Origin of the sequence: Streptomyces sp. NPDC017225, from assembly GCF_044331465.1 — a bacterium.
Lineage (GTDB): Bacteria > Actinomycetota > Actinomycetes > Streptomycetales > Streptomycetaceae > Streptomyces.
This window is the reverse complement of record NZ_JBIRNE010000013.1, coordinates 167,880-225,550: the sequence shown is the minus strand read 5'-3', so window position 1 is coordinate 225,550 and position 57,671 is coordinate 167,880. Positions and strand designations below refer to the sequence as shown.

Here is a 57,671-nt window from a genome sequence, read left to right as displayed (position 1 = left end):
GTCGCCCTCGCGAGGCCCCGGGGCCTCGCACGCGGACCGGGACCGGGACGCGGACGAAGTGAGCGGCGCCGCCGGGGACGGCCGGCTGGCCGGAGGCGCGGCGCTCACCGTGCGGACGCTGGGAGAGTGGCCGTCCTGACCGCCGACCTGCCGGTGGCGGCGGACGAGGGCCCGGTCACCGAGGTGAAGGAGACCGTCCGCGGCGAGCAGGGGGGCGTCGACCCGACGTGGCGCCGACTGGGTCCCGCCCCGGCGCAGGGAGATCCGTCCCGCCCGGGGCGAAGACCGTCAGGGCGGTCTCGTGTTCGAGGGTCGGCCGGGTGGCGCAGCGCCGCCGCCCCGCACCGCGGGGGCGGGGGCGGCGGCCCTTGACCGGGCTCCGACGTGCGCTTCGCCGTTCTTGACGCCGCCGCGGGGGCCCCGCGCCGCCGGGCCGGGGGCATGGCTCCCGCACGTTCCGCCCCGGGGTCGTAAGGGATCCGTCAAAGGGGCACAGACCACCGTATGGGACCCGTCAACAGTGGTCGCATCCGGTCGGGTGAGGGGTTTGCTCGAAGCGTCCTAGTCGCAACCGAACCTCACTCCAGGAGCTCACGATGGCCGATCTGGCCTTCGTCGTCACCACGATCGCGGTCGTCGCGCTGGTGGCTCTCGTCGCCAAGGGGGTGACGAAGCTGTGACCGCGGAGAACATCGTCGGCCTGGTCGTGGCCGTCGCCCTGCTGGGCTATCTCGTCCTCGCCCTGATCTTCCCGGAGAGGTTCTGAGAGTCACATGGGTTCCGTAACCGCCGGCGTACTCCAAGCGCTGGCCCTCATCGGCGCATTGGCGATCGCGCACGCCCCCCTGGGCAACTACATGGCCCGGGTCTACCTCTCTCCCAAGCACCTGAGGGTCGAGAAGTGGATCTACAAGGGCATCGGTGCCCGTCCGGACACGGAGATGCGCTGGACCGCGTATCTGCGCGGCGTGCTGGCCTTCTCCCTCGCCGGTGTCCTCTTCCTCTACCTGCTCCAGCGCGTCCAGGGCGTCCTGCCGGGCTCGCTCGGCTTCGACTCCGTGGAGCCGGCGCAGGCCTTCAACACCGCCGCGTCCTTCGTGTCCAACACGAACTGGCAGTCGTACTACGGCGAGCAGACGATGGGGCACGTCGTACAGACCGCCGGTCTGGCCGTGCAGAACTTCGTCTCGGCGGCGGTCGGCATGGCCGTGGCCGTCGCCCTCGTCCGGGGCTTCGCCCGCGCCCGCACCGGCGAGCTGGGCAACTTCTGGTCGGACCTGGTGCGCGGCGTCACCCGCGTGCTGGTGCCGCTGGCCGTCGTCGGCGCGCTGGTGCTGGTCGCCGGCGGAGTCATCCAGAACTTCTCCGGCATCCACGAGGTCGGGCAGTTCGCGGGCGGCTCACAGCAGTGGAACGGCGGCGCGGTCGCCTCGCAGGAGGCGATCAAGGAGCTGGGCACCAACGGCGGCGGCTACTTCAACGCCAACAGCGCGCACCCCTTCGAGAACCCGACGCCGTTCACCAACCTCTTCGAGATCTTCCTGATCCTGCTCATCCCGGTCTCCCTGACCCGGACCTTCGGCGTCATGGTCGGCTCGGTGCGCCAGGGCTACGCGATCCTCGCGACCATGGCCACCTTCTGGGCCGGCTTCGTCGCCCTGATGATGTGGACCGAGTTCGCCCACCAGGGTTCCGCCCTGCAGGCGGCCGGCGGTGCGTTCGAGGGCAAGGAGCTGCGCTTCGGGGTCGGAGGCTCGTCGATCTTCGCGGTGACCACGACGCTCACCTCCACCGGTGCCGTCGACTCCTTCCACTCGTCGTACACCGGGTTCGGCGGGGGCATCACGATGCTCGGCATGATGCTGGGCGAGATCGCGCCCGGCGGTGTCGGTACCGGGCTCTACGGCATGCTGATCATGGCGATCATCGCGGTCTTCGTCGCGGGGCTCATGGTCGGGCGTACGCCCGAGTACCTCGGCAAGAAGATCGGCCCCCGCGAGATCAAGCTCGCCGCCGTCTACATCCTGATCACTCCGGCGCTGGTGCTGGTGTTCACCTCACTGTCGATGGCCCTGCCGACCCCGCCGGACTCGATGCTCAACCCCGGTGCCCACGGCTTCTCCGAGGTGCTGTACGCCTTCACCTCCGCCGCGAACAACAACGGCTCGGCCTTCGCCGGGCTGAACGCGAACACCGACTGGTTCAACACCACGACCGGACTCGCGATGCTGCTCGGCCGCCTCCTGCCGATGGTGTTCGTCCTGGCCCTGGCCGGTTCGCTGGCCGGGCAGCAGCCGGTGCCGGCCACCGCGGGCACCCTGCGCACCGAGAAGCCGCTCTTCACCGGCCTGCTGGTCGGCGCCATCCTGATCATCGTCGGTCTCACCTACTTCCCGGCGCTGGCCCTGGGCCCGCTGGCGGAAGGGCTGGCGTGATGACCACTCGTATACCGAAGCACGAGGACTCCATGTCCACAGCCCCTTCCGCGGCCACTCCCACACCCCCTTCCGCGGCCACCGGGAACGGGGCGCCGCACGACGACGTCCCCACCGGCCGGCCGTCCACCCGGGGGCGTGGCGGCCAAGGGCTCTTCGTACCTGCCCAGCTGGCCCGGTCGGTGCCCGAGGCGTTCCGCAAGCTCGATCCGCGGGTGATGGTGAAGTCGCCCGTGATGTTCGTGGTGTGGATCGGCTCGGTGCTGACCACCGCCTTCTCCTTCACGGACCCGGGGGACCGGTTCGGCTGGACCATCAGCGTCTGGCTCTGGCTGACCGTGTTCTTCGCCAACCTGGCGGAGGCGGTCGCCGAGGGCCGGGGCAAGGCGCAGGCCGACACGCTCCGCAAGGCCAAGACCGACACGGTCGCCCGCCGGGTCGACGGGAGTACGGTCCCCGGCACCGAGCTGGGCGTCGGCGACCTGGTGGTCTGCGAGGCCGGGGACGTCGTCCCCGGTGACGGCGACGTCGTCGAGGGCGTCGCCTCGGTCGACGAGTCGGCCATCACCGGCGAGTCGGCGCCCGTCATCCGCGAGTCGGGCGGTGACCGCAGCGCCGTCACCGGCGGGACGAAGGTCCTCTCCGACCGCGTCGTCGTCCGGATCACCGCGAAGCCGGGCGAGACCTTCATCGACCGGATGATCAACCTGGTCGAGGGCGCGGCACGGCAGAAGACGCCGAACGAGATCGCGCTGAACATCCTGCTGGCGTCGCTGACCATCGTCTTCCTGCTGGCCTGCGCCACGCTGACGCCCTTCGCCGACTACGCGGGCACCCGGCTGACGCTGGTCGTGCTGGTGGCGCTGCTGGTCTGCCTGATCCCGACCACGATCGGCGCCCTGCTCTCCGCGATCGGCATCGCGGGCATGGACCGCCTGGTCCAGCGCAACGTGCTGGCCATGTCGGGGCGTGCCGTCGAGGCCGCGGGTGACGTCTCCACGCTGCTGCTGGACAAGACCGGCACGATCACCCTGGGCAACCGGCAGGCGGCCGAGTTCGTGCCGGTGCGCGGTACGACGGAGGCTCAGGTGGCGGACGCGGCCCAGCTCTCGTCACTGGCCGACGAGACGCCCGAGGGCCGCTCGGTCGTCGTCCTCGCCAAGGAGAGGTACGGGCTGCGCGAGCGGCACAGGGGCGAGCTGACCGCCGCCGAATGGATCACGTTCACCGCACAGACCCGCATGTCCGGCGTCGACGTCGGCGGCCGGAGGATTCGCAAGGGCGCGGCCGGGTCGGTGACGGCCTGGGTGCGCGAGCGCGGCGGCCAGGTCGCCGAGGAGACGGAACGGCTGGCCGACGACATCTCCGCGGCGGGCGGAACGCCGCTGCTGGTCGCCGTGGAGGACGGCGACGGAGCGCGCGTCCTCGGTGTGATCCATCTGAAGGACGTCGTCAAGCAGGGCATGCGGGAGCGGTTCGAGGAGCTGCGGCGCATGGGCATCAAGACCGTCATGATCACGGGCGACAACCCGCTGACGGCCAAGGCGATCGCCGACGAGGCGGGCGTCGACGACTTCCTCGCGGAGGCCACGCCCGAGGACAAGATGGCACTGATCAAGCGGGAGCAGGCCGGCGGCAAGCTGGTCGCGATGACCGGTGACGGCACCAACGACGCGCCCGCGCTCGCGCAGGCCGACGTCGGGGTGGCGATGAACACCGGCACGTCGGCCGCGAAGGAGGCCGGCAACATGGTCGACCTCGACTCCAACCCGACCAAGCTCATCGAGATCGTCGAGATCGGCAAGCAGCTCCTCATCACCCGGGGCGCGCTCACCACGTTCTCCATCGCCAACGACGTCGCCAAGTACTTCGCGATCATTCCGGCGCTGTTCGCGGCGGTCTACCCCGGCCTGGACAAGCTCAACATCATGCGGCTGTCCTCGCCGGACTCCGCGATCCTGTCGGCGGTCGTCTTCAACGCGCTGATCATCGTCGTACTGGTGCCACTCGCCCTGCGCGGCGTGCGGTACAGGCCGATGAGCGCGGACCGGATGCTCCGGCGCAACCTTGCGGTCTACGGCCTCGGTGGACTGGTCGCCCCCTTCATCGGCATCAAGATCATCGACATGCTTCTGTCCCTCATTCCCGGAATCGGTTGACCGCCATGAACAACTCGGTATCGAACACCGCCCGGTTGCTCGGAGCAGGCCTGCGCGCCCTCCTCGTGCTGACCCTGGTGACCGGCGTCATCTACCCCCTGGTGGTCACGGGCGTCGCCCAGGCCGTGTTCAAGGGCAAGGCGAACGGCTCACAGGTCTCGGCGGAGGGCCGCGTCGTGGGTTCCTCGCTGATCGGGCAGTCGTACAACCTGCCGCTGAAGCCGGGGCAGGAGACTCCGCAACCGGACCTGAAGTGGTTCCAGGGCCGCCCCGCCAACGGCCTGGGGGACAACACCCTCAACACCCAGTACCGCCTGATCCTGTCCGGCGCCACCAACCTGGCCGCCGACAACCCGGAGCTGGTCGAGCAGGTACGGGCGGCCCAGGCCGCCGTCATCGAGGACAACTCGGTGCCCGGCCACCCGGTCGAGCGGTCCGACATCCCCGCCGACGCGGTGACCTCCTCGGGCTCGGGGCTGGACCCGCACATCTCCCCGCGCTACGCCGAACTGCAGGTTCCCCGGGTCGCCCGGGAGAACGGCCTGCCGGTCGCGGAGGTACGGCGGCTCGTCGACCGGCACACGGAGGGCCGCACCCTCGGCTTCGTCGGCGAGCCGCGGGTGAACGTCCTCGAACTGAACATCGCGCTCAAGGGGCTGGTGACGAAGGGCTGAGCGGGAGCGGCGCGCCGTCCGACGCCGGGGCCGACATCGACATCGGCGCCGGCGCGGCGCGGCCGAGCGGGTGCCGACGGCCCGGGGCACCCTGATGCCGTCGGGCCGTCGGGCCGTCGGCACCCGCACCGTCCGTGTGAGGATCGCGGCCAGCAGCCGGCGCGGTGCTCGCGCGGAGTACGAGTTCCGTGGCGAGCTCCACCCGGGGTGAGTCCGGCCGCAGGTCGCGGGGCCGACCAGCGGACCTCCGGAAGGTCGTCGAAGCCGGCGACGCTCATGTCCGGTGGCACCCTCAGCCCGCGCCGGCGCAGCGCCTCGATCGCGCCGAGCGCCATCTGGTCACCGGCCGCGAACACGGCGGTCGGCGGCTGGGGGAGGTCCAGCAGGTGTCGCAGCCCGCGAGGCCGGACTCGGGGCGGAAGCCGCCGGGCACGATCAGGGACGTCCACGGGAACGCCGGCGCCTTCCAGAGCGGCTCGGTAGCCGTCGAGGCGGGCTCGTGAGCACAGGAGCCGGGGCGGGCCCGCGATCAGTCCGATCCTGCGGTGCCCGAGGGACAGCAGATGCTCGGTGGCCGCCACGCCTCCCGACCAGTCGGCGGCGCCGACCGTGGGCGCGCCCAGGGCCGGGGAGCCTGCCGGGTCGACGACCACCAGGGGAACGGCGAGGACACGCGGCTCCTCGTGGAGGACCGGCTCCAGTGCGGAGGTGACGAGTACGACGCCGTCACAGGCGCGGGCGCGCAGGTTAGGCATCCACTCGCGCGCGTCGCCTCCGGCCCGGCGAGCCGCGCCATGACCGCGACGGCACGGGGAGCCGCGGGGAGTGACCGGCTTCGGACACGCGTCGGGGCCGGTTCGCAGAGGTGTCTGCGGGCCGGCCCCGTGGTTCACCGGGCGAAGCGGCGTCACACCGCCCGGTCCGTGCTCAGGCGGCGGTCGTCAGGCCCGCGCCGACAGGGCGGTGCGGGGCGATGGCCCGACCGTCCGGCAGGAGCTCACCGGTGTCCTCGAAGAGGACCACGCCGTTGCACAGCAGGCTCCAACCCTGCTCCGGGTGGTGCGCCACGAGACGGGCGGACTCCCGGTCGGCGGAGTCGACTGAGGGACACGGTGGCTGGTGCTGACACATGAGTGGGGTCTCTCGGTCTGTTGTGACGGGTGCGTTCGCTGTCTTGGCTGTCTCGCGGCGTGAAGCGTCGTTCATGGCCGCCCCCCGTTGTGAAAGTAGGTCCGAACCCAGTGTTGCCCCACGGGCCTCGATCCGCAGGTATTTCGCAGCACCGCTTCTCACAGGTTGATGACGCCTCACCCGCGCGGACGGTTCATCTCAACTCCACTGTCATTTCGGGTGGTTCGGCATGGCCGGATGAGGCTAGTCCGCGCGGGTGGGTGAGCGAGCGGGTCAGGCGGGGGAGCGCAGCAGCCGAGTCGGCGTCACCCGGTGCGTGAGGACCGGCAGCAGCTCGGCGACCCGGTGCGGACGGTGGGCCGCGATGCCGGGAGGGGCCGGCGCCAGCGGCACCAGCAGGTCGGTGGCCGCGGGGTGTCCGGTGGTGGCGTCCGCCGCGCAGTCGCCGTGCAGCCACAGGGTGAGCATGTACAGCCCGGGAACCGACAGCAGACGCGGCTGGTGGGCCTGGGGCATCGACTCGGCCTGACGCAGCGCGCGCTCGGTCGAGGCGACGTAGGGGCCCTCGAAGAAGTGCGAGAACGCCCACCCGTCGGGTGTCAGCATGGTCTCCGCCGCCGCCACCGCCCGGTCGCCGCAGCGGATGAGGAACCGCCATCCGGTCAGCCGCGTCGCCGTCACGCCCTCTGCCGTGATCCGGTCCAGGACGTATACGGGCAGGGGCAGTTCGGGTGTCGCGGGTCCCTGGGCGCCGAGCAGGGAGGGTGTCCGGGCCTCGCGGACCGCGGTGGGAGAGGAGAGGGCGGTGAGGACGGAGCGCAGGGCGGGCGCGGGGGCAGGGGGGACACGCAGGGGCATGATGGGTCGCCTCTCATTCGAAGGCACGTGGCGCGAGGGCGGAGTGGGGCGGACGACGCTGTCAGCTCACAGGGCTGGGGGAGGCAGGGGCCGGGGTCCGAGAACCGAGAAGGGGGTGAGGCCTGCCGCGCGTCAGCTCGACGGCAGGATCCATCGACCGTGGGCGCCGGTCATCTGCCTTGTCCGCGGAGTTTATACGACATGTGTTCAGACTGTGTTTCGACTAGCCGATTCCGGCAACCAGTACAAGGTTGCATTCGGCCGTCGATATGCGGGAATCATCCGGATTTCCGGCCGGGTGTACGGCGGCGACCTCGGGGAATGTTCACCGAGCGGTCGGCCAATTGTCGTCGGCGTTTTTCACGAGTTACCGGGCAGGGAAACTGCTGAGCGTGCCATGCCCGGTGAATGTGCCAGCGGTCACATCGGCACAGCGTAGTGGGTGCCGGGCCGGTGCGAGGGCGTTATCGATCGCTTCCGCTGGGCATCATCCCACCTGACCGGCCACCGGCCACCGGCGGCCGGATCTTCGACTCACCGCTCCGAGAAGGGACTCTTCCATGGGGGAGAAGGTCGTGGCAGGTCAGTTCGACCTGTCCGATCGCCAGCGCTACCGCGAGAAGCTCCAGCGGTGCCTGACGGGCCTGGAGCGACTTCTGGCGGAGAAGCGGTTCGACCGTCCGAAGGACCTGATGGGGCTGGAGATCGAATTGAATCTCGTCGGCGCCGACGGGATGCCGAAAATGTTGAATGCGCAAGTCCTCGAACGCATCGCGAGCCGTGACTTCCAAACAGAACTCGCCATGTTCAACCTGGAAGTCAACATCGCTCCACATCGGCTGGGCGGCCGGGTTTTCGACCGTCTCGCCGAGGAGATCCGTACGTCGCTGGCATATGCGGACCGCAAGGCCGGCGAGGTGGACGCGAGCATCGCGATGATCGGCATTCTGCCGACGCTGGACCGGGACGACCTGGTCTCCTCCAACCTCTCCGCCGTCGACCGCTACGCACTGCTCAACGAGCAGATCGTGGCCGCCCGCGGTGAGGACTTCACCCTCGACATCGAGGGCGTCGAGCGACTGACCTGCACCTCCAAATCCATCGCCCCGGAGGCCGCCTGCACCTCGGTGCAGTTGCACCTCCAGGTCACCCCGGACCGTTTCGCCGACGTGTGGAACGCGGCCCAGGCGGTCACCGCCGCGCAGATCGCCGTCGGCGCCAACGCGCCCTTCCTGTTCGGCCGCGAGCTCTGGCGCGAGTCACGCCCCCCGCTGTTCCAGCAGTCCACCGACACGCGTCCGCCCGAGCTCCAGGCCCAGGGCGTCCGACCGCGTACCTGGTTCGGCGAGCGGTGGGTGACCTCGGCGTACGACCTGTTCGAGGAGAACCGGCGCTACTTCCCGGCGCTCCTGCCGATCTGCGACGACGAGGAACCGCTGGCGGTCCTGGACGCGGGCGGGGTGCCCTCACTCTCCGAACTCGTCCTGCACAACGGCACCGTCTACCGCTGGAACCGCCCCGTCTACGACATCGCCGACGGCGTCCCGCACCTGCGCGTGGAGAACCGCGTCCTGCCCGCCGGCCCCACCGTCACCGACGTCATCGCCAACGCGGCCTTCTACTACGGCGTCGTGCGCGCGCTGGCCGAGGAGCCCCGGCCGGTGTGGACCCGGCTGCCGTTCGAGGCAGCCGCCGCCAACTTCGAGGCCGCGTGCCGCCACGGCATCGACGCCCGCTTCGAATGGCCCCGGCGCGGCCGGCTGGGCGGCACCACCGAGGTCGACGCCGCCGTCCTCGTACGCGACGAACTGCTTCCGCTCGCCGAGGCCGGGCTGGACGCGTGGGGTGTCGAGCCCGCCGACCGGGACCTGTACCTCGGCGTGATCGAGGAGCGGTGCCGGCGCCGGGTCAACGGCGCGTCCTGGCAGGCGGCCACCTTCCACCGGGCGCTGGAGTCGGGCCTGTCCCGGGACGCGGCGCTGGCCGCCACGACCCGCCGCTACGTCGAGCTCATGCGCGACGGCCATCCCGTGCACCTGTGGCCGGTGGGCCTGCCGGAGCCGGCGCCGCTGGGCTGAGCCACGCCACGACCGCGCTGCTCCCCACCCCGGCCGCCGGGTCCGCCCCCGCCGCGCGCCGCCTCATACTGATCGGGCAAGCTGTGACGTCCCAGCTGGAGGCAGGTGTGCATGGCGGAGGCGGGCCCGTTGGACGATTCGTTCCCTCAGAAGCCAGTTCATGAGGAGAAGCACGGTAGCGGGGAGCGACCCGGTCGGGGGGAGAGCGCAGGGCGTGGGGAGAAGGCGGTTCGTGAGGAACCCGTTCTCGGGGAGCGGCTCTCGCGACGGAACCTGCGCGACGAGACACTGCTCGTCCTGGCGCTGTCGCTCGGCGCCAGCGGGGTGTCGGCCCTCATCAGTTTCATCGGCTCGGTCACCCGCCCCGGCGGGCTGAAGGACCAGGCGGCCACTCTCAACGCCTCCGCGGCGCCCGGCCGTCCCTGGCTCGACCTGGCCTGGCAGCTCTTCGGGATCAGCACGGCGCTCGTCCCGGTCGCGCTCGTCGCGCACTTCCTGCTGCGTGAGGGCCGGAGCCTGCGCACGCTCGGCTTCGACCGCGGCCGTCCGTGGCCGGACCTGGGCCGCGGGGCCGCCGTCGCCGCCGTCATCGGCAGCACCGGTATCGCCTTCTACCTGGCCGCCCGGGGCCTCGGCTTCAACCTCACCGTGGTGCCCGAGGCCCTGCCCGACGTGTGGTGGAAGTACCCCGTACTGATCCTCTCGGCGGTGCAGAACTCCGTCCTGGAGGAGGTCCTCGTCGTCGGCTACCTGCTGCGGCGGCTGGACCAGCTCGGCTGGAGTCCGGGCGCGTCCCTGGCGGCCAGTTCGGTGCTGCGCGGGTCCTACCACCTCTACCAGGGCATCGGCGGCTTCATCGGCAACATGGTGATGGGCGTCGTGTTCGTGTACCTGTACCGCCGGTGGGGGCGCGTGGGCCCGCTGGTGGTGGCGCACTCGCTGCTCGACATCGGGGCCTTCGTGGGATACGCGTTGCTCGCCGGGAAGGTGGACTGGCTCCCGACGGCGTGAAAGCGGTGGGGACGTGGAGGGAGACCTCCCCGCCACGCCCCCGCCCCACCCCGCCTCACCCAACTCCACCGCCGGACAGGCCCGGGTCCGCTCTCAAGCCAGCAGCTCACCCTCGATCACCGTCACCGCGCGCCCGCTCAGCAGCGTGCGCCTGCCGCGCGTCTCGGTGCGGACCCGGCCGGAGCGCGGCGAGGCCTGGAGTCCCGTGAGGTCGGCGCGGCCGAGGCGCTCGGACCAGAAGGGTGCGAGGGCCGTGTGGGCGCTGCCGGTGACCGGGTCCTCGTCGACGCCGACGTTCGGGAAGAAGCAGCGGGAGACGTAGTCGTAGCCGCGTGCCGGGTCCTCCGCACGGGCGGTGGCGATGATGCCGCGCGCGGAGTGGGCGGCCAGCGCCCTGTGATCCGGCGTCAGGCCATGGACCGTCTTCTCGTCGGCGACCTCGACCAGCAGGTCCCCGATGTCCGGCCCGGTGTCGAGGACGGCGTGGGGCTCGGCGCCCAGGGCCTCGGCGACGCCCGCCGGCACCTCGACCGGGGTGAGCGTCGCGGTCGGGAAGTCCAGCGTGATCGACCCGTCCTCGCGGGGCGTCGCGACCAGGACGCCACTGCGCGTGGCGAACCGCACCGGGCCCCTGTGGGCGCCGGTGGTGTGCAGGACGTGGGCCGTGGCGAGCGTGGCGTGGCCGCACATCGCGACCTCGGTGGCCGGCGTGAACCAGCGCAGCGCCCAGTCGGCCTCACCGCCCTCGGGCAGCGGGTGGGCGAACGCGGTCTCGGCGTGGTTGACCTCCAGGGCGACCTGCTGGAGCCGGTCGTCGCCCGGGAAGGCGTCGAGGAGCAGGACCCCGGCGGGGTTGCCGGCGAAGGGCCGGTCGGTGAAGGCGTCGACGATTCGGATGCGCATGCCCCGACGCTAGACGCTCCGCGCGACCGCGGACCAAGGCCAATTCACGAGTTCTGGACCGGGTTCCGTGCCTGGTGATCCGGCTCCTCGCGCCGACGCCGGTGGTCCTGAGCGGATCGGGAGGGTTGCCAGTCGACACGTTCCGATATATCGTTGAGTTATCGCGACAGATCAATGACTGGATGGAGTGATGGTCATGCGTAATCACGGCTACGAGCGTGGACACGGTGGGGGCGGCCCCTTCGGCCGCGGCGGTCACGGCGGCTCCGGCGGCTCCGGTGGCTTCGAGGGTTTCGACGGCCGGCGTGCGGCCTTCGGTCCCTTCGGGCCGGGTGGTCCCGGCGGCGGTCCCGGCGGCGGCCCCTTCGGGCCGGGCTTCGGTCACGGAGGCCCCTGGGGCGGCCGAGGGCGTGGCGGTCCGAGGGGAAGGGCACGGCGCGGTGACGTACGGGCATCGATCCTGGCCCTCCTGAAGGACCGGCCGATGCACGGCTACGAGATGATCCAGGAGATCGCCGAGCGCAGCGGCGGGGCGTGGAAGCCCAGCCCCGGCTCGGTCTACCCCACCCTCCAGCTGCTGGAGGACGAGGGCCTGATCGCCAGTGAGAGCGAGGGCGGGAAGAAGCTCTTCGCGCTCACCGAGGCGGGCCGCGCCGCAGCCGAGGAGGGGCCGGAGGCGCCCTGGGAAGAGGCCTCACGGGGCGTCGACTGGGAGGCGCTGAACGACGTCCGGCAGGCCGGCTTCGGGCTGATGGAGGCCTTCGGCCAGGTCTGGAAGACCGGCAGCAAGGAGCAGCGGGAGAAGGCGGTCGCCGTCATCGGTGACGCCCGCAAGAAGCTGTACCTGATCCTCGCCGACGAGGACTGAACCGTACGGCCGCAGTCACGAGGTGCCCCGCGGAGCGCTCCGCGGGGCACCTTCGCGCGCGGGTGGGCTCGGCCGCCTCCGCCGTGTCGCCACCGTGAGGACGTGCGGCAAGGCGCCACGCCTCCGTGAGGGCGAAACGGCTTGATCTCATCCGCAAGGAGGAGATTTCGGCCGGGTGGGTCCACTCTGCGTGGGACGCCGAAATGCTTCCCTTCGGGGATGACCCGGTCGCGAGGGACTGATGAGCTGGGGGATGTGCAACCCCGTATCCCCCGGCAGTCGCCCGGCGAGCAAGACGCCCGGCGCCCGGAAGGCGCCGACGCCGATGCCCGGTTCAACGCGGAACTGGCATCGGTGGTCTCCGGCGCCCGCCGCCGAGCGGTGCGGGACGGGGACCGGCAGATCGACACGGCCCACCTGCTGCACTCCCTCCTGGAACACGACCCCGAGGTGTGCACCGTCCTCGGTGAGGGACCGAGGATCGCCCGGCTCCTCGGTTACCTCGTGCAGCGCAGCATCGGCTACGGCCTGCGCTGGCAGAGCACGGTCGAGGACTCCGGGGCCGTACCCGTGGTGAGCGGCGTCGTCGGTCTCTCGCCGCTGGCCGCCGCGGCCATGGCGGACGCCTGCGTACGCGCGCGACGGCGGGGGGCGGCCCGGGCCTGCGGTATCGACCTGCTCGCCGCCCTCGTCGCGGACCCGCAGGCGCGGGCCGTCGAGGTGCTCGGCCGCGCCGCCGTCGAACCGCGCACGGTGCTCGCCCGCGTGGAGAACCACTTCGAGCCGACACCCTGATCCCGGCCGGGGCGTCCGCGCGGTCGTGTCGTGGACGCGTCCAGTCGGTGAGACAGGTGTCTTTGGGGGTGACGGTCATGTCGTCCCCTGTCATCATGTGCCGGTGCATACGTCTGACAGTGCTCGCGGCACCCACGGAAAGGGTGCCGGGCTCGGCCTGGCGCTCGCGTCCGCGGTCGCCTTCGGAGGGTCCGGGGTCGCGGCCAAGCCGCTGATCGAGGCGGGACTCGACCCGCTCCACGTGGTCTGGCTGCGCGTGGCCGGCGCGGCCCTGGTGATGCTGCCTCTCGCCGTGCGCCACCGCGCGCTGCTGCGCCGCCGACCCGGTCTGCTCGCCGGGTTCGGCCTGCTCGCCGTGGCCGGCGTGCAGGCCTGCTACTTCGCCGCCATCTCCCGTATCCCCGTGGGCGTCGCGCTGCTCGTCGAGTACCTGGCGCCCGCCCTGGTCCTCGGCTGGGTGCGGTTCGTGCAACGATGGCCCGTGACGCGGGCCGCGGCGCTCGGCGTAATCCTCGCGGTCGGCGGGCTCGCCTGCGTCGTGGAGGTCTGGTCGGGGCTGCGCTTCGACGCGGTCGGACTGCTGCTCGCGCTCGGCGCGGCCTGCTGCCAGGTGGGCTACTTCGTCCTGTCCGACCAGGGCAGCGACGCCGGAGACGAGGCGCCCGACCCGCTCGGCGTCATCGCCTACGGCCTGCTCGTCGGGGCCGCCGTGCTCACCGTCGTCGCCCGCCCCTGGTCCATGGACTGGTCCGTCCTCACCCACGAGGTCCCCATGGACGGCACACCCGTCGCCGCCGCGCTGCTGCTGGCCTGGATCGTGTTCATCGCCACGGTCCTCGCCTACGTCACCGGCATCGTCGCCGTGCGCCGCCTCTCGCCGCAGGTCGCGGGCGTCGTGGCATGCCTCGAGGCGGTCGTCGCGACCGTCCTGGCCTGGGTGCTGCTCGGCGAGCACCTGTCCGCCCCGCAGATCATCGGGGGCGTCGTGGTCCTGGTGGGCGCCTTCATCGCCCAGTCGTCGACGCCCGCCAAGGGGTCCACGGATCCGGTGGCGAGCGGCGGACCGGAAAGGGAGTTGTCCGGCCGGGGAACGGCGACCTAAGCTGCTGATCATGCATTCCGACGCACTCGTCCTCCCGCCTCCGGCCGCCTGAGGCGGGCCCTGTGATCAGCCCGGCGCACTGTCGCCGGGCCGGACGGTGCTGCCCGCAGACGCAGTCCCCGCGCCCCCGGCCGTTCCGGGGCCCGCTTCGAACTCCCGCGCCCTGTGCGCGTCTGCGGAGAGAACTCGTGTCGAAAGCCGTGTCGAATGCCGTCTCCGGCCTGCCCGTCGGGCGTGGCCTCCTCTACCTGATCGTCGCCGGTTTCGCCTGGGGCACCGCCGGTGCCGCCGCCTCGCTGGTCTACCGGGCCAGTGACATGGGGCCCGTCGCCCTGTCCTTCTGGCGGTGCGCGGCCGGGCTCGTGCTGCTGCTCGCCGTCCGCCCGCTGCGCCCGCGCCCGCGCGTGCACGGGCGCACCGCCGTACGCGAGCCGTTCGCCCGCAAGGTACTGCGGGCCGTGGTCACCGGCCTGGGCCTCGCGGTGTTCCAGACCGCCTACTTCGCCGCGGTGCAGTCCACCGGGCTCGCCGTGGCCACCGTGGTCACGCTCGGCGCCGGCCCGGTGCTCATCGCGCTCGGCGCGCGCCGCGCCCTCGGGGAGCACCTGGGCCGCGGCGGGGCCGCCGCCGTGGTCGGGGCGCTCGCCGGGCTCGTGGTGCTCGTCCTCGGCGGCGGAAGTACGACCGTCCGCCTGTCGGGCGTGCTCCTCGCGCTGCTGTCCGCCGTCGGCTACTCGGTGATGACGCTGCTCACCCGCTGGTGGGGGCGCGACGGCGGGGCGGACGCCGCCAGTACGTCCGTCGGGGCGTTCGCCGTCACCAGCCTGTGCCTGCTGCCGCTCGCCCTCGCCGAGGGGCTGGTGCCGCACACCGCCGAACCGGTCCGCCTCCTGTGGCTCCTGGCGTACGTCGCCGCCGTCCCGACCGCCCTCGCCTACGCGCTCTACTTCGCCGGCGCGGCCGTCGTCCGGTCCGCCACCGTCTCCGTGATCATGCTGCTGGAACCGGTCAGCGCGGCGGCGCTCGCCGTGCTGCTCCTCGGCGAACACCTCACGGTCGCGACGCTGTCCGGAACCCTGTTGATGCTCGGCTCGGTCGCGGGGCTCGCGGTGACGGAGACCCGTCAGGCGCGGACGCGGCCGGCGCCTGCCTGACCACCGGCCGGCGCCGGCGTGACGGCCGGCGCCGGCTCGCGGGCCGTCCGGCCCCGTGTCACAGAGCCGACAGGTAGCCGGGCAGTCCGGTGCCGGAGTCCAGGCCCGGGTCGGCGACCGGGGCGTCGTAGCCCTTGCGCAGCGGGACGAGGCCTGCCCAGTGGGGGAGGGCGAGGTCCTCGGGCTCGTCGTTCACACCGCCGGTGCGGAGCTTGGCGGAGACCTCGTTCAGATCGAGGCGGATCACGGCGGTGGCGGCCAGCTCCTTCTTGTTGGCCGGCCGGGAGTCGCGGGAGCGGCCGGGGACGACGTGGTCGACCAGGGCGTCCAGGGCCGTCCGCCTCTCCTCCGCGTCCGTCACGTCGTACGCGGTGCCGTGCACCACCACCGACCGGTAGTTGATCGAGTGGTGGAAGGCCGAGCGGGCCAGCACCAGCGCGTCCACGTGCGTCACCGTCAGGCACACCGGCAGCCCCGGGTCGGCCGCGCCCGTCATCCGCAGCGGGCGCGAGCCCGTCGAGCCGTGCACGTAGAGCCGCTCGCCGACCCGGCCGTAGAGCGTCGGCAGCACCACCGGGGAGCCGTCGCGGACGAAGCCGAGATGGCAGACGTATCCCTCGTCGAGTATCGAGTGCACCAGCTCCTTGTCGTACGAGGCGCGGTCGGGGGAGCGGGTGGGGACGGTGCGGTCGGTGGGCGGGTACGCGGTGGCGGACTGCGACGGCGTCTGCGTGGGCCCCTGCATGGCGCTCTCCATTGCACTAGTGCATAATGTGGTTTGTGCTAGGAGAGTATCGGATCACAGGACGGGGTGCGGCGGAGATTTCCGCGAGTGTCGAGCGTGCGGTGGGCTCTGGGGAGCTGGAGCCCGGGCAACCGCTGCCGCCCATGCGGGAGTTGGCGCAGACGCTCGGGGTGAACCCGAACACGGTCGCCGCCGCCTATCGCACCCTGCGCGAGCGCGGGGTCATCGAGACGGCCGGGCGCCGGGGCAGCCGCGTGCGCGCGAAGCCGGCCACCACCGGGCGCGAGTTCCTCAGGGTCGAGGTGCCGAAGGGGGTGCGCGACGTGTCCGCCGGAAACCCCGACCCGGCGCTGCTGCCCGCGCTGGGACCGGTGTTCGCGGCGGCGGCCGAGCAGGGCGACCGGGAACCGGTGCTGTACGGGGACGAGCCCGTGGAGCCGGAACTGGCGCGCCGCGCCCGGGCCGAACTGGACGCCGACGGAGTGCCGAAGGGGCCCGTGGCCGTCACATCGGGCTCGCTGGACGCCATGGAGCGGGTGCTCGCGACCCACCTCCGACCGGGCGACGCCGTCGCCGTCGAGGACCCGGGCTGGGGAAGTCTCCTCGACCTCGTCCCCGCGCTCGGCCTGCGCACGGTCGCCGTCGGCGTCGACGACGAGGGGCCGCTGCCACAAGACGTACGCCGGGTCATCGAGGGCGGTGCCCGCGCCCTGGTCGTCACGGACCGCGCGCAGAACCCGACCGGCGCCGCGGTGAGCGCCACGCGCGCGCGTGCCCTGCGGTCCGTGCTGCGCGACCACCCTCGGACGCTGCTGATCGAGGACGACCACGGCCACCGCATCGTCGACCTGCCCCTGCACCCGCTCGCCGGTACGACGCACAGCTGGGCCTTCGTCCGCTCGGCGGCCAAGGCCTGCGGCCCCGACCTGCGCCTCGCCGTGCTCACCGGGGACGCCGTCACGCTGGACCGGGTGCGCGGGAGGCAGCGGCTGGGTCCCGGCTGGGTCAGCCGCATCACCCAGCGGGCGGTCGCCCGGCTGTGGGCGGACGGCGCGGTGGACGCGCACGCGGTGGCGGCGGCGTACGGGTGGCGCCGGGACGCGCTCCTCGGCGCTCTCGCCGAACGCGGGATCGCCGCGCACGGACGCAGCGGCATGAACGTGTGGGTCCCGGTGCCGGACGAGACCGGCGCCGTCGCCCGGCTGCTGCACGCGGGCTGGGCCGTGGCCCCGGGCGCGCGCTTCCGCGTGGGCGCCCCGCCCGGTATCCGGATCACCGTCTCCTCGCTGACGGAGGGCGACGTCGCGCCTCTGGCGGACGCGGTCGCGACGGCGGTGGGGCCGGGACCGGGCTGGGCAAGGCACCGGAGCCAGGTCTGACCCGTGGCGCCCCGCCGGGCCGCGCCCGGTTTCGGCCGGGTCGCTCAAGGGCCCCTACGTCGTCGACCTCTGCCGCACGCGCGACCGGCGCGTCGGCTGCTCCGCCGGGCCGTCCGTCGCGCTTGTGGCGACGGCGCCCCGCCTGCCGTCGGTGCGATCCGCGCCGTCCATGGCGCTGGTGGCACCGGCGCGGGCAGCGGCGTCCGTGTCACCGGTGCGGGCCGTGGAGTCCATGCCGCCCGTGGCGCTGGTGCGGGCCGTGGCGCCCGTGCCGTCCCTGCCGTTCGTGGTGGTCTTCGGCCGTGACTGGGTCAGTGCCGCGCCCGCGAGGACGATCGCCGCGCCGGCCGGCGTCGACCAGGACAGCGACTCGCCGAGCAACGCGACGCCCGCGGCCGTGGCGATGACCGGAGTGAAGTAGGTGACCATCTGGGCCGTCGTCGGGCCGACCTCGGCGACCAGGTCGTACTGGATCAGGAAGGCGAGCCCGGTGCCGAGGACGCCCAGCGCCACGACCGCCAGCAGCGGAAGTACCGGGAAGCCGCTCGGCACCGAGGTGAAGAGCGGTGTCACGACGGCCAGTTGCAGCGTGGCGAGCAGCAGCTGGCCGCCGGTCAGGGAGAGGTGGGAGTGGCTGGAGCCGGCCAGCGTGCGGCGGACGTAGATCCAGCCGATCGGATAGCTGAGCGAGGCCAGCAGGGCCAGCGCCGTGCCGGTGACGTCCAGGCCGTGGAAACCCTGCCAGACACCCAGCACCGTCAGCACGCCGAGGAAGCCGATGCCGAGGCCGGCCACCCGCCGCCGCGTCGGCCGGTCCTCGGAGAGGGCGACCAGCGACAGGGCCATGCCCCACAGCGGCGAGGTGGCGTTGCAGATGCCCGCGAGCGACGACGGGATCGTCAGCTCCGAGAAGGCGAACAGGGAGAACGGCAGCGCGTTGAGCAGGAACCCGGCGACCGCCAGATGTACCCACGTCCACGCCCCGCGCGGCAGTCGTTCCCGCTTCACCGCCATCGCCACGGCGACCACCGCCGTACCGAACACCAGCCGCCCCAGTGTGACCTGGAACGGGGCGAAACTCTCGGTGCCCACCTTCATGAAGAGGAAGCTGAAACCCCAGACGAGGGAGAGGAGCCCGAAGCGCAGCCGCCAGTCGAGGGCGCGGAGGGACAGGGAGGAGGACGTGCCGCTACTGCTCATGCGGGCAACGATGATGCAGCCGTCCTTGTAGCACAATCGAGATTTCGCACGGAGTATCTCGTAGCATCGCTTACATGTTGAACCTGGAGCGCCTCCGCACCCTCGACGCCCTCGCCCGGCACGGATCGGTGAGCGGCGCCGCCGCCGGCCTGCACATCACCACCTCGGCCGTCTCCCAGCAGATGGCCAAACTGGAGCGCGAGGCCGGACAGCGGCTGCTGGCCAAGAACGGGCGGGGCGTACGGCTCACGGACGCGGGCCGGCTGCTCGCCGAGCACGCGGCCCGCATCCTCTCCCAGGTCGAACTCGCCCAGGCCGACCTGGAGGCACAGCGCGGTCAGGTGGCGGGTGAGCTGAGGCTGTCGGCGTTCCCGACGGCCGCCCGCGGACTCTTCCCCGCGGCCCTGGCCGCCCTGCGCGCCGAGTACCCCGCGCTGCGCATCCGCTCCTGCGAGTTGGAGCCGGAGCGCGGCGTCAACGGTGTGGTGCGCGGCGACCTCGACCTGGCCGTCGTACTCGACTGGTACAACAAGCCGATGCCGCTGCCCGACGGCCTGGTCAAGGCGCCGCTCCTGGACGACCCCGCCGGCGTGGCCCTGCCGGCCGGCCACCGGCTCGCGGGCCGGGACGAGGTGGACCTCGCGGAGTTCGCGGAGGACGAGTGGATCACGTGGGGAGAGGGCGAGTTCTGCCACGAGTGGCTGATGTTCACGCTCCGCTCGAAGGGCATCGAGCCGATCATCGGCCATCGTGCCGCCGAGACCCACACCCAGCTCGGGCTGGTCGCCGCGGGACTCGGCGTGTGCATCGCCCCGCTGCTCGGACGCCATCCGGTGCCCGACGGAGTCGTCACCGCGCCGCTGAGGCAGCGGGTGCGCCGGCACGTGTACGTCGTCTGGCGCGCGGACGCCGACCGCCGCCCGTCGATCCGGGCGGCGGTGGAGGCGTTGCGGACGACGGCGGGGGAGGTGGCTCGGGCGGAGCGGGCGGGGTGAGCCGAGCCGCTCACCGCGACGCCAGTTTGCGGAAGTCCCAGGAGACGGTCTTCTCGGGCGTCAGCCGCAGCCAGGCGTGCCGGCCGTCGTGCGGCATCTCCTCCAGAGCGAAGTTCTTGCGCGCGAACAGCGTCTCCGGGAAGTCGAGTTCGGCGCACAGCTCGCCGGTGCGCGGCGCCTCGCCCACGAACTCCACCCGGCCGGACAGCTCCGCGCCCCGCAACTCGTCGTACTCCTCGCCGGTGTCGACCACGATCGCCACCCGGGGGTCGCGCCGCAGGTGCGCCCAGCGCCGACTGCGCACCACCGAGTACAGCCACATCGAGGAGCCGTCCCAGGCGAACCAGAGGGTGCTCACGTGCGGGGCGCCGTCCGCCGAGACCGTGGCGAGGCGGCAGGTGCGCTGGGTGGTCAGGAAGGCGTCCAGCTCACCGGGCGTCATCATGATCTTCCGGCCCCGGCGCTGAGTCACGCTCATCCGGCCAGCCGGATCGAATCCCCGCTCACCGTGATCTGCACGGCGGGCAGCGGCTTGCGGGCCGGGCCGCTCTGCACGCTCCCGTCGGTGATCGAGAAGTTGCTGTTGTGACAAGGGCAGTTGATGACACCGTCGGCCACGCTCTTCACCGCGCATCCCTGGTGGGTGCAGGTGGCGGAGAACGCCTTGAAATCGCCGGCCGCGGGCTGGGTGACCACCACCTTCTGGTCGGCGAAGACCTTTCCGCCGCCCTCGGGGATGTCGGCGGTGGCCGCGAGCGCGGCTCCGGCGTCCTCGTCGCCTGCCGACCCGCCGCCCGCCTCCTCGCCGGCGGGCGCCGAGGGAGCGGTACCGGTGTCGTCGGACGAGTCGTCGTCCGAGCCTCCGCACGCGGTCAGCGCGACGGCGAGCCCCGCCGCTCCGGCCGCCGCCACGACGGTACGACGGGCCGGGCCTGCGGGGTGAAACGATGCGCTGGTCATGCTGGGGTTCCCTTCCGGGGTGGATGCGTGATGATCTGCCGAGAGGTACGGCCCCGGGACACATGCTGTTCAGACCGTGCCGAGATGCTGTCGTGCCGGAGGTCGGACGGGCGTAAAACACGGCTGTCGTTTCGCTGTCGGCCGGCCCTTGCCCCTGGTGGCGGCCGTATGCGCGATTTTCGGGCGAGGGAACCGCGGACGCGGACGTGGACGCCGACGTGGCCGAGGCCGCGGTCGTGGGTGGAGGTGCGGGGCCGGGTGCGTACGGCCGCAAGGCGGAGGAAGGCGAAAGGGCGGAGCGGTCGACAGGGCTCCGCCCTGTCAACCGGCCGCGTGCCAGGCCGCCTCGTCGAAGTCCGCGGGCAGGCCGCCCCCGGTGAGGTCCCAGGCCCACATGCCGACGAACGCGCCGGTGAAACCGAGGTCCCTGATCTGCCCGCTCTCGAACACCTCCGCGTGCTCGTCGGACAGGACGGTGGCGTCGAGCGGCGGGCCGACCGGGTGCCAGCCGCCGTCGGTGGCGTAACGGAAACGCAGGTCGGGCCCCCGCAGATCGAGGCCCAGACGCAGGCGGCGGACCTCGCCCAGAGGCACCCCGCCGGCCTCGTCCACGCTCAGCACACCGCGGTCGCGGCCTGCCACGCGCAGCACGGCCCGGCCCTCGTCGTCCGCGGTGACGTACAGGAAGTACCAGTTGCGCGTGTTGTAGTACGCGGTGATCCCGGCCAGATGCTGGAAGGACCGCGGCCGGTACTCCACCCTCGCCTCGAAGGCGCCGTTCGCGGACGTCACCCGGCGGGCGACCAGGCTGGAGCCGGTCAGGCTCTGCGGCGAGCGGCCGCCGCGCAGCCGCAGATGTGACGGGCGGGCGGTGAGCGACAGCCAGTCAGGAGTCGCTGGACGCCGCAGCGTCGACCACCGCGGCCCGAGCACCGGCTGGTCGAAGCCGTCGACTTCGTCGTCCTCGACGCCCACCACATCGCCGTCGCCGACGCCGGCCGGGGCGGGGACTTCCGGCGCGGGCAGACCGGCGGGGACACGCGGCCATCCGTCGGGAGTCCAGGTGACGGGTGCCAGCGCGGTCTCGCGGCCCAGCACGCACGGCCCGCGGCGGCCTTCGGGCCGGGCGACGAGATAGGCCAGGTACCACTGGCCGTCCCTCGTCGCGACAAGGCTGCCGTGTCCGGCCTTCTGCAGAGGCAGGTCCGGACGGTGGCGGGCGGTGACCAGCGCCCCGCGCGGATCGCGCTCGTACGGACCGGCCAGGGTGCGGGAGCGGGCGACGGTGACCTGATGGTCGTAGCCGGTGCCGCCGTCCGCGGTCAGCAGGTAGTACCAGCCGCCGTGCCGGTAGAGGTTGGGGCCCTCGATCCAGCCGGCCTGCGGCGGCAGCGTGACCGGCACCGGGTCCCCGACCAGACGGCGCGCGGACCGGTCGTACCGGGTCGCCTCCAGACCGGCCGAGCCGCCGTGATGGGGCCGCCAGTCGTGGACCAGGTTCAGCAGCCAGCTGTCGGGGCCGTCGTGGAAGAGGGACGCGTCGAAACCGCGCGCGTGCAGCGGCACGGGATCGGACCAGGGACCGTGGACGGAGGGGGCCGTGGTGAGGAGATTGGGGCTGTCCGTGAAGCCTCCCGCATACGTGGAGACGTTGCTGAAGACCAGGTGGAACAGGCCGTCCGCGTAGGTGAGGTTCGGTGCCCACACCCCGCCGGAATCCGGACAGCCGGTGAGGTCGAGGAGGCGTGTGGTGTCCAGGACACCTCCCAGTGGTCGCCAGTGCACAAGATCACGGGAGTGGTGCAGCCGTACACCGGGGTGCCATTCGAACGTCGAGGTGGCCAGGTAGAAATCGTCGCCCACGCGCAGCGCGCACGGGTCCGGATGCGAACCCGGCAGGACCGGGTTCCGGATGGTCTGGACAGTCGGCTGCCGCATGCGCCGCGTGCACCTCTCGAACCCTCGGTAGTCGCTCTGTGAAGCCACGAACCGTAATGTCGAACGTGCTTGCGTGCAACGGCCGGCAGTCACGGTCCGAGCCCCGGTTCACGCGTCTGCGCGCCGCCGGTGGGCGACGCGCAGACGGACCGCGATGCGCGATGAGTGATGTGTGCTGCGTCAGGCGCGGTGGCCGGTCAGGCCCAGCAGCCGTTCACGGTGGCGGCGAGGCCGTCCATGGCGTCCTTGATGTCGCTGGGGTCGGCCGACGAGTTGTTCTCGATGAAGGAGAAGATCCTCCACTCGCCGTCCTCGGTGCGCGTGACGCCGCTCAGGGCGATGGCTCCGGTGAGCGTGCCGGTCTTCGCGTGCACCTTGCCGACGGCGCACTCGGAGTTGGCGTCGTCGAAGCGGCCCCACTCCGGACCGAGGCTGGCACCGGCCTCGCCGGCGACCGGCAGGCCCTCCAGGATCGAGCTCAGGGCGGGGGACTCCGTGATCGCGTCGAGGAGCTGCGCGAGGGTCGCGGCCGGGATGCGGTCGGCGCGGGACAGGCCGCTGCCGTCGTGCATCTCGAAGTTGTCGAGCGAGATTCCGTACGAGCTCAGCACCTGGCGGACGAGCTCGGCGCCGCCCTCGAAGGTGGCCGGCTTGCCCAGCTCCACGGCGGACATCCGCAGCAGGGTCTCCGCGATGTTGTTGTCGCTCGTCTTGAGCATCTGCTTGACGATCTCCGACAGCGGCGCCGACTTGTGCTGCGCCACCGGCACGTCGGACTGCTTCGCCGTCGCGCGGCCGACCTCGCCGTCGACGGTGATGCCCTGCGCGGCGAGCTTCTTGGCGAAGACGTTGCCGGCGTCGATCGACGTGTCGTCGACGGCGGCGCCGTCGACGACGAGCGAACGCACCGGCGTGACCTCGGTGGGGTAGTAGCCCTCGTTCCAGCCCTTGGCGAGGCTCGGTTCGGCGAACAGGCTGTCGTCCACGCGGACCTTGACGCTGGTCAGCCCCGCGGCCTCGAGTCCGTCGACGGCCGTCTTCGCCATCTCGGCGACGTCGTCGCTGGTGAGGGTGCGGTCACCGCCGCCGACGAGGGTGAGGGTGCCGTCGCCGTACACGACCTTCGTGGTGAACTCGTGGTTCGCGCCCAGCAGCGTCAGGGCGGTGGTGGCCGTGGCGAGCTTGGCGTTGGAGGCCGGCATGAGAGTGGTGGACCCGTTGTGGTCCCAGAGCGGGGTGTCCGAGTCGGCGTCGAGCACCACGCCGCTGACGTCGGAACCGAGGCGCTCGTCGGCGACGCGCTCGTCGAGGTTCTTGACCAACTGCGCGTCGTCGGCGCCGAGGTCGTCGACCGAGACGCCCCGCGCCGTCGCGGTGCCGCCGTCGGCGGCGAAGGCCGAGGTCCCGGCCAGGGTGGCGGAGGCCATGGGCACGGCCATCGCGAGCACGAGGGCCCGTCGCGCGCCGATGCGGCTCACTCTCGCCTTGCGGTGCCGACGGCGCCCGCCCGGGGCGAAGGTGTTCGTGGAGGTGGTGTCGTCCGGCGTACCAGTCATGAAGTGGAATCCAAGGATCGAGAACTTTGTTCTGTGGGGGTCGAACGGCGGGCACGTTACCAGCCGCCATGTGGAGGGCTGGAACAGGAAATGAGGTGTGTGAAAGTCCTGCGACCGTTCATGGCCGTCTCGTGACGGTGACGTTCTGAAGACCGGGCCGATGCGGGCTCACGGGGCGGAGTGGCACGGTCGGTTCCGGCGGAGAGCAAAATACAGAACCGGTGTCCGAGAGTCCTCGTAAAGGGATCTTTCCGGTGCCGTACGGGCAATTTCCCTGCCCTTTCGTGCACCGATGGAAATCCTCCGGGCGGATTCGGCGCCGAGTCGGACGCGTGCGCCGGGAACCGAATGCGGGTGAACGGCATCCGCGGGCGTCGTGCACCCGTACGACCGGCGTGAGCGCGCGTCGGCCTGCATCCGCCCAGTGGTCCTCACCGCCGTCGTCAGGCAGGGACGCCGCGTCCGTTGCGCATCTCGACCACCCGGTCGGCGAAGTGACGGACGACCGCCCGGTCGTGGCAGATGAACAGATAGGCGAGGCCCAGTTCGTCCTGGAGGTCGGAGAGCAGGTTGAGAACGCCGGCCCGCACGGAGGCGTCGAGCGCGGAAACCGGTTCGTCGAGGACGAGCAGTCGCGGTTCGGACGCCAGGGCGCGGGCGATTCCGGCCCGTTGGCACTGGCCCCCGGAGAGTTCGTGCGGGCGCCGGTCCCCGTACGCGGGATCCAGGCCGACCCGGTCGAGGAGTTCGGCCACGCGGGCGGGTCCGTCGGACCTGTTCCAGGCGCCCTGGACCTTGAGCGGCTCGGCCACCGCGTCGCGGACGCGGTGACGAGGGCTGAGGGAGCCGTAGGGATCCTGGAAGACCGGCTGCATGCGCGGGCGTAGAGGGCGCAGTTCGCGTTCCGTCAGAGCCGTCAGTTCCCGCCCTTCGAAGCGGACCGACCCGCTGTCGGGCCTGCGCAGCTGGAGCACCGCGAGTGCCGTGGAGGACTTGCCGCAGCCGGAGGGGCCGTCGAGGGCGAGGGTCTCACCGGCGTCCAGCGTGAACGAGAGCTGGTCCACGGCGGTCACCGGGCCGTAGCGGACGGTGATGTCGCGGACGTCCAGCAGGGGGTGGTTCACACGAACTCCCGGAGAGGATCGGGCATGTCATCGGCGTGATGGCAGGCGACCAGGCGGCCGTCCACCGCCCGCGCTTCCGGCTCGTGGTCGCGGCACCGGTCCGTCGCCAGGTGGCAGCGCGGCGCGAAGGCGCAGCCCGGCCCGAGGGCGTCCGGCGCGGGCGGGGTCCCCGGGAGCGCGGGCAGCCGGCGGAGCCGGGGGCCGTCCTGCGGGAGCGAGGCCAGCAGGCCCGCCGTGTAGGGGGCGCGCGGACTGCCGAGCACCTGGCGGGCGGGGCCGAGTTCGGCCGCCCGGCCCGCGTACATCACCAGTACGCGGTCCGCGTGTTCCCGTACGACCTCCAGGTCGTGGGTGACGAGCACCAGCGCGGCGCCGACCGCCTCCCGCTGCTCGGCGAGCACACGCAGAACCTGCTCGCGGCGTTCCTCGTCCAGCGCGGTGGTCGGTTCGTCGGCGACGACGACGTCGGGCTCGTTGACCGTCGCCATGGCGATCACCGCGCGCTGCCGCATGCCGCCCGAGTACTCGTGCGGGTAGGCCCGCGCCCGGCGAGCGGCGTCCGGGATGCCGACCCGGTCCAGCGCCGCCACGGCCCGGGCCCGCGCCTGACCGCGGGACAGGCGCCGCACCGACCGTAGGGCGGCGGCGAGCTGGTCGCCGACCGGGTGGACGGGGGAGAGGGCGGACAGGGCGTCCTGTGGAACGAGGGTGATCCGGCGCCCGCGTTCGGCGGCGAGGTCGGCGGAGCCGCGCAACCGTACGCCGCCGCCGGTCGTCGCGCCCCGCGGCACCATGCCGAGCAGCGCCCGGGCGGTGAGGGACTTGCCGGCGCCCGACTCCCCGACGACGGCGAACACCTCGCGCGGGCGGACGTCGAAGGACAGCCCGCGAACCGCCTCGACGGTGCCGAACGCGATCCGCAGGTCACGCACCGACAGCAGTGCCTCGGACAACACGGGCGGTCTCCTTTCGTGTACTGCGGCCGGTCGCGCGCCGCGCCTCCCGGCCTTGTGCGTACGCCGCCCCCGACACGGCCAGCCCCGCCAGCAGGGCCAGTGCGACGGCCGGGGCGAGTGCCGCCCAGGGGGCGCGTTCGATGTAGGCGCGTGATTCGTCCAGGAGCAGCCCCCACTCGGGGGCGGGCGGCTGGGCACCCAGGCCCAGGAAGCCCAGGGAGGCGAGAGCGAGGGCGATGCCGGGCAGTCGCAGCAGGGCATGGCGTGCGACCGGGGCCGCGACGGACGGCAGGACGTGTCGAGTGAGGATCCACAGGGGCCGTGCGCCGATGGCGCGTTGCGCGGTCAGGAACGCCGACGCCCGCACCTCCTGCACCAGCGCGGCCGCGTGCGCCGCCAGGGGCGGCCAGGAGATCAGCGCGACGGCGAGGGCCGCGCCACCGGTGCCGGGACCGGCCGCCGCCGCGACCAGGATGCCGACGATCACGGGTGGCAGGGCGTTGGCGATGTCCGCCGCGCCCGCCGCGACGCCCGGCAGGAAGCCCAACGCCAGCCCGGCCAGCAGGCTCAGCAGGCAGACGGCCGCCGCCGTACCGACCGTGGAGGCGGCCCCGTGCCCGAGCCGGGCCAGTACGTCACGGCCGAGCCCGTCGGTGCCCAGCGGGTACGCCCATGACGGCGACGCCAGCCGCGCCGTGGTGTCCACCGCGTACGGGTCGCGCAGCAGACCCCAGCCGATCGCCGCCAGCAGTACGACGGCGAGGACGACCGGGACCGCCGGATGCGCCCGGACGGGGCGGGCAGGGGGCAGGGTGAGCCCGGCGTCGCGCAGCGCGGGACCCAGCAGCCGGCGCCGTACGACGGCGGCCAGCGCGCCGGTGACCAGGCCCAGAGCCAGGAGGGCGAGGACCGAACCCTGGAGCAGCGGCAAGTCCTGCGACTTGGCCGCGCCCAGCGCGGTACGTCCGATGCCCGGAACCGCGAACACGGCCTCCACCGCGACGGCGCCCCCCGTCAGGCCGACCGTGACCATCCCGAACTGGGGTACCAGCGGTGGAAGCACGCGGCGCAGCGCGGCCGCCGAGATCCGGGTACGGCTCACGCCCGCGCCCTGCCACAGCTCCACCCATCGTTCGTCCAGCACGGCGGGCAGCGCGTCCGCGACGAGCCGGCCCAGCAGGCCGCCCGCCGGGACGCCGAGCGCGAGGGCCGGCAGGACCATGTACTCGGGTCCCTGCCAGCCCGACGTGGGCAGCCACCCCAGCCACACTCCGCACACCAGCAGCGCCACGGTGGCCAGGAGGAACTCGGGCACGGCGGCGGCCATGGCGGCGACCGCCCCGGCCGAGCCCCGCCCGCGCACCAGCACGGGCGTCACCAGGGCCACGGCCAGCAGCACCGCCACGGTCAGCGCCGCGGCCATCAGGCCCAGCGACACCTGGAGTCCGGAGACGACCGAGGGCAGGATGTCCGTACCCGACACCCAGGAGGTGCCGAGATCGCCGCGCACCAGCCCGGCCGCCCAGTCGCCGAGCAGGGAGAGCGGGCCGGCGTCCAGTCCCAGGTCCCGGCGGATGGCGGACAGCGCCTCCTCGGTCGGCGCCTGTTCGGCGGAGCGGGCGCGCAGCACGGTCAGAGCAGGGTCCCGGCCGGACAGCCAGGGCAGCAGGCCGACGGCGGCCAGCACGGCGAGCAGGGAGACGGCGCGGGTCGCCCCCGCTGCGAACGGCCTCACCTGACGTGGGTGTCGAGTGTGACCAGCTCCCGCTCACGCGGGTCGTGGGCCGCGCCGACCACGTCGGCGGCGTCGCCCTGGATCACGCGCTCATGGAGCATCGGCACGGCCGCGTCGGTGGCGAGCACGGCGGCCTCGGCGTCGACGACCGCCCGGCGGCGGGCCTCACCCGTCGGCGTCGCGCCCGCCTTGTTCAGGGCCTGGTCCACCGCGGGGTCGGCCAGCTGGGAGATGTTGAAGGAGCCGTCGGAGGCGAAGTCGCTGTAGAGGTACGCGGCCGGGTCGCCGGAGTCGAGGACGGTGGCCCGGGAGAGGATGAACGCGTCGAAAGCGCCCGCCAGGGCGTCGGACTCGATGTTGGTGTACTCGCGGACATCGAGCTTCACCTGGAACCCCGCCTTCTCGAGCTGCTGTTGCAGCGCGGCGGCGACCTCGGGCAGCTCGGCCCGGTCGGTGAACGTGCCGATGGTGATGTCCCTGCCGTTCGGGTCGCCCGCCTTCGCACGCCGTACCGGCTCGCGCAGGCCGGCCGCCCACGGCAGCGCGGGCCCGAGCAGCCCCTCGGCCACGTCCGCCCGGCCCTCGTACACACCCTTCACGACGGACTCGGCGTCGATCGCCTCTCGTGCCGCCGCCCGCAGTGCGGGGTCCTTGAAGGCGCCCTTCTCCGTGTTGAGGTACAGGGTGTTGGTGCGCGGCATCGGGACCTCGGTGATCAGTTCCTTGTCCAGCAGCGCGGCCTGCGAGACGGGCACGGCCTCGACGATGTCGGCCTCACCGCTGCGCAGGGCGGCGGCGCGTGCGGTGCCGTCCGGCACGAACGTGACGTCGATGCCGGGAGCCTTGGCCGTACCGCCCCAGTAGCTGTCGTAGCGGTCGAGGGCGGCGGAGGAGGTGCCGTTGACCTTGGTCAGCTCGAACGGGCCGGTGCCGGCGCCGACCGGGTTCACGGTCTTCCCCTGGTACGCCTTCGCCGAGAGGATCGACAACTGGGGGGAGCTGAGCCGCTGGGGGACCAAGGGGTCCTCCTCGGCAGTGGTGACGACCACGGTGGCGGCGTCCACCGCCTTCACGGTCAGCTCGACGCCGTCGAGGATGCGGGGCTTGGGAGAGGCGCCGGCGGCCCGGGTCAGGGAGCGGACCGCGGCCTCGGCGGTCAGCTTCGTACCGTCGTGGAAGGTGACACCCTCACGGAGAGTGAAGGTCCAGCTCCGGCCGGACTGCTTCCACCCGGTGGCGAGCGCGGGTTCGGCATCGCCGTCCGCGTCCAGCTTCACGAGCGTCTCCGCCGTCGACCAACGGGACAGCTTGAAGGCGTCGTCGGAGAGCGGGGACAGACCGGAACGCGGCGGCTGCATCATCGCGACGCGGATCCGCTCGCCCGCGTCCGCGCCGGTGGCCTCCGTGGAGGCGAAGCAGCCGGTGAGCAGGGCGGAGGCGGCGAGTGCCGCGGGGAGGGGCAGGAGACGGGCGGGGACGCGCACGGGTCACTCCGGGTAATGGGCCGGTTAATGGTTGAGTGTGCGACGACCGTAGCACGATGACAATCGTTTTCATCATGGGGTTGGGGTGAGTGGCGCCCCGGGCGTCTCACGGGGGCGAGGGCGCGGCGGTGACGCGGCAGTGGACGCAGACGCCGGTCAGTTCCACGGTGTGCTCGATGTCGGCGAATCCCGTGGCCTCGGCCACGTCGTCCGCCCAGCGTTCCACCGCGTCCGCTTCCACCGCGGTGCTGACGCCGCAGTCGCGGCAGAGGAGATAGTGGCGGTGCCCGTCGGTGGGCCGCGGCCGGTAGAGCCGTTCTCCGCTCTTCTCCCGCACGACATCGACCTGTCCCGAGCGGTCCAGTGCGCGAAGGGTCCGGTACACCGTGGTCAGGCCGATGGTGACGCCGTCGGCCTCGAGTGCCTCGTGCAGCTCCTGGGCGGAGGTGAAGCCGGGGCGGTCGTGCAGGGCGCTCAGGACGGCCTTTCGTTGCCGTGTGGCGCGCCATGGCGCCGGTGACTGTGTTGCCGATGCGTCGCGCAGGACGCCCACCTCCCATGGAGCGGGGCCGGTTGGTCGAGTGCCGGGGTGCGGGCCGGAGATCTTTCGCCTTGTCGGCGGTCCGTCAACTCGTGGGCCGGGCGGCCCACTTGGCGCCCAAGGTCTCGCACATGGTAATCATTTCCATCAATGATTCAAGCGAAGTCCGCCGTGGTGGTGTGGCGGCGTGGCGGCGTGCCGCGACCGCCGGCGCCGGGCGGACGACTGCGGCTAGTTGAAGATGGAAGTCGTTTTCTATTACTGTCTGACTGCCGCGTGTCGGTCGCGTCCGCGGCCACAGGGGAGGGGCCCTCATGACCTTGGCAGGCCAGGCGTTCGGAGCCGGGAGAGTCAGCGCCGAGCGGGATCGGTGCGTCGGGGCGGGGCAGTGCGTGCTCGCCGCGCCGGCCGTCTTCGACCAGGACGAGGACGACGGGCTCGTGCGTGTCCTCGCCGAGAGGCCGTCGTCGGCCCAGTCGGACGCCGTACGCCGGGCCGTACGGGCCTGCCCGTCCGGAGCCCTCACCCTGCGGTAGCGCGCGGCCGGACCGGCCGCGGACCACCGCAGGGACGGTACGGCTCGTCCGTACCCGCGTTCGTCGTCCACGGCCACCGCCCGCGCCGGGCCTCGCCTCACGCGCCGCGGGTGTCTCCCGGTGCGCGGTTCACCAGCTCAGCAGAACGTCAAGGAGAAGCATGTCCAGACAGATCGACCGCCGGGCCTTCCTCCGACGCGGCGCGGCGGGCGCCGCGGCTCTGGCGGTGGGACCCGGCCTGCTGGCGGCGTGCTCCACCGACGGGCCCGACTCCGCCGGCAAGCCCGGACCAGGCTCCTCGCCCCGTTCGGGCGGCACGCTGAGGGCCGCCTTCGTCGGCGGCGGCGCCTCGGAGACGCTCGACTTCTTCAACGGCCCTTCCGCACTGGATCTCGTGCGTGCCCGGGCCTGGCACGGCACCCTGGGCAACCTCGATCCCAGCGGTCCCGACGGGGTGCGCTACGGCGTGCTCAAGGGCATCGACATCTCCGACGACCTGTCGGCCTACACGCTGCACGTGCGGCCCGGCGTCCGCTTCACCGACGGATCCGAGCTGACCTCCGCCGACATCCTGCACTCGCTCAGCGCGCTCGCGGCCAGGAGCAAGCTGCCCGTGTACCGGCTCGCCGCCGCCAACTTCGACCTCGCGCGCGCCAAGGCCGACGGGCCGCTGAAGGTCGTACTGCCCACCCTGCGGCCCATCGCCGACGGCCGCCTGATCCTCTGCCAGGGCAACTTCCTGGTCGTCAAGGACGGCACCAGCGACTTCCGCGAGGGCATGCCCAGTTGCGGCCCCTTCCGGCTGACCGAGTTCTCGGCCGGCCAGGGCTCGGCGTTCGAGCGCTACGACGACCACTACGGTCACGTGCCCCACCTCGACGGCCTGGAACTGAGGTCGATCGCGGACTCGACGGCCAGGGCGGGGGCGCTCACCGGCGGGGAGATCGACTTCGCCCACGACCTCTCGCCGGTCACCGCGCGCACGCTCGCGGACGACGCGAAGGCCGAACTGGCTCCCACGAAGAGCCCCTACCTGGTCGGTCTCTCCTTCCAGCTGAACATGGGCGTCAAGCCCTTCGACGACCCGCGGGTGAGGGAGGCGTTCAAACTCGCGGTCGACCGCGAGGCCATGGTGAGGACCGTCTTCTACGGCAACGCCGAGATCGGCAACGACCTGCCCTCCATCGGCTTCCCCGACTACGCCGACAGGATCCCCCAGCGCGCCCACGATCCAGAGCGGGCCCGCGAACTCCTCGAGGAGGCCGGTGCCGACGGGATGGAGGTGCGCGTGACCACCGGTCCCGAGACTCCGGGCATGGTGGAGACGGCCACCCTCTTCGTCGAGGACCTGAAGAAGATCGGTGTGCGGGCGACCGTCCGCGAACTGCCCGCGGGTCAGCTCTACGCCGACTTCCCCGCGTACTCGGCGTTGCCCCTGGCCGGTTCGTACCAGATGCCCATCCCGGCGCTGTCGACCTACCAGATGAACACGGCGGGCGGATCGCCGTCGGCGTTCGGCTGGAAGGAGTCCGACACCGATGCCCTCGTGGCGAGGGCACGCGCCGAGAGCGACCAGGCGCAGGCCGAGAAGCTGGGCACGCAGGCCCAGCGAACACGTTGGGAAGAGGGCAACCAGGTGCTGCCGGTCTTCAAACCGAATCTGAACGCCCAGGCCAAGGGGGTCGACGGGATTCGGGACGATCTCTTCGAGCAGTTCCCGGGCTTCTCCCGGGCGTCGCTGGCGTGAACCTGCTCGCCTTCGCCGCCCGTCGCCTCGCGGGGGCCGCCGTCCTGCTCGTCCTGCTGTCGGCCGCGGTCTTCGCGGCCACGGCGGTCCTCCCCGGGGACGCCGTCAGCGCGGTCGTCGGCGTGGACGCGTCCGAGGCGCAACGTGCCGAGGTCCGGGCCGGGCTCGGGCTGGACCGGCCCGCCGCCCAGAGGTACGCGGACTGGGCGGCCGGCGCGGTCCGGGGGGACCTGGGCAACGGCTTCGTGGGGGAGAGGCCGGTCGCCGACGTCCTCGCCACCCGCCTGCCCAACAGCCTGCTCCTCGCCGGACTGACGCTCGCCGTCACCGCGCCGCTCGCCGCGCTGCTCGGCCTGTGGACGGGGCTGCGCGGCGGCGGCGCCGACCGGGTCGTCTCGACGACCGCCCAGATCCTGGCCGCCGTACCGGAGTTCGTCGTCGCCGCGTCGCTCGTCGCGGTCCTGGCGGTGTGGCTGGAGGTCCTCCCGCGTGTCTCCGTCATCCCTCTGGGAGGCACCCCGCTCGACGTCCCGCACGCGCTGGTCCTGCCCGTACTGACCCTCGGCGCGGTCGGCCTCGCGGTGGCCACCAGGCTGCTGCGGGCCTCCGTCGCGGACGCCGCGGCCACCCCGTACTGCGAGGCCGCACGGCTCAACGGTGTGCGCGGCGTGCGACTCGCGGTGCGCCACATCCTGCCCAACGCCGCCGGACCGGCCGTGCAGGCACTCACCCTCACCACAGGGGCACTGGTCGGCTCCGCGGTGGTGGTGGAGAACGTCTTCGACTACCCGGGAATCGGCCGGGAGCTGCAACTGGCCGTCGCGGCACGAGACGTACCGATGGTGCAGGGCATCGCCACCGCCCTGGTCGCGGTGATGCTCGTGGTGCTGCTGCTGGGTGACGTCTGCGCGCGTGTGCTGGGGACACGGGAGGGGCACGGCCGATGACGACGGTTCTGACACCACCGCGCCGACGGGGACGCCCGGGCCCTTCGGGCGCGCCCGGGCACCGCCGGCCGCCGATGTTCACCGGGGTGGTCACCCTGCTCGTCCTCCTCCTCGCCCTCCTGGGGCCGCTGGCCGCGCCGCACAGCCCCACCGCGCAGCTCGCGGCGCCCTTCCAGCAACCCGACGGACAGTTCCTCCTCGGCACCGACGTGCTGGGCAGGGACGTGGCGAGCCGGGTGCTCGGCGGCGGCCGTGCCATCGTCCTCACCGCGCTGGCGGGAACGGCGGCGGCCGGTGCCGCCGGGATGACCGCCGGCGTCCTGGCGGCCATGGTGTCCCGCCGGCTGGGCGACCTGCTGGTCCGCTGCGTGGACGCCCTCGCCGTCCTCCCCGCCCTCCTGGTCGTCCTCGTCCTGGCCGCCGGGTTCCCCGGCAGCGACGCCGCCCTCGTGGCGGCCGTCGCCCTGGCCACCGCCCCCTTCTCCACCCGGGTGCTGCGGGCCGCGGCGGACACCGTCCTGAACAGAGGGTACGTCGAGGCGGCCCTGGCCCGGGGAGACACCCGGCGGGCCGTGCTGCGCCACGACGTGCTGCCCAACATCGCCGGACCGGCCCTCATGGACACCGCGCTGCGCCTGGTCGCCTCGCTGCACCTCACCGCCACCGCGGGCTTCCTCGGCCTGGGACAGGGCGGGGCGGCGCCCGACTGGGGACGCATGGTGAGCGAGAACGCCCCCGGCGCCACACTGGCGGCCACGCCCTTCCTCGCTCCGGCCCTGCTGCTCGTCCTGCTCTCCGTCTGCGTCGGCCTGCTGGCCGGACGGCTGGCGGACACGGTGGGAAGGGGGGCCGCGTGACCGGCCACGTGACCGCACGCCCGTCGGGGGCGGACCCGATCGCCGAGATCAGCGGGCTGTCCCTCGGCCCGGCGGCCGGCGGCCCGCCCGTCCTGCACGACGTCGGTCTGTCGCTGCCGCGCGGACGGGTACTGGGGATCGTGGGCAGGTCGGGATCGGGCAAGAGCAGCCTGGCGTACAGCCTGCTCGGACATGTCCGCCCAGGCCTCGAGGTCCGGGCCGGCACCGTCCGGGTGGCCGGCCTCGACCCGTTCGACCGCGCCGCGGCCCGCGGGCTGCGGGGGCGCGTGGTGTCGTACCTGGGGCAGGACCCGGCCTCCTCGCTCAACCCCGCGCTGCGGATCGGCACGCAGATCGCCGAGGCGGTGCGTCTGCGCTCGTCCGCGAGGCGTGCGCACGAGGTCCGTGCGCGCGTCGAGGAACTGCTGCGGTCCGTGCGGCTGCCGGCCGACCGGGCGTTCTGGCGGCGGCTGCCCCGGCAGGTGTCGGGAGGGCAGGCCCAACGGGTGGCCCTCGCCCTCGCCCTGGCGGGCACGCCCGGTCTGCTGGTGCTCGACGAACCCACCAGCGGTCTTGACACGGTCCTGGCGGACGGGATGCGCGGCCTGCTGGCCGAGGTCCTGTCCGACGGGGACCGTGCCGCGTTGCTGGTCAGCCACGACCCGGGGTGGATCGCGTCCGTGGCGGACGAGGTGATCCGCCTGGAAGAAGGCCGGATCGCCGGCGCCGCGCCCAGGGCGCCGATGCCCGCCCCGCCCTCGTCCCCGGGTTTCCCGACGACCGGCCACGGCCCGGAGAGCGGGCGGAGCGCCGGTGGGGGCGGGGGGCTGTCCGTGCGCGGGCTGGACGCGGCCCACGGGCGTGTTCCCGTGCTGCACGACGTCTCCCTCACCGTTCCGGCAGGCTCGTGCACCGCCGTCGTGGGTCCCTCGGGCTCGGGCAAGTCCACCCTCGCCCGGTGTGTCGCGGGGCTTCACCGGCCCGCGCGGGGCAGCGTCGAGTGGCGGGAGCAGGGCGCGGAGCGAGGGCGCGGTGCGGCGGTGCAGCTCGTCGCGCAGGACGCCCGGGGTGCCCTCAACCCCCGGGAATCCGTGAGCACCGCGCTCACGCGCCCCCTCAGGGGGGTGCGTCGCCGGTCCGCCGCCGACGCCTCCCGGGAAGCCGTACGGCTGCTCGGCCTGGTCGGACTGGGCCCGGAAACGCTGTCGCGCCGGCCGGGGGAGTTGTCGGGAGGCCAGCGTCAACGGGTCGCGCTCGCCCGGACGTTGGCGGCAGGGCCGCGTGTCCTGGTCTGTGACGAGATCACCTCCGCGCTGGACCCGGAGACGGCGGGCGGGGTCCTGGCCCTGCTGGACTCGCTGCGGCGGACGCTGGGAGTGACGGTCGTGATGGTGACGCACGACCTGACAGCCGCCGCCCGCGGCGCGGAGCGGATCGTCGTCCTGGACGGGGGGAGGGTGGTCGAGGCCGGCCCCGTGGACCGGGTGCTGACGGCCCCGGAGCACCCCGTCACCAGGGAACTGCTGGCATACGCCGGCGACGACGTCCTCGCCGTACCGGAGCAGGGGCGGTGAAGGAGGTCTTACGGCCGGCAGCAGGAGCGCCCCCGTCACCGGGCGCTCCTGCGCGCCACGCCTTACGGCCGGGGCAACTGCCGTGCCAGCGCCGTCTTGTCGACCTTCCCGACCGCGGTGAGCGGAAGTCCGGGAACCTGTACGACCTCGTCCGGCGCCTTGTACCCGGCCAGCCCGCGCTGCCTCAGGAGGGCGGCGACCTCACGTGTGCCGGGAGCCGCGCCCGCGCAGACGACGAAGGCGACCGACCGCTCCCCCCATCGCTCGTCCGGCACGCCGACCAGCGCCGCCGCGGTGATCGCGGGATGCGCCAGCAGCTGTTCCTCCACCTCCACCGCGGCGACCTTCTCGCCGCCACGGTTGATCTGGTCCTTGATCCGCCCCACCACCACGAGGTGACCGGACGGCAGCCGCCGCACCACGTCTCCGGACCGGTAGTAGCCGTCCGGGGTGAACGCCGTGCGGTTGTGCTCCTCGGCGCGGTAGTAGCCACGCAGTGTGTACGGACCCCGGGTGAGCAGCTCACCCGCCGCACCGTCCGGCACGGGCCTGCCGTCGGCGTCCACCACGAGCACCTCGTCGTCCGGCGAGACGGGCCGGCCCTGGGTGGCGTGGACGAGGTCCTCGGGGTCGTCGAGTCGGGTGAGGTTGATCAGACCCTCCGCCATGCCGAAGACCTGTTGCACGGTCACCCCGAGCGCCGGCCCGAGCCTGCGGGCGTGGTCCTCGGGCAACCGCGCCCCGCCGACCTGGACGACCGAGAGGCTTTCGAGGTCCCAGGAACCCGACGCGGCCTCGTCCATCCAGTGGGGGACGAGCGGCGGGGTCAGCGAGGTCAGGGTCACGCCCTCCCGCTCGACGAGGGCGAAAGCGGTCTGCGGGCTGGGGTCGGGCGCCACGACGACGGTTCCCCCGGCCATGAGGGTGCCCAGCACACCGGGGCAGGCGAAGGTGAAGTTGAACCCGAGGGGAAGCACCGCCAGGTACACGGTCCGCGCGCCGAGTGCGCAGACCTCCGCGCAGGCGCGCGCGTTGTAGGAGTAGTCGTCGTGGGTGCGCGGGATGAGTTTCGGAAGTCCCGTGGTGCCGCCGGACAGCAGCAGGAGAGCGACGTCGGCGGCATCCGCCCGGCCGTCGTCGGGGCCGGGCCCGGACGCGGACGGCGCGTCGGTCCGCAGCGCCTCGAAGGAGACGAACCCTTCGTCGGTGCCGGGCTCCCCGACCACGACGACATGCCGCAGCGAGCCGCCCGGCCCCTGCTCCGCCCGTACCTCGCGCATCAGTTCCCGGTGGTCGAACCGGGCGTGCCGGTCGGGCACCACACAGGCCACGGCGCCCGCCACACGCACCAGATGGCTGATCTCCCGGCGCCGGTGGCCCGGCATGGCGTGCACCGGAACGGCACCGAGCCGCTGCAGCCCGAACCACACGAGCACGAACTCCGCGCGGTTCGGGAGCTGCACCACCACGCGGTCACCCCGCCCGATCCCGAGTCCCCCCAGTCCGCGGGCGACCCGGTCCGCCTCGGCGTCCAGCTCCGCATAGGTCCACCGCCGGTCGCCGTCGACCAGGGCGACGCGCCCTCCGTGGCCGGCCGCACCTTCGCGCAGCCGGGCGCCGAAGGTCGTTCCCTGCCAGTGTCCGGCGGCTCGGTAGCGCGCCGACTCGGCCTCGGACCAGGTCCGTCGAGTCTCGGTCATGGGGGCCTGCCTCTCATTGCCGGGCCTCTGGCTCTGGCGCCAAGTCCCGTCATGTGATTACGATGTGAATCATAGAAATGATAATCATTTTTATTTAGCGGGGGGAAGTGACCCCGCGCGGAGGGCCCCGGCGTCGGCGGCCTTCGACGTGACTCCCACCCCGTCCGACCGGAAGGCAGCACCAGTGAGCGATGAAGCAGTCGTCCAGGCGTGGACAGCGGAGGAAGGCTCCGGCAGTCGTGAGCTCCACGCGTCCTCGGCGGTGCGTGAGACGGTGGCACGCGCGCTCCGGATGGCGCCGCAGGAGTTGGACGACGACCGCGACCTCTTCGAGCTCGGCCTCGACTCGCTGCTCCTGATGTCCCTGGTCGGTACCTGGCGGCGAGAGGGCAGCACGGTCACCTTCCGGGACCTCACGAGCAGTCCGACCCTGCGGGACTGGACGACCCTGCTCGCGCGGACGCGCAGCGGCGAGGCAGCCCCCACCACGGCCCCGCCCGCCCCGTCCGCGCCGCACGACGCGGCGGCGACCGGGACGGAGCCGGACTCCTTCCCCCTGGCCACGATGCAGCACGCCTACTGGATCGGACGCCAGGACGGACAGCCCCTCGGCGGCGTCGCCGCGCACTTCTACGTCGAACTCGACGGCCACGAGGTCGATCCGGCCCGGCTCGACACCGCCGTGCGGGCGCTCGTGCTGCGGCACGGCATGCTGAGAGCCGTCTTCGACGAGGACGGCCGTCAGCGCTTCGGCGCTTCGGGCGCGCCGCTCACCGTCCACGATCTGCGGGGGCGCACCCCCGACGAGGCCGAGTCGGAGCTGGCACTGCTGCGTGAGCGCAACACCCACGCCCGCTCGGACATCAGCGCCGGCGACGTCTTCCGCACGGCCCTGTGCCTGCTCCCCGACGGCAGGACCCGTCTGCAGATCGACCTGGACATGATGGCCGGTGACGCGCTGAGCCTGCGGGTCCTCCTGTCCGACCTGCGCCGTTTCTACGAGTCTCCCGACGACCCGCCGCGCGAGCTCGGCCTCGACTACCGGCGCTACCTCGCGGAGCACGACGTCCGCAGGCGGGCCGAACGCGAGCAGGACGCCGCCTGGTGGCGCGAGCGCCTGCCGGACCTGCCACGGGCCCCACGGCTGCCGACGACCGTCGACCCCCTGACCCCGGTCAGCGCGGACGACAGTACGCTGACCCACTCCCGCCGCCTGCACCACTGGCTCGGCCCCGCCGACAAGGCCGCGCTCGTCGGCGCCGCCCGCCGGCACGGCCTGACCCCCGCCGCAGCCCTCGCCACCGCCTTCGCCGAGGTGATCGCCGCCTGGAGCGACAGCCGGCGCTTCCTCCTCAACCTGCCGCTGTTCGACCGGGAGATGTTCGTACCCGAAGTCGCCGGTCTGGTGGGCGACTTCAGCAGCTCGGTCCTGCTCGACGCGGACATGAGCGCCTCCCTCCCCTTCTCCCGGCAGGCCCACGGCCTCCAGGAACGTCTGCGGGAGGGCATCTCCCACGGTGCGTACGGCGGCGTCGAGGTGCTCCGCGACCTCGCCCGCGCCGAGGGAGTCCCGGTGCCGGCTCCGGTCGTCTACACCAGCGCCATCGGACTGGGGGAGATCTTCGAGCAGGACGTCCAGAAGTCCTTCGGACGCCCTTCCTGGATCATCTCGCAGGGCCCGCAGGTCTACCTGGACGCCCAGGTCACCGAACTCGACGGCGGCCTCCTCCTCAACTGGGACGTCCGGGACGGCGTGTTCGAGGCCGGCGTGCCCGACGCCGCCTTCGACGCCTACCGCCGCCTCGTCACGCGTCTGGTGCGCGACCCCGACGCCTGGGCCCGGCCGGTGGACGGTCTGCTCGCCCCCGACGTCCTGCCCCGGCGCGAGACAGCGGCCCTGCCCCCCACGCCCGTCGCGGACCGCGCCCTGCACACGCGCTTCTTCCGGCTCGCCGAGACCGAGCCGGGCCGTGCCGCGGTCGTCCGTACGACCGGCGACACGATCACCTACGGCGAACTCGCCAACGCGGCACGGAGCGTCGCCGCGCTGCTGCGCGAGAACGGCGTACGGGAGGGCGACACCGTGGCCGTGACCCTGCCCAAGGGCGCCGAACAGATCACCGCGGTCCTCGGCATCCTGGCCGCGGGCGCAGCCTACGCCCCCGTCGGCGTGGAACAGCCCGCCGTACGCCGGCGACGTATCCACGCCGTGGCCCGCGCGTCCGCCGTGCTCACCGACCGGGACCACGCCCACCTGTGCGAGGACATGTCCTCGGCCCCGGTGCTGCTCCTGGAGGACACGTCCGGGACCAGGCCCGTACCGGTCGTCCAGCCGGACCCCGCACTGCCCGCCTACGTGCTGTTCACCTCCGGCTCGACGGGACTGCCCAAGGGCGTCGAGGTGTCGCACCGGGCGGTCGTCAACACCATCGAGGCGATGGAGGACCAGCTCGGGCTCGGCCCCGCGGACCGCACCCTCGCGATCTCCGCGCTGGACTTCGACCTCGCCACCTGGGACATCTTCACCCCGCTGTCCCTCGGAGGCCAGGTGGTGGTCACAGGGCAGGAGCACCGCCGCGACGCCCACCACTGGGCGCGGCTGGTGCGGACGCACGGGGTGACGCTGGTGCAGTGCGTGCCCGCCCTGCTGGACCTGCTGATGGCCGCGGGGGAGGACGAGGGCCTCGGGGACTCCCTGCGCATGGTGCTGCTCGGCGGGGACTGGGTCGGGCTCGACCAGCCCCGCAGACTCCGGGCCCTCGTCCCCGGCTGCCGTTTCGTGGCGCTCGGCGGCATGACGGAGGCCGCCGTCCACTCCACGGTGTTCGAGGTGGAGGAGACCGCCCCCGCCTGGAAGTCCGTCCCCTACGGCGTTCCGCTGCGCAACATGCGGGCCCGTGTCGTGGACGCACGGGGACGCGACTGCCCCGATCTCGTCCCCGGCGAACTGTGGATCGGCGGCCCCGGTGTGGCCAACGGCTACCGGGCGGACCCCGAGCGCACGGCGGAACGCTTCGTCGGCCACGACGGTGAACGCTGGTACCGCAGCGGTGACCTGGCCCGCTACCGGCCCGACGGTGTGCTGGAGTTCCTCGGCCGCGCCGACCACCAGGTGAAGATCGGCGGCCACCGCATCGAACTGGGCGAGGTCGAGTCCGCGCTGGAGGACGACCCCGCCGTCCTGCACGCGGTCGCCTGCGTGCTCGACACACCGGTACGTCACCTCGCCGCGGCCGTGTCCGCCCCCGGCGGGACACCCGACCCGGACGAGGTCCGCCTGCGGGTGGCGGAACGCCTCCCCGCCCACATGGTTCCCGAGCGTGTCCTCGTCCTGCGCGACCTGCCGCTGACCGCCAACGGCAAGCTCGACCGGACGGCCGTCCGCCAGGCGCTGGCCGGGTCCGCCGGCCGGCAGGGCCCCCGTACGTCGGCGCCGGCCGGTCCGGTGGAGGCCACCGTGGCGGCCGAGTGGGCCGACCTGCTCGGCGTCGCCGAAGTGGGACGTGAGAGCAGCTTCTTCCTGCTGGGCGGCGACTCGCTCGTCGCGACGCGCATGATCGGCCGGCTGCGCGCCGCGGGCTTCCCCGGCGCCCGCGTGGCCGACCTCTTCGCCCACCCCGTGCTCCGGCACTTCTGCCGGACGCTGCACCCCGCGACGACCGCCGACGACGAACCGGCACCGGCCGCCCCCGCCGTCCTCGTGCCCGATCCGGACCACGCGCACGAGCCGTTCCCCCTGACGGACGTCCAGGCGGCCTACCACACCGGCCGCGACCCCCGGTTCACCCTCGGCGGCGTCGGCACCTGGCACTACACGGAGTTCGACGGCACCGACGTCGACCTGGGCCGCCTGGAGCGGGCCTGGAACACCCTCGTCCTGCGGCACGGCATGCTGCGCGCGGTCGTCGAGGACGGACACCAGCGCGTGCTGCCCGACGTACCGCCGGTGCGGGTTCCGGTGGAGGAGGCACGTGCCGGCGACGCGGCGAAGGCCCTGGCCGGTCTGCGCGCCCGCCTGTCCCAGCAGGTCCGCGACCCCGCCCGGTGGCCGCTCTTCGCGGTAGAGGCCGTGCGCTACCACGCGGACGAGGGTGCCGACGAGAAGGGCGGCGAGGTACGGACCCGTATCGGTATCGGCCTCGACTACCTCGTGCTCGACGCGCTCTCCATCACCACGCTCTACGCCGAACTGAACGCGCTCTACACCGACCCGGAACACGAACTGCCGCCCGTGGACGTGTCGTTCCGCGACTACCTGACCCGCCTTCCGGCGGACCCGGAGCCGACCGCGCGGGCCCGCGCCCACTGGCAGGCCCGCCTGTCGGAACTGCCGCCGCCTCCCGCCCTGCCCTTCGCCCGGGACCCGGCGACGCTCGGCTCGCCCGTCTTCACGCGGCGCCGGCTGACCCTGCCCGCCGGGGACTGGGGGGCCGTCAAGCGGGACGCGGCCCGGCACGGCCTGACTCCGTCCACCGTCCTGCTCGCCCTGTACGCGGAGGTCCTGGCGGCCTGGAGCGGGACCGACGCCGTGACCGTCACGCTCACCCTCTTCAACCGGCGTGACGTCCACCCGCACATCCACCGGGTGCTGGGCGACTTCACCTCCCTGTCCCTGGCCGGGTACCGGCGCGCGGGCACGTCCTGGCCGGCGGCGGCCGCCGCGCTGCAACGCCGTCAGGCGCAGGACCTCGACCACGCCGACGTGCCGATCGACTGGCTGCTGCGGGAGTACGGCCGGCGCACGGGCACGGTGGACGCCGCCGCACCCGTGGTGTTCACCAGCGCCATCGGCGTCGGGGACGCGACGCTGGCCGGCCCGGGCACCGGGCTGCCCACGAAGGTCTGGGGCATCTCCCAGTCGCCGCAGGTCTGTCTGGACAACCAGGTCACCGAGGAGTCCGGGAACCTGGTCGTCACCTGGGACGCCGTCGAGGAGCTGTTCGCCGAGGGCGTGCTGGACGCGATGTTCGCCGCCTACGAGCGGCTGCTGCGGCACCTGGTGACCGGTGACCGGGAGGCACCGCTCCCCGACCTGGTACCCGCATCCCATTACGAACGGCGGGCCGCCGCGGCACGGGAGGCCGCCCTGGAGCCGGTGGCGCCGCGCCCACTGCACCAGTTGTTCTTCACCCACGCGACGGCCACCCCCGACCGCACCGCCCTCGTCACGACGGCGGGGGAGGAGGTGACCTACGCGACCCTCGCGGGACAGGCGCTGCGCACCGCCACCGCGCTCGGCGACGCGGGCGTGCGGCCGGGCGACCTGGTCGCGGTCACCGTGCCCAAGGGCCCGGAACAGGTCGCGGCGGTCCTCGGCATCCTCGCGGCCGGCGCCGCCTACGTCCCCCTGAGCCTCGAACAGCCCGCCACACGGCTTCAGCGGGTGCACGCCACGGCCGGTTTCGACATCGTCCTGGGGAGCTGGCCCGCCCCGCAAGGCGCCGGCGGCCCCCGCACCCTGTCCTTCGCGGACACGCAGGACCGCGAGCCGCTGCCCGCGCCGGCTGGGACATCCCCCCAGGCCCTCGCCTACGTGATCTTCACGTCGGGCTCCACGGGCGAGCCCAAGGGGGTCGAGATCACCCACGCCGCCGCCTGGAACACGATCGCGGACATCAACGCCCGGCACGGCGTGTCCGGGGACGACCGCGTCTTCGCCCTGTCGGCACTGGACTTCGACCTGTCCGTGTACGACGTCTTCGGCCTGCTCGCCGCGGGCGGCTCCGTCCTGCTGCCCACCGAGGACCAGCGCCGTGAACCGGCCCGCTGGCCGGGCCTGCTGGACCAGTACGGCGTGACCGTCTGGAACACCGTCCCCGCCCTGCTCGACCTGCTGCTCGACGCCGACGAACAGGGCGGACGGGAGGGTGGCCGGATCGGAGGGCTGCGGACCGCGCTGGTCTCCGGCGACTGGATCGGTCTCGACCTGCCGGCCCGGCTGCGGGCCCGGACCGCGAGGCCCTGCGCCTTCGCCGCCATGGGCGGAGCCACGGAAGCCGGCATCTGGTCCAACACCCTCACCGTCACCGAACCGGACCCCCGGTGGGTGTCCATCCCCTACGGACGTCCCCTGACCGGGCAGCACTACCGCGTGGTCGACCGGGACGGCCGGGACTGTCCCGACTGGACGCCCGGCGAGCTGTGGATCGGCGGCGCGGGACTGGCCCGAGGCTACCTGGGCGACCCGGTCCGCACCGCCGAGAAGTTCGTCGAACGGGACGGGCGGCGCTGGTACCGGACGGGCGACCTGGGCCGGTTCCGGGGTGACGGGCTGCTGGAGTTCCTCGGCCGGCTCGACAGCCAGCTGAAGATCGCCGGTCACCGCATCGAGGCGGGCGAGGTGGAGGCCGCGCTGGAGGCGCATCCGGCCGTCGCGCGTGCCGCCGTCGTGGCCGTGGGGGACCGTACCGCCAGGCGCCTGGTCGCGTTCGCCGTACCGCAGGACCTCACCGCGGGCGGCACGCCGGTCGACGAGTCGGCTCCCACCGGGGCCGACATGTCTGTCGGGTCCGGCACGGCCATCGGGTCCGGCACGGCCACAGGGCCCGGCACACCTGTCGAGTCCGACACGGCCACAGGGTCCGGCACGCCTGTCGAGTCCGACACGGCCATCGGGGCCTGCGCCCCCACCGGGTCCGGCACGCCCACCGGGTCCGGCACGCCCACCGGGTCCGGCATGCCCGTCGAGTCCGGCCCACCCGTCGAGAACCCGGCACTCACCGAGGGCCTGTTCGGCCTGCTGGCCGAGCGCGTGCCGGTCTACGCCGTCCCGTCCCGCATCCTGCTCCTGCCCGCCCTGCCCCTCACCGCGAACGGCAAGGTCGACCGGGCCGCCCTGGCCGGCCTCGCGGGCCCGGAGGCGGTCCTCGGTGCCGCCGAGCCGCCACGGGGCGGGACCGAGACGGCTCTCGCCGCCCTCTGGCAGGAGTACCTGCCGCAGGGCGCGCCGGACCGCGACGCCAACTTCTTCACCGCCGGCGGCGACAGCCTCACCGCGCTGCGCCTGCTCACGGCGATCGAGCGCCGCTTCGGGGCCACCGTGCCCGCCCGCCGCTTCTTCGCCGCACCGACCATCGCCGCGCTCGCCGCGGACGTCACCCGAACGCTCGCGGCCCACGGGACCGCCTACGAGACCGGAGAGCTGTGAACATCGCTGAACTGCTGGCCCGATACGCCGACGAGGGCGTGGTGCTGTGGGCCCAGGACGGACAACTGCGTTTCCGGGCCCCGCAGGGCCGGCTCACCGACACGCACCGGGCCGAACTGCGCACGCACAAGGAAGCCCTGCTGCGCCACCTTCAGGCGGGGGAGCACACGCTGCGCGCCGACCCCGGCAACCGTCACGAACCGTTCCCCCTGACGGACATCCAGGCCGCCTACCTCATCGGCCGCACCGACGCCTACGCCTACGGGGGCGTCGGCTGCCACGCCTACGTGGAGCTGGAGTACCCCGACCTGGACGTCGACCGCGTCACCTCCGTCTGGCGGGAGCTGGTCCAGCGGCACGACATGCTCCGCGCCGTCATCCACCAGGACGGATACCAGCGGGTCCTGCCCGAGGTGCCCGCGCTCCCGGTCGGGACCGACGACCTGACCGCGCTGCCGGCCGCCACCGCCGAGGCGCGGACGCGGCGCACCCGAGCCCGTCTGTCCGCCCGCGAGGCACCCACCGACCAGTGGCCCCTCTTCGACGTGCACGTGACCCGGACCGCCGAGCGGGCCGTGCTCCACCTCGCCTTCGACATGCTCGTCGTCGACCACGCCGGCCTGCGCGTCCTGCTCGCGGAGTTCCAGCGGAGCTACGGCGGCACCGCCTTGGCCGACGCACCGCGGATCACCTTCCGCGACTACGTCCTGGCCCGCCGCGCCCTCGCCGACACCGACGGCCACGCCCGCGACCGGGCCTACTGGACCGAACGGCTCGACACCCTGCCGCCCGCCCCCGAACTGCCCCTCGCCGAGGACTGGGAGGCCGCCGTGAGCGGCCCGGGCAAAGAGGGCCGCACTCCGGCCCCCGGCGACCCGGTGACGTTCCGCCGGCTGGAGGCCCTGCTGTCCGCGGCCGACCGGGACCGGCTCACCGAACGGGCCGCGCGGCGCGGCCTGACCGTGTCGACGGCTCTGCTCACCGCGTACGCCGAGACGGTCGGCGCCTGGTCGCGGACCAGCCGGTTCACGCTCAACGTGCCCACGGTCGACCGGCCCGCCCTGCACGAGGACATCGACCGTCTCATCGGTGACTTCACCTCGCTCGAACTCCTCGCCGTCGACCTCGACGCCCCGGCCACCTTCGCCGAGCGGACCAGGGCCGTGGGGGAGCGGCTCCTCGAAGACCTGGCACACCCGCTGTTCACCGGTTCGGAGGTGCTCGCCGAACTCTCCCGCAGGGCAGGCGCCCCCGTGCTCATGCCGGTCGTCTTCACCAGCGCCCTGAGCACCGCTGTCACCACCGAGGGCGTGCCCCCCGAGGTGACGTACGCCGTGACCCGGACGCCGCAGGTGTGGCTCGACTGCCAGGTCATGTACCGCGGAGACACGCTCAGCCTGTCCTGGGACATCCGGGAGGGAGCGCTCGCCCACGGGGTGGCCGACGCCATGTTCGAGGCCTACACGGCACTCGCGCGGTCGCTGTCGGCCGAGGGCGAGGCCGGTGAGGCCGCCTGGGACGCGCCGGTCCGCACCGCCCTGCCCGAGGCGCAGGCGGAGCGCCGGAGCGCGGTCAACGCGACCGGGGGCCCGCTGCCGGACGTCCTGCTCCACGAGCCCGTACTCGCCCGGGCCCGGACCACACCGGACGCGATCGCGGTCCGCACACCCGAACTGGCCCTCTCCTACCGCCGGCTCGTGGCCCGCGCGAGCCGTCTCGCACAGACGCTGACGGAGTTGGGACTGCGCCCCGGGGAACCGGTGGCCATCTGGATGGACAAGGGCTGGGAGCAGGTCGTCGCCGTCTACGGCACCCTCATGGCGGGCGGCGCCTACCTGCCCGTCGACACGGCCCAGCCGCCCGCCCGCCGGGACACGATCATCGCGGACGCGGACGTCCGCACCGTCCTCACCCAGTCCTGGCTCGCCGAGCTCGAAGACCTCCCGGCGACGGTGACGGCCGTGGCCGTGGACCTCGTCGAGGAAGCCGCCGGGGACGGTACGACAGCCGCCGCCCACCGGGGTCCCGACGACCTCGCCTACGTCATCTACACCTCGGGCTCCACCGGCACGCCCAAGGGCGTGATGATCAGCCACCGGGCCGCCCTCAACACCGTCGAGGACATCAACCGCCGCTTCGCCGTCACCGAGCGCGACCGCGTTCTCGGCATCGCGGGACTCGGTTTCGACCTGTCCGTCTACGACCTGTTCGGACCGCTCGCCGTGGGCGCCACCCTCGTCCTGCCCCGGGCCGACCGGCGCGGCGACCCCTCCCACTGGGCCGAACTCGTCCGCGACTTCGGCGTCACGGTGTGGAACTCCGTGCCGGGCCAGCTCCACATGCTGTGCGACTGGCTCCGCTCCGAGCCCCCCACCGACGACGGATCACCGCGACTCGCGCTGATATCCGGCGACTGGATACCGGTCTCGCTGCCCGACCAGGCCCGTGAACTCCTGCCGGACCTGGAGATCATCTCCCTCGGCGGAGCGACCGAGGGCTCCATCTGGTCCATCGCCCACCCGATCGGCGAGGTGGACACCGCCCGACCGAGCATTCCCTACGGCAAGCCCCTGACCAACCAGACCTTCGCCGTGCTCGACCGGAACCTGCGGCCACGGCCCGAGTGGGTCCCGGGTGAGCTGTACATCGGCGGCGCCGGGGTCGCCCTGGGCTACTTCGGCGACGAGGAGCGCACGGCACAGCGGTTCCCCACCGACCCCGCCACCGGAGAGCGGCTCTACCGCACGGGTGACCTCGGACGGTACCTGCCCGACGGGACCATCGAGTTCCTGGGCCGGGAGGACGCCCAGATCAAGATCCGCGGCTACCGGGTCGAACTCGCCGAGGTGGAGGCCGCCGTACAGGCCCACCCGGCGGTCGCGGCGGGCGCGGTCGTCGTCGACGACTCGGCGGCGGGCGGGCGACGCCTGGCCGCGTTCGTGGAGACGGCACGCAAGGACGGCGAGACGCCGCGCGAGGACGCCGAGCGCGGGAGGGCGCGCCAGGGCGGCGGCGGGCCCGCCGTGACGAGCCGCGAACAGGCGCGCGCGGCGGCCGCCGGCGCCGTACGCGAGGCCTCCGCGGCCGTCGACGCCGCACGGCTCGCCGACTTCCTGGCCGCCCTCGACGAGGCGGCGATCGCCGAGATGACCCGGGTCCTCGCCGCCTCCGGAGTGTTCGACGGGGGAGCGGCACGCACGGCACAGGAGGTGGGCACGGCACTGCGCGCCACACCCCGCCACCGGCACATCGTGCGCCGCTGGCTGCGCGCCCTCGCCGCCCGGAACCGGCTCACCCACCAGGACGCCGACGACACCTACACCGGCCTCGTCCCCGTCTCCGCGGCCGAGGCGGAGCGCCGCCGGCGGCTGGCCGCCGACCTGGAGCACGAGATCGGGTGGAGCACCGAACTGCTCACCGTCATGCGCACCTGCGCCGAGCGGCTGCCCGAGCTGATCTCCGGGGAGGTCGGCATCCGCGATCTGCTCTTCCCGGGCGCGGCGACGGAGGCCGCGGACGCCGCCTACCGGGACAACCTCGCCATCCGGCACCTGAACCGCGCGGTGGCCGCCGCGCTGCGCGAGATCGCCGCGAACCACACCGGCGAGGAGCGGCTGCGGGTGCTGGAGGTCGGCGGCGGCGTCGGCGGCACCACCGGGGAACTGGTGCCCGTCCTCGCCGAGTACGGCGTCGACTACCTGTTCACGGACGCCTCGGCGTTCTTCCTGAACGAGGCTCGCGAGCGCTTCGCCGACCACGCCTGGGTCCGCTACCGGCGTTTCGACATCGACGAGGATGCCCGCGCCCAGCACCTGCTGCCCCACACCTTCGACGTCGTGGTCTGCGCCAACACGCTGCACGCCGCCGCCGACGCGGACGCCGCCGTGGGCAGACTGCGGGAACTGCTCGTGCCGGGCGGACAGCTCGTCTTCGTGGAGAACACCCGCGACGAGAACCTCCCGCTGCTCGTCTCCATGGAGTTCCTGGAGGTCGCCGGCCGGACGTGGACCGACGTGCGCGAGCACACCGGGCAGTCCTTCCTCACCCACGCCCAGTGGCGCGACCTCCTCGACGCACACGGCGCGTCCGAGGTCATCTCGCTGCCCGACGCCCCAGACGCCCTGGCACTCACCGGGCAGGAGGTCTTCATCGCCACGATGAAGGACGACCGGCACCACGTGCCGGTGGGGGAGCTGGCCCGCACGGCGGCCACCCGGCTCCCGGAGTACATGCTCCCCTCGGTGTGGCAGGTCGTCGACACCCTGCCCCGCACGGCGAACGGCAAGACCGACCGGGCGCGCCTGCGGTCCTGGCTGCCCCGGGAGAGCGCACCGGTCGTCGTGGACGAGCGGCCGAAGGACGAGCTGGAAAGCAGCCTGGCCGACCTGTGGACGGAACTCCTCGCGGTCGAACGCGTCACCCGCGACGACGACTTCTTCGACCTCGGCGGCGACTCGCTCCTGGTGGCCCGGATGGTGGGCCGGCTGCGTGAACGGATACCGCGGGCGGCGGACCTGGAGTGGGAGGTCGTCCTGCGCCACATGCTGCGCCGCCCCACGGTCGCGGGTCTGGCCGGGTTCCTGCGCGGCGTGGCCGGTCCGCAGGACGCCCCCGCGGCCGGGTCCGTGCGCACCGACCCGGTGATCCACCTGCACGGCTCGCGGTCGGAGGACGAGCCGACGACCGTGCTGGTGCACGCGGGAACCGCGACGATCATGCCGTACCGGGCGCTGATCACCGAGATCAGGCGACGCTCGCCGGGCCTCGCCGAGGTCGTCGGCGTGGAGGTCCCGGACCTGGACGGCTTCCTCGGCGCACCGCCGGACGGACTCATCGAACAGATGGCGGCCGACTACGCGCGAGCCCTGACGGCGGACGGCCGCAGCCGCTTCCACGTCATCGGCTACTGCCTGGGCGGCCTGATCGCCACCGAGGTGGCCCGCGATCTGGCCGAGTCGGGAGCGGAGGTGGAGAGCCTCACCGTCATCAGCAGCCACAGCCCCCGCTTCCGCCTGGACGACGAACTCCTCGCCGAGTACTCCTTCGCCGTCATGATGGGCATCGACCCGGCCGACCTCGGCTTCCCGGACGACCAGTACCGGGTGGCCGCGGCGGCCGACGCCGTCCTGGCCGCCAGTCCCGGTGTGCTGCCGGACGGCGGACTCGCCGCACTGCCCGAGGAGTTCGAGGACGTCGCGAGCCGCTTCCGGCGACTGGCCGACGTTCCCCGTGCCACCCGTATCGCCCGGATGTGCGAGGCGGTGCCGGCCTCGGCCGGCACCTACGAACCCGACCACATGACCCGGCTCTTCCTCGCCTTCCGCCAGAGCGTCTTCGCCATCACCCGTTACGACGCGGAGCCGTACGCGGGGGACATCACCTTCCTGCGCCACGACGGCGCCTACCCCTTCCCCGGCAGCAAGGACGCCGTCACCGCCTACTGGGAGGAACTGGCCCTGGGAGACCTGGACATCGTCGACATCGGCGGCGACCACTACACCTGCCTGTCCGTCGAGCACGCGCCCGGCATCCTCAAGACCCTCGCGGAGCTGACCCAGGGAGCGATCACCCGATGACCGGACCCGTGATCGGAGTCCTGGGCGCCTCCGGAGCGGTCGGCCGGGCAGCCGTACGGGAACTGCGCGCACTCGGCCACACCGGGCTCCGCCTGGGCGGCCGTACCGCGTCAGCCCTGGGCGCGGTCGCCGAGGAGGACCCCACCGGCCGTGACGAGACGGTGTGGGCGGACGCCACCGCACCGGACGGCCTGCGCGCCTTCACCGACGGCTGTGACATCGTCCTCAACTGCGCCGGCCCCACCTACCGGCTCCGCGCCACGGTGGCCTCGGCCGCACTCGCCGCCGGAGCGCACTGCGTCGACGTGGCCGGGGACGACCCGGCCGCCGAGGACCTCTTCGACGCCGGCGACCCGGCCCGCGACGGCCGCACGGTCGTCCTGTCGGCCGGAGCCCTGCCCGGCCTGTCCAGCCTGCTGCCCCGCTGGCTGGCCGGGCAGGGTCTGGACAGCGCCTCGGCGCTGACCGCGTACTGCGGCGGCCTGGAGACCTGCTCGCCGACGGTGGCGCACGACCTCATGCTCTCCCTCACCTCCGGAGGCGCGGACGGCGAGGCCTACGGTGAGGCCCTCGCCGCCGTCCGCGCCGGCCGGCGCGTCCCACGCGCCCTGCGCACGGCCGAGGACACCGAACACCGCGCCTTCCCCGGCCGGGTGGCGCTTCAGCCCTATCTCAGCGGGGAGAGCGAACGCCTCGCCACCGTCCTCGGCCTGGACCGGCTCGACTGGTACAACGTCCACCCCGGTCCCGCCGTACGCGCGCTGCTCAACCTGCTGCCGGGCCGACTCGCCGCCGGTGACGACCCGGCCGGGCTGGGGGACCGGCTGATCCTCGCCGCCGACCTCGACCTGGCCGGTCGGGCGCCCTACTACGTCATGGACTTCGAGCTGTCGGGCACCGCGTCCGGGCGGCCGGCCACCGCGGGTCTGACCCTGCGCGCCGCCAGCAGCTACCGGCTCACCGCGGCCGTGGGCGCGCTCGCCGTGGACGCGGTGCTGCGGGCCGAGGTAGCGGCGGGGGTGCACTTCGCCTGCGACGTGCTGGACCCCGGCACCGTGGTGCGGCACCTGCGCACCCGGGGAGCCGCGGAGCTCCGGCCGGCCGGAGCGGCGGCCGGCTCCGAGCAGGTGGAAGAGGGCGTGCTGTGAACACACCGACGCCCTTCCGCGTGCTGGTCTGCGGCACCAACTTCGGCCGCTTCTACGCCGAGGCGGTACACCGCCGCCCCGGATACGAGCTGGCCGGCATCCTGAGCCGGGGTTCGGCCGCCTCCCGGGCGTACGCGGAACGGCTCGGCGTCCCCCATTACACGGACGCCGACGACCTCCCGGCCGGCATCGACGCCGCGTGCGTGGCGGTCAGCTCCTCCATCTCGGGCGGTCAGGGCACCGACCTGGCCAGGGCGCTCATGGACCGGGGCATCCACGTCCTCCAGGAGCACCCCGTCCACCTCACCGAGCTGACGGACAACCTCAGACACGCACGCCGCCGGGGAGTGCGGTACCGCCTCAACACCCACTACCCGCACGTCGCCCCGGTCCGCGGCTTCATCGACGCGGCCCGCAGGCTCGTCGCGCGACAGCGACCGCTCTTCGTGGACGCCGCCACCCCGGTCCACCTGATGCACCCCCTGGTGGACATCCTCGGCCGGGCGATGGGCACGCTGCGGCCCTGGCGCTTCGCGGACCCGGCGCCGCTGCCCGCCGGGACCGGTCCGCAGCCGTTCCGCTCGCTGCACGGAGTGTTCGCCGGCGTACCCCTCACCCTGCGGGTGCAGCACCAGCTCGACCCGTCCGACCGGGACAACCACGCCCTGCACTGGCACCGCGTCTCCATCGGCACGGAGGGCGGAGTCCTCACTCTGGCCGACACCCACGGGCCGGTCCTGTGGAGTCCCCGTCTGCACATCGGACGCGACGCCGACCGGCGCTTCGTCCTGGACGGGCCGGGCACCGGCCGTCTCGGGCTCGCCACCACGTCCGTCGTCGGAAACACGGGAACCTTCCGCACGGTCTTCTCCGACCTGTGGCCGGAGGCGATCGGCGACGCCCTCGACGGGCTCCGCGAGGCCGTCGCGCAGGGCGGCGACGCCCTGCGCACGGGTCAGTACGACCTGGCCGTGTGCCGCGTCTGGACCGACCTGGCGGCACGGCTCGGACCGCCCGAGATCGTCCGTCCGGCCACCCCTCGGCCCCTCGCGGTCAGCGACGTCGTCCCCGCCCCGGAGCAGACCCGCGCCGACACGGACCGCCCCCGCGCCGACACGGACCGCCCCCGTGCCGACCGGCCCCGTGCCGACCGGCCCCCCGTCGGTGCGCGGCCCGGCGGCGGACACCCCGGTGCGGAGACGCCGCCCGCCCCTGCGGACACCTCGCCCTACAGCCCGTCGGCGGAGTTCTTCGACCTCGTCGCCGCCGAGCACACCGCGACCGGCAGCGCGCCCGCGATCGCCGCGCTCCTCGCCGACGCCGACCTGAGCACCGGACCGGTGGTCGACATCGGCGCCGGCACTGGCCTGGTGACCGAGGCCGTGGCCCGTGCCCGGCCGGACGCCGAGATCCTCGCCTGTGAACCGGCGGTCGGCATGCGCGCCGTGCTCACCAGCCGGGTCTTCAGCGATCCGGACCTGCGCTCCCGCGTCACCGTCACCGCGGACGCGGCTCCCGACCTGGATCTGCCGGACCGGGTCGGCGTCGTCCTGCTCTGCGGAGTCCTCGGCCACCTCGACGCCGACGAACGAGCCCGGCTCTGGCGACTGGTGAGGCGGCGGCTGGCCCCCGGCGGGCTCGTGGTCGTCGAACTCATGCAGTTCGAGGAGCCGTCGACTCTTCCCGAGACCAGGCTCGCCACCGCCACCGCCGGACGGCACCGCTACGAGTGGTCGTTCGCCGGCGCACCGGACGAGACGGAGGACGGCGTGATGCGCCTGCACTCCACCTGGCGCGTCTACCGGGACGACGCCACGGAGGCGGAGCGCGAGGTGCGCGACTCCTACCGGTGGGCGCCCTTCGGACTGAAGGACGTGGTGGCCGAGTCCGGGATGACCGCACGCGCCCTGCCCACCCGTCCCGGGGCGCCCCCGCTGGCCGTACTCACCCGAGCACCTGACGCGCCTGACGCGCCTGACGCGCCGGACACGGCGAGTGGACCGGCCCCGCCGAAGGCGCGCACCGCGCCCGACGGCCCGGGCACACCAAGCGCCGCCACCCCGTTCGCCTCCGCCTCCATCCGTACGTCCACCTCCACTTCCACCTCCACCGAGGGCTGAGGACCACCCATGACGAACCCCGCACCCCCGACGGCGTCCGGCACCCCCGACGAGACCGCCGTCGACGCCGCCCCGACCCTGGCCGCCCCGCCCCGTGACTTCCCGGTCCGGCGCGGCTGCCCCTTCACCGCACCCGCGGAGTACGCCGCCATGCGTACCGACGACCCGGTCGCCCGCGTCACCCTGCCGACCAAGCGGGAGGCCTGGGTGGTGACCCGCTACGACGACGTGCGCGAACTGCTCTCCGACCCGCGCGTCAGCGCCGACATCCGCCGCCCCGACTTTCCCGCTCTCGGAGAGGGCGAGCAGGAGGCCGGGGCCAGGTTCCGTCCGTTCATCCGCACCGACGCGCCCGAGCACACCCGTTACCGGCGGATGCTCCTGCCGGCGTTCACGGTGCGCCGGGTCCGCGCGATGCGGCCCGCCGTACAGGCACGGGTGGACGAGATCCTGGACGGCATGCTGGACGCCGGCGGTCCGGTGGACTTCGTGACCGTGTACGCCAACGCCGTCTCCACGTCGGTGATCTGCGAACTGCTCGGCATCCCGCGGCACGACCTGGAGTTCTTCCGGGACGTCACCAGGATCTCCGGTTCCCGCGACAGCACCGCGGAACAGGTCTCCGAGGCTCTCGGCGGCCTCTTCGGACTGCTCGCCGAGCTGATCGCCGAGCGGCGGGAGGAACCCCGCGACGACCTGATCTCCAAGCTCGTCACCGAGCACCTGGTCCCCGGCGGCGTGACGATGGACCAGCTGCTGTCCACGCTCGGCATCACGGTCAACGCCGGCCGTGAGACCACCACCAGCATGATCGCCCTGAGCACCCTGCTCCTCCTGGACCGGCCGGCGTTGCTGGAGGAACTGCGCCACAACCCCTCCCTGATGCCCGCGGCCGTCGACGAACTCCTGCGCGTCCTGTCCGTCGCCGACTCCATCCCGCTGCGCGTCGCCGCCGAGGACATCGAGCTGTCCGGCCGCACCGTCCCCGCCGACGACGGTGTCATCGCCCTCCTCGCCGGGGCCAACCACGACCCCGAGCAGTTCGACGACCCCGAGCGGGTCGACTTCCACCGCACGGACAACCACCACGTCGCGTTCGGCTACGGCGTGCACCAGTGCGTCGGACAGCACCTGGCGCGGCTGGAACTGGAGGTCGCCCTGGAAACGCTGATCCGCCGCCTCCCCACCCTGCGCCTGGCCGGGGACCGGGACCAGGTCGTCGTCAAGCACGACTCGGCCACCTTCGGCCTCGAGGAACTGATGGTGACCTGGTGACCGCCTCCCTCCCGCCGACCGCCTCCGCCCGCGCCGCGCGTGCCGACAGCCCGTGGGTCAGGTCGTGGAACGAGGGCCCCGCCGCCCGGCTCACGCTGATCTGCCTGCCGCACGCCGGCGGCAGCGCGGGCTTCTACCGGCCCTGGGCGGCGCTGATGCCCCCCGAGGTCGCACTCGTCGGCATCCAGTACCCGGGCCGCGAGGACCGCTTCGACGACCCGGAGAGCGCCGGCATGGGCGAGCTGGTGACCGCGGTGGCGGACGCCGTGCTGCCGCTGCTCGACCGGCCGTACGCCCTCTTCGGGCACAGCATGGGCTCCGCCGTGGCCTGGGAACTGGCCCACGAACTGGACCGCCGCCAGGCCCCGGGCCCACGCCGGCTCTTCGCGTCGGGCCGCGCCGCCCCCGGGGAGGCGGTGACCGGACAACTGCACCGCCAGGACGACGACGTCCTGTGCGCGGAACTGAGCCGCCTCGGCGGCACCAGCCGTGAGGTCCTCGACGACCCCGGGCTGCGCTCCCTGATCCTCAGGGCCGTGCGCCACGACTACCGGATCATCGAGACCCACCGGCCCGAGGAACGGCCGCCGCTGTCCTGTCCGATCCACGTGCTGACCGGCGGCGCCGACCCGGAGCTCGGTGAGGAGCGCGGCCGCGCCCGGGCCGGCGGCTGGGCGGACCTCACCACCGCCCGCACCGAGGTCCGCGTCTTCCCCGGCGACCACTTCTACCTCACTCCGCGACGCCGTGAGGTGGTCGCCACCGTCCTGCGCAGGATGGACCCCTCGCTGACCACGGACGGCCGGCGCACCTGGCCGAGCACCCCGTGAGCCCCCGTCCCCCGGCCGCTCCCACCCGGCCGGTTACGTCCGCCGCCGGCATCCGTCCCGCCTGGAGACCATCGTGATCGACTACTACTCGACCTCGGCCGAGTTCTACGAGCTGGTCGCCACCCGGCACACCGCCAGCAGCGGCCCCCCGCTGTCCCGCGTCCTCGCCGGTCTGGACGTGTCGCACGGCCCCGTCCTGGAGATCGGCGCGGGCACCGGACGTGTGACCGAGGTCATCGCCGCCGCACTCCCCGACGCGGAGATCCTCGCCGCCGAGCCGTCGGCCACCATGCGGGCCATGCTCACCTCCCGGGTCGCCCGCGACCCGGACCTGCGGCGCCGGGTGACGGTGGCCGACGGCGCCGCTCAGGACCTCGTCCTTCCCGAACGGCTCTCCGCGGTCGTCGTCTTCGGCGTGGCCGGTCATCTCACCGTCCCCGAACGCGTGGCGCTGTGGAAGCGGCTCGCGGCCCGCCTGCCGGACGGCGCGCCCATCGTCGTGGAGCTGATGGGCGTCTCCTCGCCCCGCGTCATCCCTCCGGTGATGTCCCTGAGGGAGACCATCGGACGCCAGACGTACGAGTGGTGGATCGGCGGCGAACCCATCGAGGGCGACGCCATGCGGTTCACCACGACCTGGAAGGTCCTGCGCGACGGCCGCACCGTGCGCGAGGTCGCCGACAGCTACGACTGGCACACCTTCGACGTCGCCCGGCTGGCCCGCGAGGCAGGCATGACCAGCCGCCGCGTCACCGAGGCGGGCGGCCGGCCCATCCCCGAAATCGGAGTACTCGTCAAGTGAAGTCACAGCCTCCCGAGTCCGGCCCGGACCCGGTGACCCAGGGCCCGGCGGCCCCCGGCGCGGGCACCGCGGCACCCCCGCGCCCGCTTCGCGCGCTGGCCGAACCCGTCCGGGGCCGACTCGCCGTCGCCGTCGGCCTCCAGACCGTCGCGGCCCTCGCCTCAGTGGTGCCGTTCATCGCCGTCTCCGAGATCGCCGACCGTCTCACCGGAGGGAACCCTGCCGACGGTGACGCCCTGTGGCCGATGGTCGTGCTGGCCTGCGCGGCGGGGCTGCTCGCCCTGGTGTGCGGCACGGCGGCCGGCGCCCTCGCCCACGTCGCCGACAACGACCTCCAGCTCGCCCTCCGCCGCCGCCTCGCCCGGCACATCGGGCGGCTGCCGCTCGGCCGGCTCACCGACCGGGGCACCGGCGAGGTCAAGCAGGCGGTGCAGGACGACGTGAGCGCGCTGCACACGCTGTTCGCCCACACCCTGCTCGACGTCGTCGCGGTGCTCACCGCGCCCGTGCCTGCCCTGGTCTACCTGTTCACCGTCGACTGGCGTCTCGCCCTGGTCGCGGTCGTGCCCCTGTCGCTCGGCGTGTTCCTGTTCAGCCGGGCCATGGCGGGCGCGGCGGCGCAGATGGCCGAGTTCGGCGCGGCGCTGGGGCGGATCTCCGCCGCCGCCGTGGAGTTCGCGTCCGGCATCGCCGTCTTCAAGAGCTTCGGGCGCGGAGGCAGGGCCCACGAGCGCTTCGTCGACGCGACCGAGGGCTTCGCCGACTTCTTCTCCCGCTGGGTCCGGTCCACCCTGGTCACATCCACCGCCGCCGTGCTGGTGGTCGCCCCGGCCGTGGTCCTGCTCCTGCTGACCGTGGTGGGCACGGTGCTCGTCACCCAGGACTGGATGACCGGCGCCGAACTCGTCCCCTTCCTGCTGCTCGGTCCCGCCGTCGCCGCCCCCATGGGCGTCGTCGGACCCCGCATCCAGCAGATCCGGGCCGGCCAGGCCGCCGCCGTACGCGTCACGGAGCTGCTCCACGCCCCCACGCTCCCCGAGCCCGCGGACCCCGTTCTGCCGGACGGCCACCACGTCTCCCTGCGCGGGGTGTCCTTCTCCTACGACGGGCGGACCGACGTCCTCAGCGACGTCGACCTCGACCTCGCGCCCGGCACGGTCACCGCGCTGGTCGGTCCCTCCGGCTCCGGCAAGTCGACCCTGGCGTCGCTGCTGCCCCGTTTCCACGACGTCACAGCCGGCACGGTGACCCTCGGCGGTGCCGACCTGAGAGACATCCCCGCGACCGAGCTGTACCGCCGGGTCGGCTTCGTCCTCCAGGACGTACGGCTGCTGCGGGCGAGCGTCGCCGACAACATCCGCCTCGGCCGTCCGGAGGCCACCGACGAGGAAGTCGAGCGGTGCGCCCGCGCCGCCCGTATCCACGACCGCGTCATGGCCCTGCCCGACGGCTACACGACCGGACTGGGCACGGCCGTCACGCTCTCCGGCGGCGAGGCACAACGCCTCTCCATCGCGAGAGCCCTGCTCGCCGACGCCCCGGTCCTCGTACTCGACGAGGCGACCGCGTACGCCGACCCGCACTCCGAGGCGCTGATCCAGGACGCGCTGTCCGCGCTCGCGGCCGGCCGC

The 57,671-nt window shown here is 73.3% G+C and carries 41 protein-coding genes and 1 pseudogene (2 of these 42 cut by a window edge); 26 read left to right on the top strand and 16 right to left on the bottom strand.

The window, feature by feature from the left end:
- The 5 genes from ACH4NX_RS26820 to ACH4NX_RS26800 form a co-directional block, all read left to right on the top strand.
- Positions 1 to 139, top strand: partial view of a hypothetical protein gene (locus ACH4NX_RS26820; RefSeq protein WP_351395334.1) — the 3' portion only. It extends 8 nt beyond the left edge of the window; only the last 139 of its 147 coding nucleotides appear in the window; its start codon lies beyond the left edge, outside the window; its stop codon occupies positions 137 to 139.
- Between the two features lie 537 nt (positions 140 to 676).
- Positions 677 to 766, top strand: a complete 90-nt coding sequence (kdpF, locus tag ACH4NX_RS26815; protein WP_016434100.1) for a K(+)-transporting ATPase subunit F — start codon at positions 677 to 679, stop codon at positions 764 to 766.
- A 7-nt stretch (positions 767 to 773) separates the two neighbouring features.
- The gene (gene kdpA / locus ACH4NX_RS26810; protein WP_398128976.1) at positions 774 to 2,435 is read left to right on the top strand and encodes a potassium-transporting ATPase subunit KdpA; all 1,662 of its coding nucleotides are present in this window, start codon (positions 774 to 776) and stop codon (positions 2,433 to 2,435) included.
- On the top strand, positions 2,435 to 4,594 hold the full coding sequence (gene kdpB, locus ACH4NX_RS26805) for a potassium-transporting ATPase subunit KdpB (RefSeq protein WP_398128975.1): 2,160 nt from the start codon (positions 2,435 to 2,437) through the stop codon (positions 4,592 to 4,594). Before kdpA ends, kdpB begins: the two co-directional genes overlap by 1 nt.
- Before the next feature lie 5 nt (positions 4,595 to 4,599).
- The gene (locus tag ACH4NX_RS26800; protein WP_398128974.1) at positions 4,600 to 5,268 is read left to right on the top strand and encodes a potassium-transporting ATPase subunit C; all 669 of its coding nucleotides are present in this window, start codon (positions 4,600 to 4,602) and stop codon (positions 5,266 to 5,268) included.
- Between the two features lie 287 nt (positions 5,269 to 5,555).
- Here the strand turns inward: ACH4NX_RS26800 and ACH4NX_RS26795 are convergent.
- The 3 genes and pseudogenes from ACH4NX_RS26795 to ACH4NX_RS26785 form a co-directional block, all read right to left on the bottom strand.
- Positions 5,556 to 6,023: pseudogene (locus ACH4NX_RS26795) on the bottom strand (substrate-binding domain-containing protein); the annotation flags it as partial.
- A 172-nt stretch (positions 6,024 to 6,195) separates the two neighbouring features.
- Positions 6,196 to 6,399 carry a DUF5999 family protein gene (locus tag ACH4NX_RS26790; protein WP_398128973.1) on the bottom strand — a complete coding sequence of 68 codons (204 nt, stop codon included), beginning with the start codon at positions 6,397 to 6,399 and terminating at the stop codon, positions 6,196 to 6,198.
- A 273-nt stretch (positions 6,400 to 6,672) separates the two neighbouring features.
- On the bottom strand, positions 6,673 to 7,257 hold the full coding sequence (locus ACH4NX_RS26785; protein WP_351395321.1) for a hypothetical protein: 585 nt from the start codon (positions 7,255 to 7,257) through the stop codon (positions 6,673 to 6,675).
- A gap of 560 nt (positions 7,258 to 7,817) precedes the next feature.
- On the opposite strand from ACH4NX_RS26785, the gene ACH4NX_RS26780 reads away from it, so the two are divergent.
- Entirely contained in the window at positions 7,818 to 9,335 is a 1,518-nt protein-coding gene (locus tag ACH4NX_RS26780; RefSeq protein WP_351395318.1) for a glutamate--cysteine ligase, read from the top strand.
- Positions 9,336 to 9,446: 111 nt separating this feature from the next.
- Entirely contained in the window at positions 9,447 to 10,346 is a 900-nt protein-coding gene (locus tag ACH4NX_RS26775) for a CPBP family intramembrane glutamic endopeptidase (protein WP_398128972.1), read from the top strand.
- Positions 10,347 to 10,439: 93 nt separating this feature from the next.
- Here the strand turns inward: ACH4NX_RS26775 and ACH4NX_RS26770 are convergent, their stop codons facing one another.
- Positions 10,440 to 11,249 carry a PhzF family phenazine biosynthesis protein gene (locus ACH4NX_RS26770; protein ID WP_351395315.1) on the bottom strand — a complete coding sequence of 270 codons (810 nt, stop codon included), beginning with the start codon at positions 11,247 to 11,249 and terminating at the stop codon, positions 10,440 to 10,442.
- Positions 11,250 to 11,445: 196 nt separating this feature from the next.
- Between ACH4NX_RS26770 and ACH4NX_RS26765 the strand changes: the two genes are divergently transcribed.
- The 4 genes from ACH4NX_RS26765 to ACH4NX_RS26750 all read left to right on the top strand — a co-directional run bounded on the left by ACH4NX_RS26765 (position 11,446) and on the right by ACH4NX_RS26750 (position 15,168).
- On the top strand, positions 11,446 to 12,117 hold the full coding sequence (locus ACH4NX_RS26765) for a PadR family transcriptional regulator (RefSeq protein ID WP_398128971.1): 672 nt from the start codon (positions 11,446 to 11,448) through the stop codon (positions 12,115 to 12,117).
- Between the two features lie 255 nt (positions 12,118 to 12,372).
- Positions 12,373 to 12,912, top strand: a complete 540-nt coding sequence (locus ACH4NX_RS26760; RefSeq protein ID WP_351395309.1) for a Clp protease N-terminal domain-containing protein — start codon at positions 12,373 to 12,375, stop codon at positions 12,910 to 12,912.
- Positions 12,913 to 13,009: 97 nt separating this feature from the next.
- Positions 13,010 to 14,014 (top strand): EamA family transporter, encoded by a 1,005-nt coding sequence (locus ACH4NX_RS26755; protein ID WP_398128970.1) that lies wholly within the window; start codon positions 13,010 to 13,012, stop codon positions 14,012 to 14,014.
- Between the two features lie 200 nt (positions 14,015 to 14,214).
- Entirely contained in the window at positions 14,215 to 15,168 is a 954-nt protein-coding gene (locus tag ACH4NX_RS26750; protein ID WP_398128988.1) for a DMT family transporter, read from the top strand.
- A 58-nt stretch (positions 15,169 to 15,226) separates the two neighbouring features.
- On the opposite strand, the gene ACH4NX_RS26745 is transcribed toward ACH4NX_RS26750, so the two are convergent.
- Positions 15,227 to 15,913, bottom strand: coding sequence for a pyridoxamine 5'-phosphate oxidase family protein (locus tag ACH4NX_RS26745; protein ID WP_351395303.1), 687 nt, complete (start codon positions 15,911 to 15,913; stop codon positions 15,227 to 15,229).
- Positions 15,914 to 15,948: 35 nt separating this feature from the next.
- Here ACH4NX_RS26745 and ACH4NX_RS26740 point away from each other — a divergent pair, with 35 nt between their 5' ends.
- Positions 15,949 to 17,292, top strand: a complete 1,344-nt coding sequence (locus ACH4NX_RS26740; protein ID WP_398128969.1) for an aminotransferase class I/II-fold pyridoxal phosphate-dependent enzyme — start codon at positions 15,949 to 15,951, stop codon at positions 17,290 to 17,292.
- A 54-nt stretch (positions 17,293 to 17,346) separates the two neighbouring features.
- Here the strand turns inward: ACH4NX_RS26740 and ACH4NX_RS26735 are convergent, their stop codons facing one another.
- Positions 17,347 to 18,492: a DMT family transporter gene (locus ACH4NX_RS26735; protein WP_398128968.1), complete on the bottom strand. Its 1,146-nt coding sequence runs from the start codon at positions 18,490 to 18,492 to the stop codon at positions 17,347 to 17,349.
- A 74-nt stretch (positions 18,493 to 18,566) separates the two neighbouring features.
- On the opposite strand from ACH4NX_RS26735, the gene ACH4NX_RS26730 reads away from it, so the two are divergent.
- Positions 18,567 to 19,487: a LysR family transcriptional regulator gene (locus ACH4NX_RS26730; protein ID WP_398128967.1), complete on the top strand. Its 921-nt coding sequence runs from the start codon at positions 18,567 to 18,569 to the stop codon at positions 19,485 to 19,487.
- Between the two features lie 10 nt (positions 19,488 to 19,497).
- On the opposite strand, the gene ACH4NX_RS26725 is transcribed toward ACH4NX_RS26730, so the two are convergent.
- From ACH4NX_RS26725 to ACH4NX_RS26685, 9 genes are all read right to left on the bottom strand, one after another.
- On the bottom strand, positions 19,498 to 19,965 hold the full coding sequence (locus ACH4NX_RS26725; RefSeq protein ID WP_351395291.1) for a pyridoxamine 5'-phosphate oxidase family protein: 468 nt from the start codon (positions 19,963 to 19,965) through the stop codon (positions 19,498 to 19,500).
- Positions 19,962 to 20,447, bottom strand: a complete 486-nt coding sequence (locus tag ACH4NX_RS26720) for a Rieske (2Fe-2S) protein (RefSeq protein ID WP_351395288.1) — start codon at positions 20,445 to 20,447, stop codon at positions 19,962 to 19,964. The genes ACH4NX_RS26725 and ACH4NX_RS26720 overlap by 4 nt, the downstream gene beginning before the upstream one ends.
- Positions 20,448 to 20,768: 321 nt before the next feature.
- On the bottom strand, positions 20,769 to 22,385 hold the full coding sequence (locus tag ACH4NX_RS26715) for a family 43 glycosylhydrolase (protein WP_398128966.1): 1,617 nt from the start codon (positions 22,383 to 22,385) through the stop codon (positions 20,769 to 20,771).
- Between the two features lie 197 nt (positions 22,386 to 22,582).
- On the bottom strand, positions 22,583 to 23,941 hold the full coding sequence (gene dacB / locus ACH4NX_RS26710) for a D-alanyl-D-alanine carboxypeptidase/D-alanyl-D-alanine-endopeptidase (RefSeq protein WP_398128965.1): 1,359 nt from the start codon (positions 23,939 to 23,941) through the stop codon (positions 22,583 to 22,585).
- 443 nt (positions 23,942 to 24,384) lie between these two features.
- A complete protein-coding gene (locus ACH4NX_RS26705) occupies positions 24,385 to 25,065 on the bottom strand; it encodes an ATP-binding cassette domain-containing protein (protein ID WP_398128964.1) in 681 nt (226 codons plus the stop codon).
- A complete protein-coding gene (locus tag ACH4NX_RS26700) occupies positions 25,062 to 26,021 on the bottom strand; it encodes an ABC transporter ATP-binding protein (RefSeq protein ID WP_351395278.1) in 960 nt (319 codons plus the stop codon). Before ACH4NX_RS26700 ends, ACH4NX_RS26705 begins: the two co-directional genes overlap by 4 nt.
- Positions 25,990 to 27,756 carry an ABC transporter permease subunit gene (locus ACH4NX_RS26695; protein WP_398128963.1) on the bottom strand — a complete coding sequence of 589 codons (1,767 nt, stop codon included), beginning with the start codon at positions 27,754 to 27,756 and terminating at the stop codon, positions 25,990 to 25,992. The genes ACH4NX_RS26700 and ACH4NX_RS26695 overlap by 32 nt, the downstream gene beginning before the upstream one ends.
- Positions 27,753 to 29,240, bottom strand: coding sequence for an ABC transporter substrate-binding protein (locus ACH4NX_RS26690; protein ID WP_351395273.1), 1,488 nt, complete (start codon positions 29,238 to 29,240; stop codon positions 27,753 to 27,755). The genes ACH4NX_RS26695 and ACH4NX_RS26690 overlap by 4 nt, the downstream gene beginning before the upstream one ends.
- 106 nt (positions 29,241 to 29,346) lie before the next feature.
- The gene (locus ACH4NX_RS26685) at positions 29,347 to 29,793 is read right to left on the bottom strand and encodes a Fur family transcriptional regulator (RefSeq protein WP_398128962.1); all 447 of its coding nucleotides are present in this window, start codon (positions 29,791 to 29,793) and stop codon (positions 29,347 to 29,349) included.
- A 302-nt stretch (positions 29,794 to 30,095) separates the two neighbouring features.
- Here ACH4NX_RS26685 and ACH4NX_RS26680 point away from each other — a divergent pair, with 302 nt between their 5' ends.
- From ACH4NX_RS26680 to ACH4NX_RS26660, 5 genes are all read left to right on the top strand, one after another.
- Positions 30,096 to 30,317 (top strand): ferredoxin, encoded by a 222-nt coding sequence (locus ACH4NX_RS26680; protein ID WP_398128961.1) that lies wholly within the window; start codon positions 30,096 to 30,098, stop codon positions 30,315 to 30,317.
- A 160-nt stretch (positions 30,318 to 30,477) separates the two neighbouring features.
- Positions 30,478 to 32,064, top strand: coding sequence for an ABC transporter substrate-binding protein (locus tag ACH4NX_RS26675; RefSeq protein WP_351395267.1), 1,587 nt, complete (start codon positions 30,478 to 30,480; stop codon positions 32,062 to 32,064).
- A complete protein-coding gene (locus ACH4NX_RS26670; protein WP_351395264.1) occupies positions 32,061 to 33,011 on the top strand; it encodes an ABC transporter permease in 951 nt (316 codons plus the stop codon). Before ACH4NX_RS26675 ends, ACH4NX_RS26670 begins: the two co-directional genes overlap by 4 nt.
- The gene (locus ACH4NX_RS26665; protein ID WP_398128960.1) at positions 33,008 to 33,868 is read left to right on the top strand and encodes an ABC transporter permease subunit; all 861 of its coding nucleotides are present in this window, start codon (positions 33,008 to 33,010) and stop codon (positions 33,866 to 33,868) included. Before ACH4NX_RS26670 ends, ACH4NX_RS26665 begins: the two co-directional genes overlap by 4 nt.
- Entirely contained in the window at positions 33,865 to 35,442 is a 1,578-nt protein-coding gene (locus tag ACH4NX_RS26660; protein ID WP_398128959.1) for an ABC transporter ATP-binding protein, read from the top strand. Before ACH4NX_RS26665 ends, ACH4NX_RS26660 begins: the two co-directional genes overlap by 4 nt.
- A gap of 62 nt (positions 35,443 to 35,504) precedes the next feature.
- Here ACH4NX_RS26660 and ACH4NX_RS26655 read toward each other — a convergent pair whose 3' ends face one another.
- Positions 35,505 to 37,142 carry a (2,3-dihydroxybenzoyl)adenylate synthase gene (locus ACH4NX_RS26655; RefSeq protein ID WP_398128958.1) on the bottom strand — a complete coding sequence of 546 codons (1,638 nt, stop codon included), beginning with the start codon at positions 37,140 to 37,142 and terminating at the stop codon, positions 35,505 to 35,507.
- Positions 37,143 to 37,434: 292 nt separating this feature from the next.
- Here ACH4NX_RS26655 and ACH4NX_RS26650 point away from each other — a divergent pair, with 292 nt between their 5' ends.
- The 8 genes from ACH4NX_RS26650 to ACH4NX_RS26615 all read left to right on the top strand — a co-directional run.
- Positions 37,435 to 44,289, top strand: a complete 6,855-nt coding sequence (locus ACH4NX_RS26650; protein WP_398128987.1) for an amino acid adenylation domain-containing protein — start codon at positions 37,435 to 37,437, stop codon at positions 44,287 to 44,289.
- On the top strand, positions 44,286 to 49,865 hold the full coding sequence (locus ACH4NX_RS26645; RefSeq protein ID WP_398128957.1) for an amino acid adenylation domain-containing protein: 5,580 nt from the start codon (positions 44,286 to 44,288) through the stop codon (positions 49,863 to 49,865). Before ACH4NX_RS26650 ends, ACH4NX_RS26645 begins: the two co-directional genes overlap by 4 nt.
- Entirely contained in the window at positions 49,862 to 51,013 is a 1,152-nt protein-coding gene (locus tag ACH4NX_RS26640; RefSeq protein WP_398128956.1) for a saccharopine dehydrogenase NADP-binding domain-containing protein, read from the top strand. The genes ACH4NX_RS26645 and ACH4NX_RS26640 overlap by 4 nt, the downstream gene beginning before the upstream one ends.
- Positions 51,010 to 53,133 carry a Gfo/Idh/MocA family oxidoreductase gene (locus ACH4NX_RS26635; protein WP_398128955.1) on the top strand — a complete coding sequence of 708 codons (2,124 nt, stop codon included), beginning with the start codon at positions 51,010 to 51,012 and terminating at the stop codon, positions 53,131 to 53,133. Before ACH4NX_RS26640 ends, ACH4NX_RS26635 begins: the two co-directional genes overlap by 4 nt.
- A 9-nt stretch (positions 53,134 to 53,142) precedes the next feature.
- On the top strand, positions 53,143 to 54,408 hold the full coding sequence (locus tag ACH4NX_RS26630) for a cytochrome P450 (protein ID WP_398128954.1): 1,266 nt from the start codon (positions 53,143 to 53,145) through the stop codon (positions 54,406 to 54,408).
- The gene (locus ACH4NX_RS26625; RefSeq protein WP_398128953.1) at positions 54,405 to 55,238 is read left to right on the top strand and encodes a thioesterase II family protein; all 834 of its coding nucleotides are present in this window, start codon (positions 54,405 to 54,407) and stop codon (positions 55,236 to 55,238) included. The genes ACH4NX_RS26630 and ACH4NX_RS26625 overlap by 4 nt, the downstream gene beginning before the upstream one ends.
- Before the next feature lie 73 nt (positions 55,239 to 55,311).
- Positions 55,312 to 56,040: a class I SAM-dependent methyltransferase gene (locus tag ACH4NX_RS26620; RefSeq protein ID WP_398128952.1), complete on the top strand. Its 729-nt coding sequence runs from the start codon at positions 55,312 to 55,314 to the stop codon at positions 56,038 to 56,040.
- Positions 56,037 to 57,671, top strand: partial view of an ABC transporter ATP-binding protein gene (locus tag ACH4NX_RS26615; RefSeq protein WP_351395232.1) — the 5' portion only. It continues 186 nt past the right edge of the window; the window shows 1,635 of its 1,821 coding nt (coding positions 1-1,635); the start codon lies at positions 56,037 to 56,039; its stop codon lies beyond the right edge, outside the window. The genes ACH4NX_RS26620 and ACH4NX_RS26615 overlap by 4 nt, the downstream gene beginning before the upstream one ends.

Coding starts and splice junctions, on each gene's coding strand:
- ACH4NX_RS26650 (WP_398128987.1), top strand. CDS start 37,435: ATGGCGCCGCAGGAGTTGGACGACGACCGCGACCTCTTCGAGCTCGGC.
- ACH4NX_RS26715 (WP_398128966.1), bottom strand. CDS start 22,385: ATGCGGCAGCCGACTGTCCAGACCATCCGGAACCCGGTCCTGCCGGGT.
- ACH4NX_RS26800 (WP_398128974.1), top strand. CDS start 4,600: ATGAACAACTCGGTATCGAACACCGCCCGGTTGCTCGGAGCAGGCCTG.
- ACH4NX_RS26745 (WP_351395303.1), bottom strand. CDS start 15,913: ATGCAGGGGCCCACGCAGACGCCGTCGCAGTCCGCCACCGCGTACCCG.
- ACH4NX_RS26765 (WP_398128971.1), top strand. CDS start 11,446: ATGCGTAATCACGGCTACGAGCGTGGACACGGTGGGGGCGGCCCCTTC.
- ACH4NX_RS26675 (WP_351395267.1), top strand. CDS start 30,478: ATGTCCAGACAGATCGACCGCCGGGCCTTCCTCCGACGCGGCGCGGCG.
- ACH4NX_RS26790 (WP_398128973.1), bottom strand. CDS start 6,399: ATGTGTCAGCACCAGCCACCGTGTCCCTCAGTCGACTCCGCCGACCGG.
- ACH4NX_RS26680 (WP_398128961.1), top strand. CDS start 30,096: ATGACCTTGGCAGGCCAGGCGTTCGGAGCCGGGAGAGTCAGCGCCGAG.
- ACH4NX_RS26730 (WP_398128967.1), top strand. CDS start 18,567: ATGTTGAACCTGGAGCGCCTCCGCACCCTCGACGCCCTCGCCCGGCAC.
- ACH4NX_RS26780 (WP_351395318.1), top strand. CDS start 7,818: ATGGGGGAGAAGGTCGTGGCAGGTCAGTTCGACCTGTCCGATCGCCAG.
- ACH4NX_RS26720 (WP_351395288.1), bottom strand. CDS start 20,447: ATGACCAGCGCATCGTTTCACCCCGCAGGCCCGGCCCGTCGTACCGTC.
- ACH4NX_RS26640 (WP_398128956.1), top strand. CDS start 49,862: ATGACCGGACCCGTGATCGGAGTCCTGGGCGCCTCCGGAGCGGTCGGC.
- kdpA (WP_398128976.1), top strand. CDS start 774: ATGGGTTCCGTAACCGCCGGCGTACTCCAAGCGCTGGCCCTCATCGGC.
- ACH4NX_RS26785 (WP_351395321.1), bottom strand. CDS start 7,257: ATGCCCCTGCGTGTCCCCCCTGCCCCCGCGCCCGCCCTGCGCTCCGTC.
- ACH4NX_RS26630 (WP_398128954.1), top strand. CDS start 53,143: ATGACGAACCCCGCACCCCCGACGGCGTCCGGCACCCCCGACGAGACC.
- kdpB (WP_398128975.1), top strand. CDS start 2,435: ATGACCACTCGTATACCGAAGCACGAGGACTCCATGTCCACAGCCCCT.
- ACH4NX_RS26665 (WP_398128960.1), top strand. CDS start 33,008: ATGACGACGGTTCTGACACCACCGCGCCGACGGGGACGCCCGGGCCCT.
- ACH4NX_RS26770 (WP_351395315.1), bottom strand. CDS start 11,249: ATGCGCATCCGAATCGTCGACGCCTTCACCGACCGGCCCTTCGCCGGC.
- ACH4NX_RS26775 (WP_398128972.1), top strand. CDS start 9,447: ATGGCGGAGGCGGGCCCGTTGGACGATTCGTTCCCTCAGAAGCCAGTT.
- ACH4NX_RS26655 (WP_398128958.1), bottom strand. CDS start 37,142: ATGACCGAGACTCGACGGACCTGGTCCGAGGCCGAGTCGGCGCGCTAC.
- ACH4NX_RS26735 (WP_398128968.1), bottom strand. CDS start 18,492: ATGAGCAGTAGCGGCACGTCCTCCTCCCTGTCCCTCCGCGCCCTCGAC.
- dacB (WP_398128965.1), bottom strand. CDS start 23,941: ATGACTGGTACGCCGGACGACACCACCTCCACGAACACCTTCGCCCCG.
- ACH4NX_RS26725 (WP_351395291.1), bottom strand. CDS start 19,965: ATGAGCGTGACTCAGCGCCGGGGCCGGAAGATCATGATGACGCCCGGT.